The sequence below is a fragment of the Kutzneria viridogrisea DSM 43870 genome (genome assembly GCF_000525635.1).
Classification (GTDB): Bacteria; Actinomycetota; Actinomycetes; order Mycobacteriales; family Pseudonocardiaceae; genus Kutzneria; species Kutzneria viridogrisea.
In genome coordinates this window covers 7,506,346-7,563,258 of the sequence record NZ_CP007155.1, presented here as the reverse complement: position 1 = coordinate 7,563,258, position 56,913 = coordinate 7,506,346, and the positions used below count along the sequence as shown (strand labels likewise).

The window sequence follows — 56,913 nt, the reverse complement described above, 5'->3', positions numbered from 1 at the left end:
CCAGCTCGTGGCGCTGACCGGGCAGGGCCTTGGCTCGGTGGGGCGCCACCTCAAGGTGCTGCTGGACGCCCGCCTGGTGTGCCGGCAGCGCGCGGGCCGTTCGGTGCTCTACCGCCGCACGCTCGAGGGCGAGGCCTTGGTGGCGGCCCAGTTCCGCGAGTGAGTCCCTTGACAGCGGCCCTGGCCGCGTAGTTCGTGCGGGCCGAGGTGGAGTTGGCCGCGCCGCCCCTGACACTGTCCGCGGACTTCAGCGACCAGTCCTAGCGGCTCGCCTCGGAACCTTGACCGTGTCTGGCCGGCGACCACCCAGCCGCGCCCGCCGACGCGGGCCGTGTCATGAAAGTGCCGTTCAGGACGCTGGATGTCCCAAACGGCACTTTCATGACACCGCGGCCTCGGCCCGGACCGGATACCAGGTCAACGATGCGCGACGCGCCACTAGCTCAGCAGCAGGCCGACCGAGACCACGGCCATGGCGCCCGCGGTGCCGCCGTGCAGGCCGTAGGCGAACCGGCGCTTGCCGCCGTGCCACAGCACGACCAGCGCGTCGACCACGGCGATCAGCGCGGCGGCCAGCACGAACCAGCCGAGCACCTGGAGCTGGCCGGTGGCCAGGATGACCAGCAGGGCCAGGCCGCACACGATGTCGCGCACGCCCTTGAGGTTGAGCCAGGCCATCACCGGGCCGGTGGGCAGGGAGCGCAGACCGAGGCCGCGGGCGCTGCCCTCGGGCGCGAGCAGGTAGCGGGCGCCGAGCACGATGATGCCCATGCCGAGCACCACTGCCAGTGCGATGGCCACGTAGGTCACGGGTCCTCCAACTGGACGGGGGAGCGGCTAGCGTCGCAGCTGGCGCGTCAGATCCTCGTGCAGATCGCGGTGGGCGGCGGCCCGTTCCGGTCCGTTGCGGTCGGCGAGGTAGCTGGCGGCGTCGCGCACGATGGCCAGCTCGTCGGAGCTGACGGTGAGCACGCCCTCGGCGCGGGACAGCCGTTGCACCAGGTCAGCCACGTCGTCGGCGGGCCAGGAGAACAGGTTCTCGAACCACACGTCGCCCCGGTCCTCGCCCGCGGACCGCACGGTGCTGGCCCACTCGGCGAACAACTCGGCGCTGCCGCGTACCACGTAGGCGGTGGGGAACACCGACATCACGGCCGGTTCGGCGGTCTCGGTGTCGGCGGGGAACAGGGTGCGCATCCGGTACGAGGCGTGCTGGCGCAGGCTGCCCAGCGGCTCGGCCACGATCCGCCCGTCGGGCAGCGCCAGCGAGGGCTTGGCCCCGTGCGCGAGCAGCACGGCGACCACGTCGGAGGCCCCGCGCTCGGCGGCCCGCATCAGCGCGGTGCGGCCCGTCGGGTCGGTGGCCTCCGGGTCGGCCCCGTGCGCGAGCAGGGCGTCCACGGCGGCCGGGTCGTCGCGGATCGCGGCCAGGGTCAGCACCGGGACCCCGTCCGCGCGCCGGTCGTCGGGGCTGCCGCCGTGCCGCAGCAGCACCCGCAGCACGGCGGGCACCGCGCGCTGCTCCACCGCCTGCACCACGGCGGACTCCTCGCCGTCGAGCACGGGCATGCCCGCTTCGAGCAGGGTCTCCAGGTGGGCCAGGGTGCTGGTGTGCGGGTCCTCGGACGCCGCGCGCACGGCTCCCCGCAACAGGCTGTCCTTGCCGCCGCTGTCCAGCGGGGGCACGCCGCGCGCGAGTAACTCCTTGGCCACGGGCACGTGCCGCCGCTCCAGGGCCACCTTCATCGGGGTGCGCCCCGAGTCGGTCTGGATGGTGGGCGAGGCCCCGGCGTCCAGCAGCAGCCGCACGACCTCGACCTGGCCGTGCGCCGCCGCGGTCACCAGCAGCGGATCGGTGTAACCGAACGCGGTCGGAACGGTGCCGTTGGGATCGACACCCTGGTCCAGGGCGGTGCGCAGCGTGTCGAGGTCGCCGACGGTGGCAGCACGGATCAGAACTGGCCAGCGTTCCATGAGCGGATCGTAGAGACCGTGCCTGCACAGTCCAAGAGGCGACCGCGTGTCACAGTGCGGCAGGCTGTCTCGTCCACGCTGTGTGACGAAGAACCAGATGCTCGTGACCGGTGGTACCGGCACGCTCGGCCGCCAGATCGTGGACCGCCTGCTCGACCGGGGACAGCCGGTGCGGGTGCTCAGCCGCACCGCGAGGCAGGGCCGCGTGCCCTCGGTGGCGGTGGACCTGCGCACCGGGGCCGGGCTGGACGCCGCCCTGGACGGGGTGGGCACTGTCGTGCACTGCGCCAGCGGGATGGGCAAGTCCGACGTCGACGCCGCGCGCAACCTCGTGCGGGCCGCCCGCGCCGCCGGTTCCCCGCACGTGGTCTACATCTCCATCGTCGGCATCGACCGCGTGCCGCTGGGCTACTACAAGGCCAAGCTCGCCACCGAGCGTGTGCTCGCCGAGTCCGGGCTGCCGCTGACGATCCTGCGTACGACTCAGTTCCACGACCTGCTTGGCACCGTGTTCGGCGCGCTGGCCAAGTCGCCCGTGGTGCCCGCGTTCAGCGCCGTGCGCTTCCAGCCGATCGACTCCGGCGAGGTCGCCGAGCGCATGACCGAGCTCGCGCTGGGTGAGCCGAAGGGCCGGGTCGCCGACATGGGTGGCCCGCGGGTGCTGTCGCTGCGCGAGGCGCTGGACGCCTACCTGCGGGCCACCGGCCGTCGTCGGCTCGTGCTGCCCGTGCCGCTGCCCGGTGCGCTGGGCCGTGCGCTGCGCGAGGGCGGCAACCTCACCCCGGACAACGCGGTGGGGACCGGCACGTTCGAGCAGTACCTGGCGCGGGTGTGATGGCGTGAAGGATGCTCCTATAGAAGTCAAGTGGTGGTTGCGAGGTGGGTCATGTCTGTGGTCAGGGCGTGGAAGACCTCGCGGGTGACGTAGCGTTTGAGGCACCGGATGATGTGCCGTTTGGGCAGGCCCTCGGCGGTGCGTCGGGCGAGGTAGGCGCGGGTGCGGGGGCAGTGGCGCAGGCGGACGATGACCACGCGGTAGAGCGCGGCGTTGGCTTGGCGGTCACCGCCCCGGTTGAGGCGGTGACGGTCGCGGCGGCCGCTGCTGGCCGGGATGGGGGCGGTGCCGCACAGGTGGGCGAAGGCGGCGTCGGTGGTGATGCGGTGGGGGTTGTCCCCGGCGGTGATCAGCAGTTGTGCCGCGGTGTCGGGGCCGACTCCGGGCAGGGCGGTGGTGCGGGGCAGGACCCGGTCGAGCACGGCGGTGAGTTCGGCCTTGGCCTGGTCGATCTCGGTGGTCAGCCGGTGGATCCGGTGAGCCAGGCGGCGCAGCGCGGTCTTGGTGGCCGCGGTGGGGCAGGTCAGGTCGTGGGTGGGGCGGAGCCGGGCGCAGGTGGTGATCAGTGCCCGCCGGGGCAGGCCGGTCAGGTGTTCGCGCAGCGTGGTGGGGGCGGTGACGATCAGGCTGTCGAGCTGGTTGAGCGCGGCGGTGCGGGCTTTGACCGCGCTGGTGAGCACGGTGCGCAGGACGGCGGTGCTGGTGGCGGGGCCGGTGCTGGTTTTGGGGGTGGTGGTGGCCCTGCCGGACTGGACCGCGTGGGCGGCGTTGATCGCGTCCTGGGTATCGGTCTTGCCCTTGCGGCGGCGGGTGTGCCGGTCGGGCTGGTTGACCTCGATCACCTGGATGCCGTGGTCGGTGAGGTGGCTGGTGAGCCCGGTGCCGTAGGAATGGGTGCCTTCCACCCCGACCGCTTCCAGGGTGCCGAAGCCGGTCAGCCAGCGTGTCAGGGCGGTGTAGCCGGTGTGGGTGGCGGGGAAGGTCTGGGTGCCCAGGAGTTGGCCCAGGGCGTTGAGCGCGGCGGCGGTGTGGGTGTCTTTGTGGGTGTCGACTCCGCCGGTCACCAGGTCTGTGTGGCTGGTGTCGACGGGGGTGTGCTGGTCGGTCATTCTGGTCTCTGCCATCCCTGTGTGGGGTTCGGGGTGGCACGCACCGGGCCGGTGGGGTGGACGGCACAGTGATGGGTGTCCTGCTGGCACAGGCTCCTATCAGGTCACATCCCCTGGTCTGGTGACGTGCGTGGAGGGCGAGCACGGGGGTCGGCGGATCCCTCACAAGACAGCCCACCCCCGCAGGGGGCCGGCGTCAGTGGCTTTCCGGGACAGACTCCCCACGCTCGCCATCCACACACATCATCACTGTGGCTTTCACTGCACTGGACGCAGTGAAAGCCACCTTCACGGCGGTTGGGGGGCGAAATAAATCGGGTGCGCGGGCCGCGACCGCGCTGCTAGCGTCAGCGCCATGATCCTCTGATCCGCTTCGTGCGCCGCGTCCCCCGCCATCGGCCGGGCGACGCCTGTTCATCTCACCAGCGCGTCTCGAAAAACGGAGGAATTCGCATGCCCGTGACCTTTGAACCGGTAGAGCCGGACCACACCGAGTCGGTTGTGCCCAACCGGCGGGAACGACGCAACTCCGGCAAGCAGGCCAGGACGGCGACCTCGTTCGCCGCGCACGGCCGCTCCGGAGCCGTCGTCAGCCACCGCCAGTACGCCAACCGGCGCCGCGGCTGACAAGCCGCGCGGACCGAGGGGTCGAGCCGTTACTCCGACGGCTCCCCCTCGGTGCCGGTATGCTCCGAACCCATAGACACCACACGACTTGACCTGATGTACCGCTCGCTCGACGGCCTGTCCGCAGGCGATTGTCTCGGCGCCCAGTTCTTCGTACCGGGGCGCTCGGTGCCCGACCTGATCGCGGGCATCCCACCCGAGCCGGTCTGGGAGTGGACCGACGACACCGAGATGGCCTGCGGCCTGGTGGCACACCTGCGCGATCGCGGGCAGGTGGACCAGGACGCGCTGGCCGCCGAGTTCGCCGAACGCTGCGAGCCCTACCGGGGCTACGGCGCGGGCGCCGTGGTCACCCTGCGCCGCATCCGGCAGGGCGAGCCGTGGGCCACCGTGTCCGCGGAAGCCTTTGGCGGCACGGGTTCCTGTGGCAACGGCGCCGCGATGCGGGTGGCCCCGCTCGGCGCGTTCTTCGCCGGTGACCCGGTGCGGGCCGCCGAGCAGGCCGCGCTGTCGGCACAGGTGACGCACCTGCACCCCGAGGGCGTGGCCGGTGCTGTCGCCGTGGCGGTGGCTGCCGCCCTGCTCGCGGTCGAATCCCTTGCCCCGCAAGAACTCCTGGACGCCGTGGCCCGTGCCTTGGACGCGGGCCAGACGCGCCGCGGCATCGAGCGCGCCCGCGAACTCGTTGGCAGCACAGCGGAAGAGGCCGCCCACGAGTTGGGCAACGGGTCGCGGGTCATCGCGCAGGACACCGTGCCGTTCTCACTGTGGGCCGCCGCCACGCACCTGACCGACTTCCGCGCCGGGATCACCGCCTGCGTACGTGTTGGCGGGGACGTCGACACCACCGGCGCCATCGTCGGCGGGCTGCTCGGCGCGCACGGCCCGGTGCCCGCCGACTGGCTGGCCGCCCGCGAGCCGCTGCCCGCCTGGGCCGCGCGTGAGCACCACCCCGCCGACGACTAGCACCGCACCGGCCAGGGTGTTCCAGGACAGCGGTTCGCCCAGCAGCAGCCAGCCGAACGCGGTGGACCACACCGGGGTCAGGTAGGTCACGGTCGAGGCCACCGTGGACCCGGCGACGCGGATCACCCGGAAGTTCACGACGTAGGCGACACCCGTGCTGACCGCGCCCAGTACCAGCAGGCCGGTCATCGCGGGAAGGCCCGGCCAACTCGGCGCACCTGCGGTCACCGGCGCGATCAGTCCCAGTTGGACGGTCGCGCTGGTGATCTGCATCGCCGACAGCACCGAGGCCGACTCGGGACGTCCCGAGAAGAACCTCTTGGTGTAGGCGAAACCCGCGCCGTAGCAGGCGGTCGAACCCAGGCAGGCCAACGTGCCGTCGAGCACGCCCGACTCGACCCCCTGCCACACGCCGAGCACGACCAGCACGCCGACGAAGCCCAGGCCGAGACCGAGCAGCCGCCGGGGAGTCGGCCGCTCGCTGCGCACCAGCGCCAGCGCGAAGACCAGCGTGGCCAGCGGGGTGACGGCGTTCCACACCCCGGCCAGCACCGAGCTGATCCGCGTCTCCCCGTAGGCGACCAGCATGAACGGCACCGAGTTGAGCAGCAGCGCGATCACCGCGGCGTGCCCCCAGGCGCGCGGGTCGCGGGGCAGCCGCGCGCCCTGGACCGCGCAGATCAGCCAGAGCGTCAGCATGCCGAACAGGCAGCGCCACAGCGCCACCCACGGCGGCGCGACACCGGCGTCCACCGCGATCTTGATCAGCGCGAAGCTGCTGCCCCAGATCGCCGACAGCGCCACAAAACCGGGAACCCAACTCCGTCGCACCACTCCACCCTCCCCGTCACCGGCCGGGAAGTCCGGCGGGATTCGGCCACGAGGCTGCCTGATCGGGCATCATGAGTCCAACAAGTGAGTTATGACGACCCATGAGAGTTGTTCATGAGCCTGAACCCGTCCCAACTGCGCGCGTTCCTCGCGGTGCTCGACTCGGGCGGCTTCGGCGCGGGCGCGGACAGCATCGGCGTGAGCCAGTCGGCGGTCTCGCACTCCGTGGCCGCACTGGAACGCGTGCTGGGCCACCCGGTCCTGGTGCGTGGCGGCACACCGCGGCCCACGGCGTTCGGCGCCGCGCTGGTCGAGCACGCCCGCGCCGCGGTGTCCGCCATGGCCGCGATCACCGACCTGGCCGCGCAGCACAGCGGGCAGCCCACCGGCGTGGTCCGGCTCGGCGCCCCGCCCAGCGTCTGCCAGGGCCTGTTGCCGGACCTGTTGGAGCGCTGGCGGCTTGCCTTGCCCCGCGTGGAGGTGCGGGTGTTCGAGGGTGAGGACGACGAGGTCTCGGACTGGCTGGCCGGGGGCTCGCTGGAGGCCGCCGTGCTGGTGGACCCGAAGCGGACCGGCGGGGTGCTGGTGGGCGCGGACAGCTTCCAGGCGCTGCTGCGCGCCGACCACCCGCTGGCCGAGGTCGCCGAGCTGGGGCTGGCCGAACTGGCCGACGACCCGTTCCTGCTCTCGGTCGGCGGCTGCGAGCGGCACATCCGGCGCGTCCACCGCCGTGCCAAGGTCGAGTTCGCGCCCACCCACCGGGTCCGCGAGCTGGGCACGCTGCTGGCCATGGTGCGGTCCGGGGTCGGGGTGTCCGTGGTACCGGGGCTGGTGGCCGCCATGCTGGAACCGGGCCTGGTGCTGGTGCCGCTGCGCGAGGGCGTGTCGCGGCGCCTGGTGTTCACCGGCCCGGCCGACCGCGCCTGGCACCCCGCCGTGACGGCCATGGCGGCGGAAATCGGCTCGCCCGGCGAGTGAGCCGCTGCTAGCGTTGTCCCCATGTACGGCGCATTCCTGCAGTTCTACCACTGAGTCCCGCGCGGACCTCAGTTCACCGAACCCTTCTTCACGCAGGAGTTTCGCCATGCCAGAAAAAAGCTTGCACGTCGCGTTCATGGCCGTGCCCGCGCACGGCCACGTCAACCCCGGCCTCGGCCTGGTCACCGAACTGGCCGCCCGCGGCCACCGGGTGACCTACGCCATCAACGAGGAGTTCGCCCCGCAGGTCCGCGCGGCGGGCGCCGAGCCGGTGCTCTACACCTCCACCTTCCCCAGCTTCGACAAGCCCGAGGCCGACGTGCCCGAGGAACCCGCAGCGGGCATGACGATGTTCCTCGACGAGTTCGAGGCCGTGCTGCCCCAGGTCGAGGCCGCCTACGAGGCCGACCGGCCGGATGTCCTTGTCTACGACATCGGGGCGTGGCAGGCACCGGTGCTCGCCGAGCGCTGGGGTATCCCGGCGATCCAGCTCTCCGGCACCTACGTCGGCTACGAGGGCGTCGAGGAGGACCTGGGCTGGACCGAGGAGATGCGCACCGACCCGGCGATGGTCGCCTTCACCGAGCGGTTCGCCGCGTACGTGGCGAGCCTGGACGTCTCGCTGACGGTGGAGGACCTCCAGGCCAAGCCCCGTCGCTGCATCGTCACGATCCCGAAGTCGTTCCAGCTCAGGGGAGAGCGGGTCGCCGACAGCTACACCTTCGTCGGCCCGATGCTCACCGAGCGGAGCACCCAGGGCGACTGGCAGGCCCCGGACGAGCGTCCGGTGCTGCTGATCACCCTGGGGTCGGCCTACACCAACCAGCCGGAGTTCTTCCGGATGTGCCTGGAGGCGTTCGCCGACAACGGGTGGCACGTGGTGATGTCGGTTGGCCGCTTCGTCGACCCGGCCTTGCTGGGTGAGGTGCCCTCGAACTTCGATGTGCGCCAATGGGTTCCGCAGGCGCTGATCCTGCGCACGGCGCGCGCGTTCATCACGCACGCCGGCATGGGCGGCACCATGGAGGGCTTGGCCAACGGGGTGCCGCTGATCGCCGTGCCGCAGGCCACCGACCAGCTGATCAACGGTCCGCGCATCGCCGAGCTCGGGCTGGGCGCGCACATCCCGCGCGAGGAGGTCACCGTGCGAGGGCTGCGCGAGGCCCTGCACGCGGTGACCACCGACCCGGCCATCGCCGCCAACCTGGCCGCGATGCGCGCCGAGATCGCCTCCGCCGGTGGCGTGACCGCCGCGGCCGACCTCGTCGAGTCCGAAGTGGAGGAGTGGAAGGTCTGATGGCGCAACGGGTCCGGCTGGCCCAGGCATGCGAGCTCGCGGGTCTTGCCGAGGTGGAGCAGGCGGCGGACGCTCTGTTCGCCGAGTTCGGCATCGTCTTCCCGCCGGGGGCTGTGGTGGCGGAGGTGACCGATCCGAGCGAGGTGCTCGTGGTCGATGAGCCGCCGATCGGCTTCGCCTACACCGGACCCGTCGACCAGGCACTGCACCTGCACCAGCTCGCGGTGCACCCGGCCCATGGCCGACGTGGTGCTGGTTCGGCCCTGCTGTCCGCTGTCGTCCAGGCGGCGGGCGGCAGGGCCGTCACGCTGACGACCTTCCGCGACATCCCGTGGAACGGCCCGTGGTACGCCGAGCGGGGCTTCGTTGAGCTCGCGCCGGAGCAGTGGGGCCCGGAGCTGACCCGTCTCGTCGCCGGCGAAACCGCCCAGGGCATCGCCGAACTGGGCCCCCGCCTGGTCATGACCCACCCCTGACCCCCGCTCTGGTGCGCGCGAGTCCCGCCCACCGGTGCGCGAGTCCCGCCCGCCTGACCGGGACTCGCATGCAGCTGGGCGGGACTCGCATGCGGCTCAGCGGGACTCGCGGGTGGGGTGGGCGATTACCCCGTAGGTAATGGTGCGGGCGCGTAACGTCGGGGCATGGGCAAGCGGCCGGTGGGGGAATTGCTGCGGCAGTGGCGCGAGCACCGCAGACTCAGTCAGTTGGAGCTGTCGAACCAGGCCGAGGTGTCCACGCGGCACCTCAGCTTCGTGGAGACGGGCCGGTCCACGCCGAGCCGGGACATGGTGCTGCACCTGGCGGAGCGGCTGGAGGTGCCGCTGCGCGAGCGCAACACCCTGCTGGTGGCCGCGGGCTTCGCGCCGGTCTACACACGAACCCCGTTGGAGGACCCGCACATGCGCCCCGCGCGGGAGGCACTGCGCCAGCTGCTGACCGGGCACGAGCCGTACCCCGCGGTGGTGGTGGACCGGTACTGGAACCTGCTGGAGGGCAACGCCAGCGTGGGGCTGCTCACCGAGGGCTGTGCGCCGCACCTGCTCGGGCCTGCCTCGAACTCGCTTCGGGTGAGCCTGCACCCGGAGGGCATGGCCCCGCGCATCCTCAACCTGGGGGAGTGGCGCGCGCACCTGCTCGGCAGGTTGCGGCGGCAGGTGGAGCTGACCGCCGACCCGGAGCTGGCGGCACTGCTCCAGGAGCTGCGCGAGTACCCGTGCGAGCAGCCCGAGCCCGAGGTGGAACTGCCGGGGCCCGGGGACATCTTCACCACGCTGCGGCTGCGCCACGAGCAGGGCGAACTGGTCTTCTTCAGCACGGTGGCGACCTTCGGCACCCCGCTGGACCTGACCCTCGCCGAGCTGGTGATCGAGTCCTTCTACCCGGCTGACGAGTTCACCGCAGACGTACTACGTTCTACCATTCACGTGAATGGCAGAACCTGATACGGTCATCGGCGTCATGGACCGAACAGATCGACAGTTGCTGACTCTCCTGCAACAGGACGCGACCCAGTCCTACGTGGCGCTGGGGCAGGCGGTGGGCCTGTCCGGGGGCACCGTGCACGAGCGGGTGCGCAAGCTGCGCGAGCGCGGGGTCATCCGGCGCACGACCGTGGACGTGGACCCGGCCGCGGTGGGCAAGGCGGTGGCGGCCTTCGTGCTGATCGAGGCCAACGCCTGGATGGGCGACCCGCCCACCGCGCGGGCGCTGGCGGAGCTGCCGTGGGTGCAGGAGGCGCACGTGGTGGCAGGGGCCGCCTCGGTGCTGGTCAAGGTCAGGGCTGGCAGCCCGGAGGAGTTGCAGGCGGTGCTGAAGCGGTTGTACGGGATCGCCGGGGTCACCGGCACGCAGACGATCGTGGTGCTGGAGACCTTCTTCGAGCGGCCGGTGGACACCGGTGAGTGAGTCGGCGATCGCCTACACCGGACTGGGGCTGGACCGGGCCGGGGCGCGGCGGCGCGATCCCGCGTGGCTCGGGGAACAACGCGCCCGGCAGGACGTGCGGCTGCTCAGGTTCTGGCAGGACCGCTACGCGCCCGACTCACAAGTCGTTGCGGGACAAGAGGTTTTCCTCGGACTGGACGGCGAGGTCCCGGTGTTCGCGGTGGACCTGCCCGAGGCGGCCGACACGGTGGACGTGCGCTCCCTGTTCGGCACGGTGCCCGCCGACCAGGCGGCGGCCCTGGTCTGCGCCAAGGGCCTGCTGCACTGGAACCGGCACCAGCGCTTCTGCGGAACCTGTGGTGCCGCAACGGAAAGCCGTGAGGGCGGCCACCTGAGGGTGTGCCAGGGCCCGCACTGCGGGCGGCTGCTGTTCCCGCGCATCGAGCCCGCGGTGATCGCGCTGGTGGAGCACGAGGACCGCTGCCTGCTCGCCAGGCACCGCGGCGCGGGGCCGACCGCCTTCGCCACGCTGGCGGGTTTCGTGGAGATCGGTGAGGCCCTGGAGGAGGCGGTGCGCCGCGAGGTGGCCGAGGAGTCGGGGGTCACTGTGGACACCGTGACCTACCTCGGCTCGCAGCCCTGGCCGTTCCCCTCGGGGCTGATGATCGGCTTCCGCGCGCGGGCCGTGAGCGGACACATCGCCGTGGACCACGAGGAACTCGAGGAGGCGAGGTGGTTCACCCGCGAGGAGGTGCTCGCGGGCGGGCACACCGGGCGGGTGGACTCCATCGGCGCCCACTTGATCGAGCAATGGGTGAAAACCCCCGGATTGGCCCCGAGCGGAGCGTGACGCGGGCCACTACCCTGTCGGGAACCGGACAGGGAGGCGAGCCTGATGCGGATCTCGGACGTCTTGCGGGGCAAGGGCACTGAGGTGGCCACCGTCCCGCCTTGGACCACGGTGACCGAACTCGTTTCGGAACTGGCCAGGCACAACGTGGGCGCGGTGGTCGTGCTGACCCCCGACGGCGTGGCGGGCATCGTGTCCGAACGCGACGTTGTGCGCAAACTCGCGGCGCGCGGCGGAGAACTGTTGTCCCGGCCGGTCTCGGAGATCATGACCACCGCCGTGGTGACCTGCAAGCCCTCGGACACCGTGGAGGAGTTGGCCGCGCTGATGACCGAGCGGCGCATCCGGCACGTGCCGGTGGTCGTGGATGGCAAGCTCTCCGGCATCGTCAGCATCGGGGACGTGGTGAAGAACCGGATCTCCCAGTTGCAGGACGAGCAGAGCCGCCTGCAGGAGTACATCACCCAGGGCTAGTACCCAGCCCGCCCAACAGGGTGGTGACCACGAGGTCGGCCAGCGCCTCCGCGGGCTCGCCGGTCTCCTGGTGCCGCAGGATCGCCTGGTGCAGCAGTGCGTGGTAGGTGCGCACCGTCCAGTCCCGATCAGCCTGCGGCGCCAGCAACCCCGACTCGGTGAGCCGGTCGAACAGCAGCTCCGACTTGCCCTGCACGCGCTCGGCCGCGCACTGGATGTCCGGGTTGCTCACGCTGAACTGCGCGCCGGTGAACCGCCAGCTGCTCTTGACCCGGATCAGGTTGGCGGTCACCGCGTGCAGCCCCACCTGGACCGGCGCGGTCCGCGGCCGGGCCGCGTCGATCGCCTCCTCGATCTGCTCCAGCATCGCCGCGTTCATCGCCTCGATCAGCGCCTCACGGGTGGCGAACCGGCGGTGCACCGTGGTGCGTGCGACCCCGGCCACCTCGGCGATCTGCTGGAGGGTGGCGCCGGGGTTCTCGCTGAGCACCTTGTCGGCGGCCCTGAGGATCGCTCGCACCGTGCGCTCGGCGTCCGACCGCAGTGGCCTGCTCACCGCTGACTCCTCCTTGTTCGCCCTGGACAGACTAGCAGTTGCAACATCTGTGTTGCGATTATCGATTGAACTGCTACGTTGGTGTTGCAACTACGAGTGAGGGAGCGCACCGAGATGCAGCAGCGAGTACTGGGCGGCACCGGGATCAAGGTCAGCCCGTATTGCCTGGGGGCGATGATGTTCGGCTCCTGGGCCAACAACGACGCCGAGGAGTCGGCGCGCATCATCCACACCGCGCTGGACGCGGGCATCAACTTCGTGGACACCGCGGACGTCTACTCGGCAGGGGAGTCCGAGGAGATCGTCGGCAAGGCGCTCAAGGGCCGCCGGGACGACGTCGTGCTGGCCACCAAGTTCCACAACCAGATGGGCGAGGACGTCAACCGGCGCGGCAACTCCCGGCGCTGGATCGTGCGCGCCGTGGAGGACAGCCTGCGCAGGCTGGGCACCGACCACATCGACCTGTACCAGATCCACCGCCCGGACCCGGACACCGACATCGAGGAGACCCTCTCCGCGCTGACCGACCTGGTCCGTTCGGGCAAGGTCCGGGCGATCGGCAGCTCCACCTTCCCCGCCGAGCAGATCGTGGAGGCGCACTGGGCCTCGGAGCGCCGCGGCTACGAGCGGCTGCGCACCGAGCAGCCGCCGTACTCCATCCTGAACCGGGCCATCGAGACCTCGGTGCTGCCGACCACCCAGCGTTACGGCATGGGCGTGCTGGTGTGGAGCCCGCTGTCCATGGGCTGGCTGACCGGCAAGTACCGCAAGGGCGTCGACACCGCGCAGGGCCGCGCCGCCGTCCAGAAGCCGCTGTTCGACACCACGATCCCGGCCAACGCGCGCAAGGCCGAGGCCGTGGAGCAGTTGGCCAAGATCGCGGCTGACGCGGGCTGCTCGCTGACCCACCTGGCGATCGCCTTCGCGGTGTCCCACCCTGGCGTCACCTCGGCGATCATCGGCCCGCGCACCCTGGAGCAGCTCAACGACCTGCTCGCGGGCACCGAGGTGGTGCTGGACGATGAGATCCTCGACCGCATCGACGAGGTCGTGCCGCCCGGCACCGTGCTCAACCCGGAGGACTCCTACTTCCGCCCGCGCGCGCTGACCGAGCCCGCGCTGCGCCGCAGGCCGCTGGCGTCCCGGTCGGCCTGAACGCGCCTGCTCGGGAAGCTGCACGTGCACGCAGGATCAGTCACATCTGCACCACCGGGCTGAACTCGCAGTCGGCACACGGGTGATTACGATCGCCCCATGCACCTGAGCGGGGGACGGCTTCGCGAGTTCGCCCAAGGCTGCGACGTGCTCGGTGGTGGCGGGGGCGGACCGGCGGGCGATTCGCTCCCGCTCGCCCTGCACGCGGTGGACCTCAACGGTCCCGTCGAGGTGGTCGACCTGGCCGAACTGCCCGAGGACGGGCTGGTCATGCCCTGCGCCTTCCTGGGCGCACCGGCCATCGGCGCCGAGCGCATCGGCACCTGCCGGGAGTCGGTGGCCATCCGGCGGCATGTGGAGCATCACTTCGGCAAGCCCGTGGTGGCCATGCTGTGCACCGAGATCGGCGGCTACAACGGGCCCGCCGCCGCCGCGCTGGCCTCGCACGCCGGGCTGCCGCTGCTGGACGGGGACGGCATGGGGCGGGCGTTTCCCGGCGTGGACCAGGTCGCCATGCAGTTGGCGGGCGTCACGCCGGGGCCCTCGGTGCTGGCCGACGAGCACGACCGGGTGGTCACGGTGCACGCCGAGGACGGGGCGTGGCTGGAGCGGCTGGCGCGCACGGTGGTCACCGGGTTCGGCGACCGGGGCGTCAGCAGCGAGTACGTGATGACGGCTCAGCAGGCGCGTGCGGACGGGGCCGTGGTGCTGGGCTCGGTGCGCAAGGCCCTGCGCATCGGTGAGCTGCTCGCCCAGCCCGGCAGCGTGGTGCGGCGGGTGCGCGCGCTGGCCGGGGAGTTCGACGGGCGGGTGGTTGCCGAGGGCAGGATCAGCGCGGTGCTGCCCGCCACCGGCCCGGACGCCGAGGTGCTGGCCACCAACCGGCGTACCCCCGCGATGCTGGAGGGCATCGGTCCCGACCGCGGGCGCACGCTGCGGCTGGAGGTCGGCCACGAGTACCTGGCGGTCATCGAGGACGGCGAGCCGCTGGCCACGATGCCCGACATCATCACCCTGTTCGACACCTACACCGGGCAGCCCGTCAGCGCCGAGCGGTTGCGCTACGGGCTGCGCGTCGTGGTGCTCGCGCTGCCGTGCCCGCCGCTGTGGCGCACGGAGGACGGGCTCGCGCTGGTCGGCCCCGGCGCCTTCGGGCTGGACCTGCCCTACCGGCCGCTTGAGGTGTCATGATCACCGAAGACCCCTACCCCACCAGGGCGCTGCCCGAGGACACCCCGGTACTGCGGCGGTGCCGCCTGGGCATCGCGCTGGACAGCGAGCGGTTCTCGGCCGCGCTGGTGGACGGCGAGGGCACGGTCCTGGCCTCCACCGAGCAGGCCTCGCCGGTCGCCGCGGCCACCGAGGTGCTGCCGGTCGCGCTGCGCCACATCATGGCGCAGGCGGGACCACGCGGGATCACCCTGGACCACATCGACCGGGTGCTGCTCGCGGTCAGCGAGGTGGACGGCCTGGCCGGGCTGCCCGGCTCGAACCCGAACTGGCGGCGTTGGCCGGGGCAGCTGGGGCCGGTGGCGGTGATCCGGCTCGGCCGGGCGACCACGGCGCTGCCCCCGCTGGCGGGCTGGCCGCCGGACCTGCACGCGGCGCTGTCGGTGGCCGAGACCTGCGTGGGCGGCGGGGCGAGGATGGACGGCTCGGACTTCGAGCCGCTGGACGCCGCCGGGCTGGTGGCCTTCGCGCGGGAGATCGCGGGCAAGGTCAGCGCGGTGGCGGTCAGCAGCGTGTTCGCCCCGGTGATGCCCAGCCACGAGCTGGCGGCCGCCGGGCTGCTGCGGGCCGAACTGGGCGACTCGGTGCCGATCGTGCTGTCCCACGAGGTCGGCGGAATGGGCCTGCTGGAGCGGGAGAACGCCACCGTGTTGCAGGCGGCGCTGCTGCGGCGGGCCTGGGGTGCCGCGCACCGGCTGCGCCGCTCGCTCGTGGACGCCGGGCTGCCCGAGGCCGAGCCGTTCCTGGCCCGCAACGACGGCTCGGTGATGACCGTGGACTACGCGCTGACCCGCTCGCTGCTGATGCACGGCGCCACCTGGGCCGCCGGGGCGCGGGGCGCCGCCCTGCTGGCGGGCGAGTCCGAGGCGCTGGTCGCCTTCACCACCGCGGACGGCACGCCCACCGCGGTGTGCGCCGTGACCTGCGGAACGGCCACCCCTTCGGAGGGGCCGACGACCATCGCGGGCGTGCCGACCGGGCTGCGCACGGTGGCGATGGTGCCGACCGACCCGCCCGTGGGCGGCGCGCCCGGCCCCGACGTGGAGCGGCTGGCGGAGGCCGTGGACCGGGCCAAGAGCGGCCCGAAGGACCTGCCGCTGCTGGTGATCGGGCCCGGGGCGGAGAAGCTGGTGGACGCCCTGCCCGGCACCCTGCCCGGCACCACCCTGGTGTGCTGCCCGCCGCGCGCCGACTCCGCTGCCGCCGTGGGGGTGGCGGTGGCCCCGGTCAGCGGTGAGGCCACGCGCATCTTCACCCTGAGCTCCCCGCACGGGGACGAGATCCGGGTCAAGGTCCGCGAGCAGGCCAGGGCCGCCGCCGTGCACGCCGGGGCCGACCCGCACCTGGCTGAGGTCACCTCGGTCGACGAGTCGATGGTGGCCTACGTGGGCACGCCCACAGTGCGGGTCCGGGTGCGCGCGGAGGGACCACCGCGCAGCGCTTGGCGCCCGAGCTACCAGCGGACGTGAGTGGTGCCATGAAAGTGCCGTTGCTGGCGTCCAGTGCCAGCAACGGCACTTTCATGACACCCCGATGCCGACTTGATCAGGGCAAGGGTTTTCTGAGCTAATCACCCAATCGTGTGTGGAGAGGGTGGTTGTGCATGGTCGGCGGCGAGGACTACGCGCTGCAACGCGTGCCCCGGCAGGCCCGTTACCGCTGGTGGCTGGTCGCGGTGCAGTGGGTTGGTCAGCTCTCCGACCTGACCCAGTTCCTCACCGGCGCCGCGTTGGGAGCGGGGCTCGCGTTCCCCGACGCGATCCTCGCCTTCGCGCTGGGCTCGGCGGTACTGGAGATCGTGGCGATCCTGGTCGGCATCGCGGGCTGCCGCGAGGGCCTGTCCACCTCGGTGCTGGCCCGCTGGACCGGCTTCGGCCGCTACGGCTCGGCGTTGATCGCCGTGGTCATCGCGATCAGCTCGATCGGCTGGTTCGGCGTGCAGAACCAGATCTTCGCCGAGGGCCTGGAGCGGCTGCTGGGCACGATGCCGGTCTGGGGCTGGTCGCTGGTCACCGGCATCGGGATCACCGTGCTGGTGATGTACGGCTTCCGCTGGATGGGCTGGGTCGCCTACCTGACCGTGCCCGCCTTCCTGCTGCTCGCGGGCTACTCGGTGGTCAGCGTGCTGTCCGGCCACGACCTCGGCGCGCTCGCGGCCAGCCAGCCCTTCGGCGAGCCGCTGACCGTGGCCAGCGGCGCCACGATCGTGGCCGGGTCCTACATCGTCGGCGCCGTGGTCGCCCCGGACATGACCCGGTTCAACCGCAAGCCCGCCGACGTGGTCAAGCAGTCGGTGCTGTCCATCACCGTGGGCGAGTTCCTGATGGGGCTGATCGGCGTGCTGCTCGCCTACGCGATCAAGCAGACCAGCGTGGTGGACATCTTCGCCGCCACCACGGGGGTGCTGGGCGTGCTGATCGTGGTCTCGGCCACCGTGAAGATCAACGACTGGAACCTCTACAGCGCCTCGCTGGGCTTCGTCAACGCGCTGTCCACCCTGTTCGGGCTGAAGGTGGGCCGGGTGCCCACCACCATCGTGATCGGCGCGCTGGGCACCGTGCTGTCCGCGCTGGGCATCCTCAGCCACTTCGTGGACTTCCTCACCCTGCTGGGGGTTTGCCTGCCGCCGATCGCGGGAATCACCGTCGCCGAGTACTACCTGGTGCGCCGCTGGCGGCCGCACCTGGACGCGGGCAGGGAGGCGGGGCGCATGCCCGAGACCGAGCCGGGCTGGGTGCCCGCGGCCGTGCTGGTGTGGGCGGTGGCCGCCGCTGTCGGCTGGTGGAGCTCGCAGGCGGAGTTCGGCATACCCTCGCTGAACTCGCTGCTGGTGGGGCTGCTCGGCTACTGGCTGGCCGGTGCGCTCAAGCTGGCCGGCGGCACAGGTGAGCGGACAGCGGTGACCCGATGAGGATCGGCATCGACGTCGGCGGCACCAACACCGACGCGGTGCTGGTGTCCGATGTGGACACCGTGCTCGCCTCGGTGAAGACCCCGACCACCGCCGACGTCACCACCGGGGTGGCCGCCGCCATCGCCGCGGTCGCCGGGCAGGCGCGGGGCGGGATCAGCGCGGTGATGATCGGCACCACGCACTTCACCAACGCCGTGGTGGAGGCGCGCAGGCTCACGCCCACCGCCGCGGTCCGGCTCGGGCTGCCCGCCACGGCGGCACTGCCGCCCTTCACCGACTGGCCGGACCGGCTGCGCGAGGCGGTCGGCGGCCGGTGGTACCTGGCGCACGGCGGCAACGAGTACGACGGCACGGAGTTGTCCGCGCTGCGCCCCGAGGAGCTCAAGCGCATCGCCGCGGAGATCGCCGCCGCCGGCATCACCTCGGTGGCCCTGTCCTCGGTGTTCTCCCCGGTGACCGCCGAGCAGGAACTCCAGGCCGCGCGCATCCTCACCGAGGAGGTGCCGGGGCTGCGCGTGAGCTGTTCGCACTCGATCGGCCGGATCGGCCTGCTGGAGCGGGAGAACGCCACGATCCTCAACGCGGCGCTGGTGGACCTGGCCGAGCACATCGTGACCGCGTTCGGCGCGGCGATCGCCGGGTGCGGCATCCAGGCCCCACTGCTGCTCAGCCAGAACGACGGCACGCTGATGGACGTGAGCCATGCTCGGGCCTTTCCGGTGCTGACCTTCGCCTCCGGCCCGACCAACTCCATGCGCGGCGCGGCCTACCTGTCCGGGCTGGCCGACTGCGCGGTGATCGACGTGGGCGGCACCACGGCCGACATCGGTGTGCTGGCGGCCGGTTTCCCGCGAGAGGCCGCCACCGCGGCCGACATTGGCGGGGTGCGCACCAACTTCCGGATGCCCGACGTGCTGCCGATCGGCATCGGCGGCGGCAGCCTGGTGCGCGGCACGGAGGTCGGCCCGGACAGCGTGGGCTACCAGTTGACCGAGCGCGCGCTGGTGTTCGGCGGGGACACGCTCACCGCCACCGACCTCGCCGTGGCCGCGGGCCGCGCGGACATCGGTGACCGCTCACTGGTCGCCCACCTCGAACAGTCCTTTGTGGACGCTGCGCTGGAGCGGATCTCCTTACGGCTGGCCGAGTCCGTTGACCGCATGCGCATCTCCGCGGACCCGCTGCCGGTGGTTGTCGTCGGCGGCGGCAGCGTGCTGGTGCCCGACGCACTGCCCGGGCTGCCCGACCTGCGCCGGCCCGCCCACCACGCGGTGGCCAACGCCCTGGGCGCGGCGATCGCCGAGGTGGGCGGGGAGGTGGACCGGGTCTTCCAGGTGCCGGACGGGCGCCGCACGGCCGTGCTGGACGAGGCCAGGTCCGAGGCCGTGGCCCGCGCCGAGGCGGCGGGCGCCAAACCGGGCACGGTGCGGGTGGTCGAGGTGGAGGAGGTCCCGCTGGCCTACCTGCCCGGCGGGGCGACCCGGATCAAGGTCAAGGCCGTGGGGGAGTTGCGCCGTGCGTGAACTGGACCTGCCCGACCTGGACGACCTGGCCCGCGGCGCCGCCCTGCTGGGCTCGGGCGGCGGCGGGGACCCGTACATCGGCACGCTGTTGGCCAGGGCCGCCATCACCCGGCACGGGCCGGTGCGCGTGGTGACCGTGGAGGAACTGCCGCCCGACGCGCTCGTCGTGCCGGTGTCCATGCTCGGCGCGCCGACCGTCGGCGTGGAGAAACTGCCCAGCGGCAAGGAGGTGCACGCCGCGCTGCGGGCACTGGAGCGGGTGCTCGGCCGGGCGGCCACCCACCTGGTCGCGATCGAGATCGGCGGCGGCAACTCCATGGTGCCGGTGGCCGCCGCGGCCGAGACCGGGCTGCCGCTGCTGGACGCCGACGCCATGGGCCGCGCCTTCCCCGAGGCCCAGATGGTGCTGCCCACGCTGTCCGGGATCAGCACCACGCCGATGACCGTGGCCGACGACAAGGGCAACACCGCGGTCATCGACGCGGTGTCCAACCACTGGGCGGAGCGCATCGCGCGGGCCATCTGCGGTGAGGCGGGCTGCTCGGTCTACACCGCCGACACCGTGCTGACCGCCGCCCAGGCGCGCGACACCCTGGTGCTCGGCACGCTGACCCTGGCCCAGCGGGCCGGTGCGACGATCCGGCTGGCCCGCGCCGGGCACGCCGACCCGGTGCGCGCGGTCACCGACCTGCTCGGCGGCGCGGTGCTGGCCGCGGGCAAGGTGGTCGACGTGTCCCGGGCGACCACCGGCGGGTTCGCGCGCGGCGAGGCGGTGGTGCACGGGCCGGACGGCACGCTGGTGCTGTCCTTCCAGAACGAGCACCTGGTGGCGCGGCTGGCGGACCGGGTCGTGGCCACCACCCCCGACCTGATCTGCGTGGTCGACACCGAAACCGGCGAACCGGTCACCACCGAGGCCCTGCGGTACGGCTTCCGGGTGACCGTGCTGGGCCTGCCCTGCGACCCGCGCTGGACCTCCCCGGAGGGGTTGGCGCTGGTGGGGCCGCCCGCCTTCGGCTACGACTGCGGCTACCGACCTCTGCCGAGTTGACATCGCGGCCACCTCGCTGCCGCTACCCTGCCGGACGTGCCCCGACTTCTCGTCGCCCTGCTCTGTGCCCTGTCGCTGGCCATCCCCGCGGTGGCCGCCGCCGCGCCGACCGCCACGCAGACGCAGGCCCCGGCACAGGCGTGCCAGAACCGGACCGCGCCGCCCGCCGCCGTGGACGCCTCCGAGAAACCGGCCCCCGGCCAGCAGCCGCCCGCGCCGCTGCCGGTGCCCGCCGACCCGGTGGGCGGCCCGCGCCTGGGTGAGTGCGGCCTGGTGCTGCCCGTCGGCGCCCCGCAGCCCCCGGCGAACCAGTTCGAGTCCTGGGTCCTGGCCGACCTGGACTCCGGCCGGGTGCTCGCCGCCCGCGACCCGCATGCCAGGCAGCGGCCCGCCTCGCTGATCAAGATCCTGCTGGCCACCGTGGTCCTGCGCGAGCTGAAGATGGACACACAGGTCACCGGCACCTGGGACGACGCCAACCAGGACGGCACCAGGGTCGGCATCGGCCCGGACGGCAAGTACACCAACGACCAGGTCCTGCACGCCCTGCTGATGCACTCCGGCAACGACGCCGCGCACAGCTTCGCCGTGCAGTTGGGCGGCATGGACCAGGCCGTGGCCAAGATGAACGCGCTGGCCCACAGTTCCGGCGCGCTGGACACGCGCACCGCGAGCCCGTCCGGGCTGGACGGCCCCGGCATGAGCTCCTCGGCCTACGACCTGGCCCTGCTGTACCGGATCGCCATGCAGGACAAGCGATTCGCCGACGCGGTGCGCACCGAGCAGATCCAGTTTCCCGGCTGGGGCGACAAGCCCGCGTTCGTGGTCGCCAACGACAACCCGCTGCTCTACAACTACGAGGGCGACCTCGGCGGCAAGACCGGCTACACCGACGACGCGCTGCACACCTACATCAACGCGGCCCAGCGCGGGAGCAGCCGGATCGTGCTGGTCGGCATGCGCGGCACGATGAGCCCGGTCACCGCCATGTACACCCAGTCCAAGTCGCTGATGGACTACGGCCTCGCGCTGGCCCAGTCCGCGGCGCAGCCGGTGGGCCAGCTCGTGGACCAGGACCCGGACTCGCGGGTCAGCGCCACCCCGACGACCGCGGCCGCACCGCTGGTGGCCAAGCAGGTCACCGCCGCGTCCCCGGTGGACCCGGGGCCGGACAACCCGCTGCTGGTGGTGCTGCTCCTGGTGGGCGTACTGGTGCTGGGCTACGTGGTGTTCGCGGTCCTGCGCAACCGCTCCAGGCCGGACAAAACAAGCCAGAATCCTTGACCCGGTGTGCGGCGCATTCCTACGCTCCGGCAATGAGGCGAATCGCGGTGGTGCTCGCTTTGTTGTTGCCGGTGGCTTTCGCGGTACCCGCGCAGGCCGCGAGTTCGTCACGCGTTGTCGTCTACTACCAGACGCAGTACAACGGTGGTCATTACGTTTCCCCCAAGGCGTTGACCGATAACAAAACCGGGGTCACCGACATCGAGGTGGCCGCTGTCCACCTGAACGCCAACAGCGTCGTGCACCTCAACGACGACCCGCCGGAATCGGCCAAGTTCACGCAGATGTGGAAAGACCTGGCCGCCATGCAGGCCAGGGGTGTGCACGTGCTTGCCATGGTCGGCGGGGCCGCGCAGGGCAGCTTCCAGCGCCTGGACAAGGACTTCGGCACCTACTACCCGCTGCTGAAGAACCTGATCAACAGGTACCACCTCAACGGTGTCGACCTGGACGTCGAGGAGAACATGTCACTCGCGGGCATGGAACGCCTGGTCGACCAGTTGCGCACCGACTTCGGTTCCGGATTCCTCATCGCGTTGTCGCCGGTGGCCTCCGCGTTGTCCGGCGGCGGCAACCTCTCCGGTTTCAGCTACGACAGGCTCTACCAGGACAGGGGCTCGAAGATTTCCTGGTTCAACGCGCAGTTCTACTGCGGCTGGGGATCGTTGAGCAGCACTTCTGGATATGACGCCGTGGTGAAGCGCGGTGTGGTGCCCGCGAGCAAGGTCGTCGGCGGCACGGTGACCGACCCGGGCAGTTGTTCCGGGTACGTGGACATGACCACGCTGAAGAAGACCATCGGCAGCCTGAAGGCGAAGTACCCGGGCTTTGGCGGCATCGCGGGCTGGGAGTACTTCAATTCACGGCCCGGCGGCACCGCCGCGCCCTGGCAGTGGGCCGCGAACATCTCCAGCGCCCTGCGCTGACCGGGACTCGGCTACCCCAGACCGGGACTCGGTTACCCCAGACCGGGACTCGGTTACCCCAGACCGGGACTCGGTTACCCCAGAGCGGGACTCGCCGACAAACCCGCGAGTCCCGCTCTGGGGCGCGCGAGTCCCGCTCTCCGGAGCGTGAGTCCCGCGCGCACCTACCCCCGTGTGGGTGATTGTGCGGGGGTGGGGCGTGCCGGTGCCGGTGGGTTCGGCACCCTGAACGGGTGTTCCGGCTCAAGGCGCTGACGGCCGCCGCGGTGGTGCTCGCCGTCGCGCTGGCCCAGACGTCCTCCTCCTCGGCCGCCTCACCGCTGGTGAGCGACCGCTCCGGTGCCCCGTGCGCTCGCACGAACCTGCACCCGGGCCTGTCCGAGCAGCAGATCGCCTCGGGCGGGCTGCTGCGCAACTCCCTGCTCTACCTGCCCCGCAACTTCAAGCCCGCCACCCGCATCCCGCTGGTGCTGGACCTGCACGGCAGCGGCAGCACCCCGCAACAGCAGTTGGACCGCACGGGCATCATGCAGACCGCCGACCGCAACGGGTTCGCGGTGCTCGCCCCGCAGGGTGGGCTGCTCGCCAACCGGGGCAAGTACCGGGGCGGCTACGTGTGGAACATCCCCGGGGTGTCCCTGCTGGACGGGCGGCCGGTCCCCGAGGACGCGCCGGACGACGTGGCCTTCCTCGAGGACGCGATCACCGCGATGAACCACGTGCTGTGCCTGGACCGCCGCCGGGTGTACGTCACCGGCTTCTCCGGCGGCGGGCGGATGACCTCCCAGCTGGGCTGCGTGCTCTCCGACCGGATCGCGGCGATCGCCCCGGTGGCCGGTCTGCGCTTCCCGGACGGCTGCCAGCCGCTGCGGGCCGAGCCGGTGATCTCCTTCCACGGCACGGCCGACGAGGTCAACCCGTACAACGGGGGACGCGGCGCCCGCTGGAAGCTGTCGGTGCCCGAGGTGATCGGGCAGTGGGCCAGGGTCGACCGCTGCGGGCAGTTGCCCAGGGTGGACCAGGTCGTGCCCCTGGTGACCCGGACCACCTTCGGGGACTGCTCTAATGGCGGCGACGTGGAGCTCTACACGATCGCGGGCGGCAGGCACGCCTGGCCGGGCACCCCGGGCTGGACCGGGCCGCGCGGCCCGCAGCCCGCGTTCGAGGCCAACGAGCTGATGTGGGCGTTCTTCCGGCAGCACCCGCTGCAGGGCTGAGGAGGTACGGGTGGGTTTGCCGGTGGGGCGCGACCCGGCGGGGCGGGCGAGGGCCGAGCTGTTCCTGATCTCCGCGGTGGTCACCGTGCTGGTCACCAGGGGCTACCTGGCCGCGACCGGGTACCCCAAGATCGGTGGGGACAGCGGGCTGCACGTGGCGCACGTGCTGTTCGGCGGCATCCTCATGCTGGTGGCCATGCTGCTGGTGCTGCTGACCTTCGGCAGCGCCGCGGAACGGCTGGCCAGCCTGCTGGGCGGCATCGGCTTCGGGCTGTTCATCGACGAGCTGGGCAAGTTCCTGACCAGCGACAACAACTACTTCTTCCAGCCGGCCATCGCGCTCATGTACGTGATCTTCGTGATCGCGTTCCTGGCCGTGCGGCTGGCCCCGCCACCGCGCCAGCCCCAGCCCGAGGTCTGCCTTGGCTACGCCTACACCGCGCTGGCCGACGCCTCGCTGGGCAGGCTGGACACCGTGCACCGCAGGCACGCGCTGGAGCTGCTGGCCGGGTGTGAGCAGGACTCCGAGGTCACGGCCGTGGTGGAACTGCTGTCCCGCGAGCGGGCCGTGCCGGAGGGCCGGGTCACCCGTGCCGGGCGCTGGCTGCTGCGCACCACCCAACGCCTGCTGCTGACCAGGGTCGCGCAGTGGCTGGTGATCGCCGTGTTCGTGTTGCAGGCCATCGCGCTGATCGCCGACGTGGTGGTGTCGGTGGTCGAGCAGGACCCCGGCGTGAGCACGAGCAGCAACTTCGTCGACTGGGCCACCGCGCTGACCGGGCTGGCGGTGGGCGCGCTGAGCGTCGCGGGCGTGGTGCAGCTGATCGGCCGCAAGCGCTTGGCCGCCCTGCGCACCTTCCACCTCGCCATGCTGGTGTCCCTGCTGATCGGTCAGGTCTTCCTGTTCGCCGAGTCGCAGTTCAACGCCCTGCCCGACCTGGTGTTCAACCTGCTCGTGCTGGCCGCGCTGCGGCTGACCCTGAGCGCGTACGAGGCCAGGGCCGCCGCCGGCTCATGACAGCAGGGCCTGCACGGCCAGCAGCGCCACGTCGTCGTGGTCCCGACCGCCCAGCCAGCGGTCCAGCTCCTGCTCCACCTGCCAGGTCAGCTCGGCGGCGTTCAGCCCCGCCCCACCGGACAGGGCCTCGCACAGCCGGGACAGCCCGAACTGCTCCACCCCGTCCGAGCCGCCGCGCGCCTCGGTGACCCCGTCGCTGTAGAGCAGGCACACCTCGCCCGGCGCGAGCACCACCTCGGTCTCGCCGAAGTGCGGGTCCGGCAGCACGCCCACCAGCGTGCCGGGCACCGCCACCTCCTCGACCTGGCCGTCCGCGCGGACCAGCACCGGGCACGGGTGCCCGCCGGAGGCCAGGGTGAGCCGCAGGCCACCGTCGGGACCCCGGCGCAGCGCACCCAGCACCAGGGTGGCGAACCGGTTGTCCCCGGTGCTCAGGATCGCCCGGTTCAGCAGGTGCAGCAGCCGCGCGGGCTGGGCCTCCACCAGCCGCAGCGCCTGTAGGCTCTGTCGGATCCGGCCGGCCAGCGCCGCCGCCTCCACGCCGTTGCCGCACACGTCGCCGAGCAGGAACAGCGCGCCGCCATCCTCGTCCGGGTACACGTCGTAGAAGTCCCCGCCCACCCGCAGCCCGCGCTGGGCGGGCCGGTAGGCCGCCGACCACGCCGTGCCGGGCACCTCGGGCAGTTCGGCGGGCAGCAGGCTGGCCTCCAGCACCGCGGTGGCCTCGGCCTGCGCGCTGTAGGCGTCCGCGGAGTGCAGTGCCACGGCCGAGCGGGCCCCGTAGTCGCGCACCATCTCCGCCGTGGCGTTGTCGATCTCGCCCCGTTCGCCGGAGTTGACCAGGACCAGCGCCCCGTCGGTGAGGTCCTCGTGCCGCAGCGGCAGCGCGAAGATCCCGCCCGGCGCGCCGAACCCCTGGGGTAGCAGCCAGTCCGCCCTCGCCTCGGGCACCAGCTCGGCCCGCCGCCCCCGGTCGGACTCACCGGAGAAGACCTCGGCCAGGCCGGTGACCGCCCGCAGCGCGTGCAGGCCGACCCGGCCGTGCTCGGCGTCCCCGCTGCGGGTGAACCGGGTCCACTCCACCCGCCCGCGCCGCGCGGGCAGCACCACCACGCAGCAGTCCGCCAGCGTGGGTACCGCCAGTTGCACGATGGAGCGCAGGGTGTGGCCGCGGTGCAGGGAACTGGCCAGCAGGCGGCTGGTGTTGGCCAGGAACCGGGACCGCCCGCAGTTGTCGCACCACGGCTCCGCCTCGTCGATCTCGGCCCCGTGCCAGGCGGTGTGCCCCGGCCCCGCGGCACAGGGGGTCCACCGCCAGCCCACCCCGGCGTAGGTCAGTTCGACCGGATCGTCCTGCTCCGCCGCGAAGCCCTCGACCTCGCGCAGGTGCACGCCGGGCACCAGCGCGGGGCACACGTCGGCCGCGGCGCTGCTGACGACTCGCACCACACCGTCCGAGTCCTGCACGAAGATCGCTCGATCGGATGAGTCCAGCAGCGACTGCCAGACCTCGTCGCCGACGGCCCGGTGCACCAGTTGCCTTGCCCAGGGCACGTCGCCGTGCACCGGCCCGGAGTGCACCGTCCTTGCCGGAGCTGGGATCCTGGGCGTGGCTTGCCGGTCGACCACCGTGCCACCTCCAGGCTTCCTACTGGCTTGGTCGTCGCTGGTCCCGTTCAAGACTAGCGCTGGTTGCGTGGCAGGCTATCGGTCACCGAGTGGCGATCCAAGGGAGGTCCGCGTGGACACCACCTCGTTGTCAGCGCAGATCAGGCAATCGGCGGCGTCCTCGTCTGACGACGCGTTCCTGGAACGGCTGTTGTCAGTTCTGCGTGAGGTCCGGGACGGCAACTTCCGGCGCAGGCTGACCCCGGTCGGTGACGGCACCGCGGCGCAGATCGCGTCCGTGGTGAACGAGATCGTGCAGCGCAACCAGGACCTGGTCGGCGACCTGGCCGAGCTGGGCGCCGGCCGCGGGCAGCGGCTGGAGACCGGCTCGCTGACCGGTGGCTGGGCGATGGCCCGCGAGTCGGTGAACGCCCTGGCCGAGAACCTGCTGTTCCCGACCTCGGAGCTCAGCCGCGTGCTGGCGGCCGTCGCCGAGGGCGACCTGTCCCAGCGCATGGCGCCCGAGCGCGCGGGCCAGCCGCTGCCGGGGGAGTTCACGCAGCTGCGCTCCACGGTCAACGGCCTGCTCGAGCAACTCTCGGTCTTCGCCGAGCAGGTGACCCGGGTGGCCCGCGAGGTGGGCACCGAGGGCAAGCTGGGCGGCCAGGCGGTGGTTCCCGGGGTGGCGGGCATCTGGCGGGACCTGACCGACAACGTGAACCTGATGGCGGGCAACCTGACCGCGCAGGTGCGCGACATCGCCACGGTGACCCGTGCGGTGGCCGACGGGGACCTCAGCCGCAAGATCACCGTCGAGGTGTCCGGCGAGATGCTGGAGCTGAAGAACACCATCAACACCATGGTGGACCAGCTCTCCGCGTTCGCCGACGAGGTGACGCGGGTGGCGCGCGAGGTGGGCACCGAGGGCAAACTCGGCGGCCAGGCAACGGTTCGCGGTGTGGCGGGCACCTGGAAGGACCTGACGGACAACGTCAACGTCATGGCGCACAACCTGACCGGACAGGTGCGCAGCATCGCCAAGGTGGCCTCGGCGGTGGCCGACGGGGACCTGTCGAAGAAGATCGTGGTCGAGGCGGCGGGCGAGGTGGCCGCGCTGGCCGCCACGATCAACGGCATGGTGGACACCCTGCGCGCCTTCGGTGACGAGGTGACGCGGGTGGCCCGCGAGGTGGGCACCGAGGGCATGTTGGGCGGCCAGGCAAGGGTTCCCGGTGTGGCGGGCACCTGGAAGGACCTGACCGAGAACGTCAACTTCATGGCGGACAACCTGACCAGCCAGGTCCGCAACATCGCGCAGGTGACCACGGCGGTGGCCCGGGGCGACCTGTCCAAGAAGATCGACGTGGACGCGCGCGGGGAGATCCTGGAGCTGAAGAACACCGTGAACACCATGGTGGACCAGCTCTCCGGCTTCGCCGACGAGGTGACCCGGGTGGCCCGCGAGGTGGGTACCGAGGGACAGCTGGGCGGTCAGGCCGAGGTCGTCGGCGTGTCGGGCACCTGGAAGCGGTTGACGGAGAGCGTCAACGAGCTGGCGGGCAATCTCACCACCCAGGTGCGGGCGATCGCGGCGGTGGCCACGGCGGTGACCGCGGGCGACCTGACCCGGCAGATCACCGTGCAGGCCAAGGGGGAGATGGCCGATCTGAAGGACAACATCAACCGGATGATCGGCAACCTGAAGGAGACCACCAGGGCCAACCGGGACCAGGACTGGCTCAAGACCAACCTGGCCCGGCTGTCCGGGCTGATGCAGGGCCAGCGCGACCTTGGCGAGCTGGCCGCACTGATCATGAGCGAGCTGGCCCCGCAGGTGTCCGCCCAGCAGGGTCTGTTCTTCCTCGCCGACGGCACCTGGCTGGACCTGGCCGCCAGCTACGGGGTGCACCGCGCGGACGGCCCGCTGCTGCGCTTCGCCTTCGGGGACTCGCTGGTGGGCCAGGCGGCGGTGGAGAAGAAGACGATCCGCATGGCCGCCGCCCCGCCGGACTACATCCGGATCTCCTCCGGGCTGGGCTCCTCCCCGCCCGCCGACGTGATCGTGCTGCCGGTGCTGTTCGAGGGCAGGGTGCTCGGCGTGATCGAGCTGGCCTCGGTCACCGCCTTCACCGAGGTGCACCGGGACCTGTTGGAGCAGTTGAAGGAGACCATCGGGGTCACCGTCAACACCATCCTGGCCAACTCGCGCACCGACGCGCTGCTGGCCGAGTCCCAGCGCCTGGCACAGGAACTGCGGGCCCGCTCCGAGCAGTTGCAGGCACAGCAACAGGAACTCCAGCGGTCCAACACCGAGCTGGCGGAGAAGGCCGCGCTGCTGGCGAGCCAGAACAGCGACATCGAGCAGAAGAACTCCGAGATCGAGAAGGGCCGCCAGGAGCTGGAGGACCGCGCGCAGCAGCTCTCGCTGGCCTCGCGGTACAAGTCGGAGTTCATGGCGAACATGTCGCACGAGCTGCGCACCCCGCTCAACAGCCTGCTGATCCTGGCCAAGCTGCTGGCGGACAACCTGGAACGCAACCTCACCGAGCGCCAGGTGGAGTTCGCCACCACCATCCACGCCGCGGGCAGCGACCTGCTCCAGCTGATCAACGACATCCTGGACCTGGCCAAGGTGGAGGCCGGCCACCTGCAACTGGAGCAGACCACCATGCCGGTGGCCGACCTGGTCGGCTACGTGGAGGCCCTGTGCAGCCCGCTGACGGCGGAGAAGGGCCTGGAGTTCGCCGTCGAGGTGGCGCCCGAGGTGCCGGAGACCCTGCACACCGATGTGCAGCGGTTGCAGCAGATCCTGCGCAACCTGTTGTCCAACGCGGTGAAGTTCACCCAGGAGGGCAGCATCCGGCTGACGATCCGGCTGGCGGCCGAGTCCGAGGTGCGCCGCGCCACCCTGCGCACCGCCCCGACCCGGATCGCCTTCTGCGTGGAGGACACCGGGATCGGCATTCCCGCCGACAAGCTGGGCGTGATCTTCGAGGCGTTCCAGCAGGCCGACGGCACCACCAGCCGCAAGTACGGCGGCACCGGGCTGGGCCTGTCGATCAGCCGCGAGCTGACCCACCTGCTCGGCGGGGAGCTCCAGGTGCGCAGCACACCCGGCCAGGGCAGCGCGTTCGTGCTGTGCCTGCCGATGTCCCCGGAGGCCGACCTGCTGGCCGCGGCCCCGGACCTGCCCGAGGTGGTGGAGCTGGAGCTGGCCGCCGAGCGGGTGCTGGCGGCGCCGATCGCCCGCGAGGAGCTGACGGCCCCGCGCTTCCACGGCGAGAAGGTGCTCATCGTGGACGACGACCTGCGCAACGTGTTCGCCCTGAGCACCGTGCTGGAGCTGCACGGGCTGCACGTGGTCTTCGCCGACAACGGGGTGTCCGGCATCCGCGCGCTGGAGCAGTACGAGGACATCGCCCTGGTACTGATGGACATCATGATGCCCGAACTGGACGGCAACGCCACGGTCGCCGCGATCCGCGACATGTCGGCGCACGCCGACCTGCCGGTGATCGCGGTGACCGCCAAGGCCATGAAGGGCGACCGCGAGAAGAGCCTCGCCTCCGGCGCGAACGACTACGTCACCAAGCCGGTGGACACCGACCACCTGCTCAACCTGATCGGCACCTACCTGGAGTACGACCTGGACCACGAGTCCGCCGACAACTGAGGATCACTCGCAGGTTCGCGCCACCTCGAGCAGCGCGGGCGCGCCGATGCCGGGCCCGCTGATCCGTAGAGTTGGGGCGTGACCGTCGACGCGCTGTGGGTGGCATTGGCCCTGGTGCTGGCCGTCGGCCTCTGGGCGGTGCGCACCGCGAACCGGCTGGACCGCCTGCACATCCGCACCGACGCAGCCTGGGCGGCGCTGGACTCGGCGCTGGCCAGGCGGGCGGTGGTGGCCCGGCTGGCCGACCCCCGGCTGCGGGCCGCCGCGGACGCCGCGGAGTCGGCTCCACGGGGTGAGCGGGAGGCCGCCGAGAACGAGCTCGGTGGGCTGCTCGCCGGGCTGGACCGCACCGCGCTGCCGCCCGAGGTCGCCGCCGAGCTGGAGGACGCCGAGCACCGCGTGGTGCTGGCCAGGCGGGTGCACAACGACGCGGTGCGGGACACGCTGGCCCTGCGCGTGCGCCCGATGGTGCGCTGGCTGCGGCTGGCGGGCACGGCGCCGCGCCCGAGCTACTTCGAGATCGTGGAGCCGGACCACCTCGGCTACTAGGGTCACGCCGTGTTCCACCTCCGTGTACTCGTGCCCGCCGAACAGTCCGCCGCCGCACTGAGCTTGTTGCGCGACCAGGTCGGCGTGACCCACGTGGTGCTGCTGGCCGGGGCCGCGCTGGAACCGGCCGGGGACGTGGTCGAGGCGCTGGTGACCCGCGAGGCCGCCGACGAGGTGCTGGCCGCGCTGTGCGAGCTGGACCTGGACCACCTGGGCGGCATCACCCTGGAGGCCGTGGACACGGTGCTCTCCGATGCCGCCGACCGCGCCGAGGAGGCGGCACCGGGCGATCCCGCCGACGCCGTGGTGTGGGAGGAACTGCTCGCCAAGACCGGTGAGGAGGCCAAGCCCAGCCTCACCTTCCAGTCCTTCCTCACCCTGGCCTGCCTGCTGGCCGCGGTCGGCGTGGTCACCAACTCGCCGGTCACCATCGTCGGCGCCATGATCGTCGGTCCGGAGTTCGGCCCGCTGGCCGCGCTCGCGGTCGGCCTGGTGCGCCGCCGCGGCGACCTGCTGCGCAGGGCGGGCCTGGCGCTCGCGATCGGCTTCCCGCTGGCCATGCTGGTCACCGCGGGCGCCACCGTGCTGGAGGGCGCCGCGGGCCTGTTCGACCGAGGCACCGTGCTCTCCGCCCACCAGGTGGACTTCGTGTACCAGGTCGGGCCGTACTCGCTGATCGTGGCGCTGCTGGCCGGTGCGGCGGGCATGCTCGCGATGACCTCGGCCAAGTCCGCGGCGCTGGTGGGCGTGTTCGTGTCGGTGACCACGGTGCCCGCCGCGGGCTACGCCGTGGTCGCGGCCGTGGTGGGGGAGTGGGACCGCTGTCTGGGGTCACTGGCCCAGCTGGTGGTCAACATGATCGGCATCGTGCTGGCCGCGGCGGGCGTGCTCCTGCTCAGCAGGCGGCGCATCGGCCACGACCGCCCGCTGAGCCGGAACTGACCCTCAGACCTTGGCCGCCAGCGAGTCCGGCAACGGGTCGTAGCGCACGAAGTGGCGGGTGAACGTGGCGGTGCCCGAGGTCAGCGAGCGCAGCTCGATCGCGTAGCGCAGCAGCTCGGTCGCGGGCACCTCGGCCCGCACCAGGGTCCGCCCCGGCACCACGTCCACCTCGGTGCCCAGCACCCTCGCCCGCTTGCTGGACAGGTCGCCGAGCACCGAGCCCAGGTGCTCGTCGGGCAGCCGGATCGCCACCTCGTCCATCGGCTCCAGCAGGGAGATCCGGCCGGTCGCCGCGGCCTCCTTCAGCGCCAGGGCGCCCGCGGTCTGGAACGCCGCGTCCGAGGAGTCCACGCTGTGCGCCTTGCCGTCCACGAGGGTCACCCGCACGTCGACCACCGGGTGATCACCGTGCAGGCCCTTGGCCAGCTGCGCCCGCACGCCCTTCTCCACGCTGGGGATGAACTGGTGCGGCACGGCCCCGCCGACCACGCGGTCCACGAACTCGAAGCCCGATCCGCGCGGCAGCGGCTCCACCTCGAGGTCGCACACCGCGTACTGCCCGTGCCCGCCGGACTGCTTGACGTGCCGCCCGTGTCCCCTGGCGGGCTTGCTGAACGTCTCCCGCAGCGCCACCCGCACGTCCTCGGTGTCCACATCGGCCCCGCCCGCCCGCAGGCGGGCCAGCACCACGTCGGCGTGCGCCTCGCCCATGCACCACAGGACCAGCTGGTGGGTCTCGGCGTTGCGGTCCATGCGCAGGGTCGGGTCCCCGGCCACCAGCCGGGACAGGTTGCGCGCCAAGGTGTCCTCGTCGCTGCGGGTGCGCGCCACCACGGCCACCGGCAGCAACGGCTCTGGCATCACCCACGGCGCCATCAGCAGCGGCTGCTCCGGCGCGGACACCGTGTCCCCGGTCTCCGCGGTGTTCAGCTTGGTCAGCGCGCACAGGTCGCCCGCGACGCAGTGCGTCACCTCGCGCAGGGTCGAGCCCAGCGGGGAGTAGACGTGCGCCACGCGCTCGTCCTCGTCGTGGTCGGCGTGCCCCCGGTCGGACATGCCGTGCCCGGAGACGTGCACGGACCGCTCGGGGCGCAGCGTCCCGGAGAACACGCGCACCAGCGAGACCCGGCCCACGTAGGGGTCGATCGCGGTGCGTACCACCTCGGCGGCCAGCGGACCGTCCGGGTCGGTGCTGATCTGCAGGGTGCGCCCGCCCACCGGGTCGGTCACGGTGGGCAGCGGGTGCTCCAGCGGGGAGGGGAAGGCCCGCACGATCCCGTCCAGCACCTCGGCCAGCCCGAGCCCGGTCGCCGAGCACACGGGGATCACCGGGTGGAACGAGCCGCGGGCCACCGCCGTCTCCAGGTCGGCGATCAGCACCTCCTGGTCGATCTGCTCGCCGCCGAGGTAGCGCTCCATCAGCGTCTCGTCCTCGCTCTCCGCGATGACGCCCTCGATCAGCGCGTCGCGGTGGCCGGAGAGCAGCTCGGTCAGCTGCCCGTCCGGCTCCAGCACCGCGGGCGGGTAGCCGCCCGCGTAGTCGAAGACCCGCTGGGTGATCAGGCCGACCAGCCGGGTGCCCTCGGCGCCGGGCACGGGCAGGTACAGCGGCAGCACCCCGCCGCCGAACGCCTGCTGGCAGGCCGCCAGCTCCGCGTCGAAGTCGGCGCGGTGGTGGTCCAGCCGCGCGATCACCACGGCCCTGGGCATGCCGACCGCGGCGCACTCCTCCCACACCGCGGTGGTCATCGCATCCACGCCCTCCGCGGCGCTGACCACGAACAGCGCCGCGTCCGCCGCGCGCAGACCGGCGCGCAGCTCACCGACGAAGTCGGCGTACCCAGGCGTGTCAATGAAGTTGATCTTCACCTCCTGGTGCAGCACGGGGGCCACGGCCAGGCCCACCGAGCGCTGCTGGCGGACCGCGGCCGGGTCGTGGTCGCACACGGTGGTGCCCTCGGTGACCGTGCCCGCCCTCGGTACCGCCCCGCAGGCGGCCAGCAGGGCCTCGGTCAGCGTGGTCTTGCCCGATCCGGACGGTCCGACCAGCACGACGTTGCGCACCTTGGCCGGGTCGCCCACAGCGACCGCGCCGCCGGGATGTGTGTTGTCGGTGTGCTTGGACCCCATCGGGTCACCTCCTGCTAGGACGGTGTTGTCCTGCGATACACCTCGATGTGTTCGATCTCACACCCGATGCGGTACCTGGACAACCCCGCGGGCCGGGTCGGCACCGATGGGCGTACCCGCGGCGGAAGTGGCCTTCTGAAATCGGGGCAGATTGGCCGCGTCTGAGGTGCCACGTCGGACGTACAGTCGGCGGCGAACCCCTGTAGACCTGTGGAAAGGCGCGACCGTGACCTCCGAGAACACCCCCGCCACCGGAACCGCACGCGTCAAGCGCGGCATGGCCGAGATGCTCAAGGGCGGCGTGATCATGGACGTGGTCACCCCGGAGCAGGCCAAGATCGCCGAGGACGCCGGTGCGGTCGCCGTGATGGCCCTGGAGCGGGTGCCCGCCGACATCCGCGCCCAGGGCGGCGTCGCCAGGATGAGCGACCCCGACATGATCGACGGCATCGTCTCCGCGGTGTCCATCCCGGTGATGGCCAAGGCCCGCATCGGCCACTTCGTCGAGGCGCAGGTGTTGCAGTCCCTCGGCGTGGACTACATCGACGAGTCCGAGGTGCTCACCCCCGCCGACGAGGCCAACCACATCGACAAGTGGGCCTTCACCGCGCCGTTCGTCTGCGGTGCCACCAACCTGGGTGAGGCGCTGCGCCGCATCGCCGAGGGTGCCGCGATGATCCGCTCCAAGGGTGAGGCGGGCACCGGCAACGTGGTCGAGGCCACCCGGCACATGCGGCAGATCCTCAGCGACATCCGCAGGCTCACCGTGCTGGACGAGGCCGAGCTCTACGCCGCCGCCAAGGAGCTGCGCGCCCCGTACGAGCTGGTCAAGGAGATCGCCGCCACCGGCAAGCTGCCCGTCGTGCTGTTCACCGCGGGCGGCATCGCCACCCCCGCCGACGCCGCGATGATGATGCAGCTGGGCGCCGAGGGCGTGTTCGTCGGCTCGGGCATCTTCAAGTCCGGCGACCCGGCCAAGCGCGCCGAGGCCATCGTCAAGGCCACCACCTTCCACGACGACCCCGACGTGATCGCCAAGGTCTCGCGCGGTCTGGGCGAGGCCATGGTGGGCATCAACATCGGCGACCTGTCCGAGGGGCAGAAGCTGGCCACCCGAGGCTGGTGACCCGCCCTCCCCGTGTCATGAAGGTGCCTTTCGAGACGTCAGGTGTCTCAAGGGGCACCTTCATGACCTGCGGCCCCGCGTCCAGCATGTCCTGAAGGTGCCCTTCACGGCGTCCACCGTCTCGAAGGGCACCTTCAGGAAGCCGAGTACAGCTCGACCTTCGCCTGGTGCCCGTTGGACCCGGCCAGCTTCGCGTCGCAGGTGATGAGCGGGACGTCCAGGAGTTCGGCCAGTGCCACGTACAGCGCGTCGTAGGCAGTGATCGAGTCCTGGAGCTGCCACGCCCGGTCCACGAGGTTGGCGTGCGGAATCCGGGTTATCGGGCTGGCCTGGATCGTGGTCAGTGTGACGCGGGCCTGGCCCCGGGTCAGGTCCCCGTGCCGCACCATGCGGCGCAGCACGCTCAGCACCTCGGCGTCGAGCAGTTCGGGAGCCGCCGCCGTGGCGGCGAGCATGCGGTTGACCAGCGCCCTGTCCTGCTCGTTCCCCGTGAACAGCGCGATGAGCGCCGAGGTGTCCACGACCGCGTCGAGCATCACTCGGTTTCGTCCCTGGCCGCACGCACCCCGCGGACGATCGTCTCACGGTCGACACCCCAGTCGCGGTCCTGCGACCGGGCGAAGAGCTGAGCCATCGTCGGCTTGCTGACCATCGCCACCAAGTGGTTGCGCAGGTAGGAGGTCAGCGACAGGCCCGCCGCCGCCGCACGGGCCTGGAGCTCGTCGACCACCTCGGCGGGAACGTCCCTGATCTGGACGTTCCGGGTCACGGTGGGCGAGGTGAGGGGCAGTGAGGTCTCGGAGGCACTTGTGCGCAGCGGCTCGGCCATGTCTGGACGCTACCTCAACCGCATGCGATCTGCATGCGAAGTCACCTAGACGTGTTCCATCACGAGCACGGCGATGGTGTCGGCGGCCAGGGCCTGGTAGCTGTGCGGCACGTCGCCGGGGAACCGGATGTAGTCGCCGGGACCGAGGTCCACCTGCTCGCCGACGGGGCCGGTGCGGACCCGGCCGGTGGACACGACCAGGTGCTCCACGGTGCCGGGGATGTGCGCCTCGGCCTTGCGCGGGGACCCGGGTTCGAGCGTGATGACGTAGATGTCCCGCCGGGCTCCGGGCGGGCAGGAGGCGAGCAGGGCGCCGGTGAAGTGGGCCTGCTCGGAGCGCACGGCGGGCCACTCGCCCGAGCGCACCACCCGCACGGCGGGCCGGGGCGGGTCGACCAGCCTGCTGAACGGCACGCCGAGCGCGACCCCGAGCGCCCACAGCGTCTCCACGCTGGGATTGCCGGTGCCGGACTCCAGCTGGGACAGCGTGGACTTGGCGATCCCGGCCTGCCGGGCCAGTTCGGTCAGGGACAGTCCCACCCGGTCCCGCTCGCGTCGGATCGAGGCGGCGATCACGTCCAGTGGCGCGGTGGCGCGCTCTGACTCCATCGTTCGTTCCATCAGTCGGGACGTTCGCCTTGACGAACATCGGGCGGCCTGTTCAGTATGAGCTGTGTTCCGTTCGATCTGGCGAACAGTAGACCGTAGCGTCCTGCGCGATGTCTCGCCCATCGCCCTCACGGCCGTGGTCACCGGCGCCTCCTTCGGCGCCATCGCGGTCTCCTCGGGGACCCCGGTCTGGCTGGTCTGCGCCATGTCCGTACTGGTCTTCGCGGGCGGCTCGCAGTTCATGGTGGTCGGCATCGTGGCCGGTGGCGGCAGCCCGCTCGCCGCGGTACTGGCCGGACTCGTGCTCAACGCCCGCCACCTGCCCTTCGGCCTGGCCATCGGCGACCTGCTCGGCACCCGGCTGGCCACCCGCGTGCTCGGCAGCCACCTGATGGTCGACGAGTCGGTGGCCTTCGCGCTGGCCCAGCGCGAACCCGCCAGGGCCCGCGCCGCCTTCTGGACCTGCGGCGCCGCCCTGTTCCTGACCTGGAACGCCGGCTGCCTTGCCGGGGCGCTGGTCGGCCAGGCCATCGGCGACCCCGGCCGGTTCGGCATCGACGCCGCGTTCCCCGCCGCCATGCTCGCGCTGGTGCTGCCCGCGCTGCGCGAGCCGACCACCCTGCGCGTGGCCATGGCTGGTGCGGCCATCGCCGTGGCCACCAGCCCGTTCCTGCCGCCGGGCGTGCCGATCCTGCTGGCGCTGGGTGGGCTGGTGCTGGCCGGGCGCGTCCCCGCGGCGGTGGCCCGATGACCGTCGAGGTGGTGCTGGCCCTGGCCCTGGGGACGTTCGGCATCCGGTTCGCCGGGCCGCTGCTGCGCGAGCGGCTGCACCTGTCCGAGCGGGTGCGCACGCTGATGGGCATGGCGGCCACCGCCCTGCTGCTCGCGCTGGTCGCGGTGAACGCGCTCGTGCCGCACGGGGGCTTCGGTGGCTGGGCTCTCGCGGCAGGCGTCACGGTGGGTGGCGTCGCGGCCTGGCGCAAGCTGCCATTCGTGGTAACTGTGCTGCTCGCGGCGGGTGTGACTGCCGGTTTTCGGTTGCTGGGAGTGGCATGACGTGTGTCGCGAGTCACATCAAGCCTTGCCTAAGTATGGGAGCTCTCCCATCGTCCAGTGACTAACGTCCCGCAACCATCGGGTGGGCCAGGTCTCACTCGGGTTCGGGATCGGCGCCGGGGACCACGAGGGCGGTTCGCGGTGTCACACACAGGACGGAAGGGAACCGCTCGTGGGTTCTTCCACCGGTACCCCGCGGAACGACCAGGTCGAGGTCGACTCCGAGGGCTACTCCAAGGCACTGGGCAACCGCCAGGTGCAGATGATCGCGATCGGCGGCGCCATCGGCGTCGGCCTGTTCCTCGGAGCCGGCGGCAGACTGCACGACACAGGCCCCGCGCTGGTGCTGTCCTACGCGCTGTGCGGCGCGGCGGCCTTCTTCGTGATGCGCGCGCTGGGTGAACTGGTGCTCTACCGGCCCACCTCGGGCAGCTTCGTCACCTACGCCCGTGAGTTCATCGGGCCGTGGGCGGGCTTCACCTCGGGCTGGATGTACTGGCTGAACTGGGCGATGACCGGCATCGCCGAGATCACGGCGGTGGGCATCTACGTGCACCGCTGGCTGCCGGACGTGCCGCAGTGGGTCACCGCGCTGATCGCGCTGGTCGCGCTGCTGACGATCAACCTGGTCTCGGTGAAGCTGTTCGGCGAACTGGAGTTCTGGTTCTCCGTCATCAAGGTCACCGCGATCATCGTGTTCCTGTTCGTCGGTGTCGGCCTGGTGCTGACCTCGGCGAACATCGGCGGGCACACCGCGGGCGTGGCCAACCTGACCGCCGACGGCGGCTTCTTCCCGCACGGGGTCGGCGTCACCCTGATCGCGTTGCAGGCGGTCATCTTCGCCTACTCGGCCATCGAGCTGGTCGGCATCGCCGCAGGTGAGACCAAGAGCCCGGAGAAGGTGCTGCCCAAGGCCATCAACGGGGTCATCTACCGGATCGGCATCTTCTACGTCGGCTCCGTGCTGCTGCTGGCCATGCTGCTGCCCTCACTGCTCTACAGCAGTGACGCCAGCCCGTTCGTGACCGTGTTCAGCGCGCTGGGCATCCCGTGGGTCGCCGACGTCATGAACGCCATCGTGCTGACCGCCGCGCTGTCCTCCTGCAACTCCGGCCTGTACTCCACCGGCCGCGTGCTGCGTTCGCTGGCGGACAAGCGCGAGGCCCCGAAGTTCGCGGGCAAGATGAGCAAGCAGCACGTGCCCTACGGCGGCATCCTGTTCACCTCGGTGATCTACCTGGCCGGGGTCGGCCTGAACTACTTCGTGCCCAAGGAGGCCTTCGACATCGTCACCGCCATCGCCTCGCTGGGCGTGGTGGCGACCTGGGCGACTCTGGTGTTCTGCCAGATGCGGCTGCGCAAGGCCGCGCTGCGCGGTGAGCTGGAACGGCCCAGCTACCGCATGCCGGGCGCCCCGTACACGGGCTGGCTCACCCTGGGCTTCCTCGCGCTGGTGGTGGTCATGATGGGCTTCGCGGGCGGTGCCGAGCGGATCGCGTTCTACTCGATCCCCGGCATCGCCGTGGTGATCTTCATCGGCTGGAAGCTGGTGAAGTCCCGCCGCCCGGAGGCACCGGAGATCACCCTGCGCCAGCCGGCCCCGGTGAGTGGCGACTAGAAGTTCACCCTGTCTGGGACCTCGGGCGGGCATTCCACTAGGTTGGTGGGGTGCCCGCCCAGCCCGTCGTCGGAGTGCTCGCCCTGCAGGGTGACGTCCGTGAACATCTCGTCTCCCTCGCCGCGTGCGACGTGCTGGCCCGCCCGGTGCGCCGCCCCGAGGAGTTGGCCGAGTGCGACGGCCTGGTGCTGCCCGGTGGCGAGTCCACCACGATGAGCCGCCTGCTGGAGACCTTCGAGCTGCTCGAACCGCTGCGCAAGCGGCTGGCCGACGGCATGCCCGCCTACGGGTCCTGCGCGGGCATGATCCTGCTGGCCGGACAGGTCCTGGACGGGCGCGCCGACCAGCAGCAGCTCGGCGCGATCGACATGGTCGTCCGGCGCAACGCCTTCGGCCGCCAGGTGGACTCCTTCGAGTCCGAGCTGGACGTCACCGGTATCCCCGGCGGCCCGGTGCACGCGGTGTTCATCAGGGCGCCCTGGGTGGAATCGGTCGCCGATGGGGTGGAGGTCCTGGCCCGAGTGCCGGACATACCCGCCTCCGGGGACGCCGCCGGTAGGATTGTCGCAGTTCGGCAGGGGTCCGTGCTGGCCACCTCGTTCCACCCGGAACTGACCGGGGACGAGCGCGTGCACCGCCTGTTCGTGGAAACCGTTCGCGCGGCCTGACCTGCCCGACGGCAGTGTTGTCCGGCCCCAGCGGTCAGTGTTGTGAGTGACGGAGGACTGATGAGCGGCCACTCCAAGTGGGCGACTACCAAGCACAAGAAGGCCGCGATCGACGCCAAGCGCGGCAAGCTGTTCGCCCGGCTGATCAAGAACATCGAGGTCGCGGCCCGCACCGGTGGCGGCGACCCCGACGGCAACCCGACGCTGTGGGACGCCATCCAGAAGGCCAAGAAGAACTCCGTGCCCGCGGACAACATCGAGCGCGCACGCAAGCGCGGGGCCGGTGAGGAAGCCGGTGGCGCCGACTGGCAGACCATCATGTACGAGGGCTACGGCCCCAACGGGGTCGCGGTGCTCATCGAGTGCCTGACCGACAACCGCAACCGCGCGGCCTCCGAGGTGCGCACCGCGATGACCCGCAACGGCGGCAACATGGCCGACCCTGGCTCGGTGGCGTACCTGTTCAACCGCAAGGGCGTGGTGATCCTGCCCAAGAACGAGCTGTCCGAGGACGACGTCCTGATGGCCGTGCTGGACGCGGGCGCCGAGGAGGTCAACGACCTCGGCGAGAACTACGAGGTGGTCTCCGAGCCCACCGACCTGATCGCCGTGCGCACCGCGCTCAAGGACGCCGGTTACGACTACGAGTCCGCCGAGGCCAACTTCGTGCCCTCGATGACCGTGGAGGCCGATGTCGAGGTGGCCCGCAAGGTGTTCCGCCTGATCGACGCGCTCGAGGACTGTGACGACGTGCAGAACGTCTTCGCCAACGTCGACGTGTCCGACGCGGTGCTCGAGGAACTGGACGCCTGATCGGTGATGGGCCCCGCGTGGGGCCCATCCTGTACTTTCCGTTAACAGCCTCACCCGGCAGAATGACACCCGTGCCGCCGAATTCCGCGCTCAACAAGCTGACTGACCAAGATCGCGCGTTGCGGCAGTGGCTGCTCAAGCAGGCCGAGGACCACGGCAACGCGGTGGTCCAGGTGGCCGGGGACGAGCAGGGCGCACCGTACTGCTTCACCGTCGGCGCCTGGCGGCGTTTCGGCGTGGCCGAGGCCGTGGTGATCGGCCTGCCGCTGGAGATGGGCAGCCTGCTGGTCACCGCGTACGTGGACGCCTGCAAGCAGGGCGCGCGCTTCCGGCCCGGCGAGATGTACGACGGCTTCTTCAAGGGCGTGCCGATCACGCTGGAGAAGGTCGCCAAGGGCTTCTACCCCGAGTACTTCGGCAGCGCGTTCCTGTTGCACCCGACCGGGGACTTCCCGGCCGTGCAGCTGATCGTGCCCGCCGACGGTGGCCACTGGCCCTGGCAGGACACCGCCCCGCCCGGGTTCGCCCAGTGGCAGCCCGTGCTCACCGCGAGCGGCCGCCCGGAGAGTTGGCTACCAGGCGTTGACGGTCCCTGACCCGCCCGCCGCGAGTCCCGCTCTGGTGCTGGCGAGTCCCGCTCTGGGGCGCGCGAGTCCCGTTCTGGGGTTGGCGAGTCCCGCTCTGCGGGCGCCACACTCCGCTGCCCGCGCGTGTCGGACGTTCCGGTACGGCGTGTCGGCGCTAGCCGTACGGCGTGTCGGCGGTTCCCGTACCGTGTGTCGCGCGTTCCGGTGAGCCGCTGCCGAGAAGCGCGACACGCTAAGCCGCCGCCTTGGTCGGCGCAGCGGCGCGGAGGGGGAGTTCCTGCTGGCTGCTAGGCGCGCCGGCTTCGAGTCGGACCAGACCCGGCGGCACGCGGCGGCCCGGTCAACGGGCGGACCTGGGCCGTGACGGGCATGCCGAGGTTCGACGCCTGTGAAACCCAAGCGCGGCAACGGTTCGCCAACCTGGTTGACGTCTTGTTCGACGTGGATCGAGTGCCGCTCGACGTGGCACAGACCGCGAGTCGGCTCACCCTGCTTCGCGAGTGGCGTGTACCGGAAGCGCCGACACGCCGTACCGGAAGCGCCGACACGCGGTACCGGAACGTCCGACACGCGACGGAGCCGGAGCGGGCCGCCCGCCGACCGGGACTCGCCGGCCCCAGAGCGGGACTCGCCAACGTGGGGGCGGCGAGTCGGTGGGTGGAGTGATCGCGCCGACGGGTAACCTCGCTGCTCGAACGGGTGTTCGGCGGCGCGAAGGGCGGATCAGGTGCGGGTGCTGGGCGTCGACCCTGGGTTGACCCGCTGCGGGCTGGGCGTGGTGGACGGCGGCACTGGGCGGACCGTGCGCTGCGTCGCGGTCGGCGTGGCGCGCACCCCGGTGGACGCCGACCTGGCGAACCGGCTGCTGGCGCTGGCCGACGAGGTGGAGTCCTGGCTGGACCTGCACCAGCCCGAGGTGGTGGCGATCGAGCGGGTGTTCAGCCAGCACAACGTGCGCACCGCCATGGGCACCGCGCAGGCCGGCGGGGTGGTCGCCCTGCTGGCGGCACGGCGCGGGCTGCCGGTGGCCTTCCACACGCCCAGCGAGGTCAAGGCCGCCGTCACCGGCTCGGGCAAGGCGGACAAGGCGCAGGTCACCACGATGGTGACCAAGCTGCTCGGGCTGCGCGAGGCGCCCAGGCCCGCCGACGCCGCGGACGCGCTCGCGCTGGGCATCTGCCACCTGTGGCGGGCCCCGTTGATCTCCCGGCTGGCGCAGGCCGAGGCGCGTGCCGCCGAACTCGCGCGCAACCACAGGGCACGACTGGCCCAGGCGGCCAACAACAAGGGAGTGGCGCGGTGATCTCGTCGGTACGCGGGCAGGTCCTGTCGATCGGTCTGGACCACGCGGTGGTCGAGGTCGGCGGGGTCGGCTTCGCCGTGCAGGCCACGCCGACCACCCTGGCCGGGCTGCGCCGCGGTGAGGAGGCGAGCCTGGCCACCGCCCTGGTGGTGCGCGAGGACTCGCTCACCCTGTTCGGCTTCACCGACGCCGACGCCAGGCAGTTGTTCGGCCTGCTGCTGTCGGTCTCCGGCATCGGCCCCAAGCTGGCGTTGGCCACGCTGGCGGTGCTGGAACCGGACAAGTTGCGCGCGGCGCTGGCCGAGGGCAACACCGCGATGCTGACCCAGGTGCCGGGCATCGGCCGCAAGGGTGCCGAGCGGCTGATCATCGAACTGCGCGACAAGGTCGGCGCGCTGGTCACGCCCGGGGCCGTGCCCGCCAGCGCCGGTCCGGACGCCGAACTGGTGCGCACGCAGGTCACCGAGGCCCTGCTCGGGCTGGGCTTCCCGGCCAAGCAGGCCGAACAGGCGGTGGACGCCGTGCTGGCCGACACCGCGGGCGCCGAGACCTCGGTGGTGCTGCGCCGTGCGCTGACCTCGCTGGGGCGCAAGCGGTGAGCGCGGGTCGGCGAGCGTCAGCGAGGAGTGTCCCGTGAACGAGGAGGACTACTCGCCGGTCTCGGCCTTCGCCGAGCCGACCGAGCGCGATGTCGAGACCACGCTGCGCCCGCGCAGGCTGGACGAGTTCGTCGGCCAGCCCCGGGTTCGCGAGCAGCTGGACCTGGTGCTGCGCGGCGCCCAGCAACGCGGTCAGCCGCCGGACCACGTGCTGCTGTCCGGGCCGCCCGGCCTGGGCAAGACCAGCCTGTCGATGATCATCGCGGCGGAGCTGGGCAGTGCCATCCGGATCACCTCGGGACCGGCCCTGGAGCGCGCGGGCGACCTCGCCGCGATGCTGTCCAACCTGGTCGAGGGCGATGTGCTGTTCATCGACGAGATCCACCGGATGGCCCGTCCCGCCGAGGAGATGCTCTACCTGGCGATGGAGGACTTCCGGGTGGACGTGGTGGTCGGCAAGGGGCCGGGGGCCACCAGCATCCCGCTGGACATCGCCCCGTTCACCCTGGTCGGCGCCACCACCCGGTCCGGCTCGCTGACCGGCCCGCTGCGCGACCGGTTCGGCTTCACCGGGCACATGGAGTTCTACAGCGCCGAGGAGCTGGAGCAGGTCGTGCACCGCTCGGCCACCATCCTGGGCATCGACCTGGACGTGGCGGGCGGCGCCGAGATCGCGCGCCGCTCGCGGGGCACCCCGCGCATCGCCAACCGGCTGCTGCGCCGGGTCCGCGACTACGCCGAGGTCCGCGCGGACGGGGCGGTGACCAGGCAGGTCGCCAGGGCCGCGCTGGAGGTCTACGACGTGGACGAGCTGGGCCTGGACCGGCTGGACCGCGCGGTGCTCGGCGCGCTGGTGCGCTCCTTCGGCGGCGGCCCGGTGGGGGTGTCCACCCTGGCCGTGGCGGTGGGGGAGGAGCCGACCACGGTGGAGGAGGTCTGCGAGCCGTTCCTGGTGCGTGCGGGCATGCTGGCGCGCACGCCCCGCGGCCGGGTCGCCACCGCCGCGGCTTGGTTGCAGTTGGGTCTCACCCCGCCCCCGCAGGCCCCCGGCGAGACGGCTGCCAGCGGATCCACCCGCTGAGGTGTGGCAGACTCGACAGGCATACCCCAGCATTCGGTCACCCGTGTCAGGTTCGGGTGATCTGTGAATGGAGAATGATGGACCCGCAGTCCTTGATGCTCCCGCTGCTGATCGTTGCCGTCGGCGCCATGCTCTTCTTCGGCACCCGCAAGCAGCGCAAGCAGATGCAGGAGCAGCAGCAGTTGCAGAACTCGCTGCAGCCCGGCGACCAGGTGATGACCACCTCCGGTCTGTTCGGCACGATCGCCGAGACCCACGAGGACCGGATCGACATCGAGATCGCCCCGGGCGTGGTGACCAGCTGGCTGCGTGCGGCGGTCCGCGAGAAGGTCAACCCGGTGGTCGAGGACGACACCGATGCCGATGACGAGCCCACCGCGGCCGTCGCGGGCGAGCCCGCCAGCACCGCCGAGGTGGCCCCGCCGCTGGAGCAGCAGGACAAGGCCACCCGCTAGGGGGCCACACGTCCACCCCGGCCGGATCACTGTGAACAACGGTGAATCGGCCGGGATCGGCGTGCCTACGCTGTCGGCCCGGTGTTGCCGTAGGGTGACGCAAGCCTCACACAGCGGGCGGTACGCTGCGCCGCACCCGCGCCATTGGCCTGGTGGGGGGCGATTCCGCTGTGCCCGGCTTGGGCGCGGCGGCCACCGAAACGATGATCAGCGCGAGGAGATGTACCGACCGTGGCACCTCCGGCCGGGCAGATCCGCCCAGTGCGTTACCTGGGTGTCTTTGCCTTTATCTTGGTCGTGCTCTACGCCTTGGTGTTCTTCACCGGGTCTGGATCGCCGACTCCCAAGCTCGGTATCGACCTGCAGGGCGGAACCAGGGTCACGCTGACCGCGGTCTCGCCCGACGGCAAGCCGCCGTCGAAGGACTCACTGGCACTCGCCCAGAAGATCATCACTGATCGGGTCAACGGCAGCGGCGTCACCGGACCCGAGGTCATCCAGGACGGCAACAACCTGGTCATCACCGCCCCCGGCAACGACAGCGACCAGCTCAAGAGCCTGGGACAGGCCGCCGTGCTGCGCTTCCGGCCGGTGCTCAACGATCCGCAGTCCGGCTCGCCGCTGCAGATCCCGGTGAACCCGCCCGCGCCGACCTCCACCACGCCCAAGCCCTCGGACAGCGCCAAGCCCTCCGGCTCCAACGCGCCGACCTCGGGCAGCACCCCGCCACCGAGCAGCAGCTCGCCCAAGCCGCAGGGCGCCCCGGTGCCCGCCGCGCAGACGAGCACCACCGCGCCCAGCAGCACGGCCGCCAGCACCACCGCGGCGCCGAGCGGCAACGAGGGCGAGGACGCGGCGCAGCAGGCGAAGAAGATCGCCGACGCCAAGGCGCTGCGGCAGAACCCGAACGCGGGCACCGACCCGAACGCGCTGAAGGCCGCGCTGGACTCGCTGAACTGCGGCAAGCCGGACCCGCTCAAGGGCTACGACGACCCGGCCAAGCCGCTGGTCACCTGCGACCAGTCGGGCCAGTACAAGTACGTGCTCGGGCCGAAGTTCCTGGACGGCGCCCAGATCCAGAACGCGCAGTCCGGCTTCGACCAGCAGCAGGCCCAGTGGGTCGTGTCGCTGAACTTCAAGCCGGACGGCGCCGCGACCTGGGGCGACTACACCGGCAAGCACGTCGGTGAGCAGGCCGCGTTCGTGCTGGACAGCCAGGTGGTCTCCGCGCCCAAGATCAACCAGAAGATCCTCGGCGCCACCCAGATCAGCGGGCAGTTCACCCAGCAGACCGCCAAGGACCTGGCCAACGTGCTGAGCTTCGGCTCGCTGCCGCTGTCGTTCAACAACTCCGAGAGCCAGACCGTCTCGGCCACGCTGGGCCTGTCCTCGCTGGAGGCCGGTCTGCTCGCCGGTGGTATCGGCCTGCTGCTGGTGATCATCTACTGCCTGTTCTACTACCGGGCGCTCGGCGTGCTGACCCTGCTGTCCCTGGTGTGCTCGGGCGCGATGGTCTACGCGGTGCTGGTGCTGCTGGGCCGCTGGATGGGCTACAGCCTGGACCTGGCCGGTGTCGCCGGTTTCATCATCGCCATCGGCATCACCGCGGACTCCTTCGTGGTGTTCTTCGAACGCATGAAGGACGAGGTACGCGAGGGCAGGACGTTCCGCTCCGCGGTGCCTCGCGCCTGGGTCCGTGCCCGTCGCACGATCCTGTCCGCCGACGCGGTCAGCTTCCTGGCCGCCGCCGTGCTCTACGCGCTGGCCGTCGGCGGGGTGAAGGGTTTCGCGTTCACCACCGGCATGTCGACCCTGCTGGACCTGGTCGTGGTCTTCCTGGTCACCCACCCGCTGGTGGTGCTGGCCTCCCGGTCCAAGACGCTGTCCAAGCCGGCCTTCTCCGGCCTGGGCGCGGTGCAGAAGGCGGGCGTGGAGATGCGCTCGGCCGCTGCCGCCACCGCCGCGAAGGAGGCGTGAGATGTCTGCTCCCGCAGGCGAGAAGCGGCACGGGGTGTTCCACAACCTCTACGTGGGCACCGGTGCGTTCGACATCATCGGCAAGCGCAAGCGCTGGTACGTCACCTTCGCGATCATCGCCCTGATCTGTATCGGCTCGATGGGCATCAAGGGCTTCGAGTTGGGCATCGACTTCACCGGCGGCACCCAGATCCAGCTGCCGGTGTCCGGCCAGGCCGGTGCGATCAGCACCGACCAGGTCGGCGAGGTCTACAAGCAGGTCATGGGCCACGAGCCCGCCCAGGTGCAGACGGTGGGCTCGGCCAACTCGGCCACCATCCAGCTGCGTTCGGTGCCGCTGAACACCCCTGACCTGCTCAAGCTGAAGGCAGCGCTGTTCGACAAGCTCAAGCCGATCCCGCAGGGCGGCAACGGGCAGCCCAGTGAGAAGGCCATCAGCGACAGCGCCGTCAGCGCGTCCTGGGGCGGGGAGATCTCGCAGCAGGCGCTGATCGCCCTGCTGGTGTTCCTGGTGCTGGTGACGATCTTCCTGACGTTCTACTTCGAGCGGTCCATGGCCATCGCCGCGGTCGTCTCGCTGTTCAACGACCTGATCATCACCGCCGGTGTGTACTCGCTGATCGGCTTCGAGGTCACCCCGGCCACCGTGATCGGCTTCCTGACCATCCTCGGCTTCTCCCTGTACGACACCGTCGTGGTGTTCGACAAGGTCCGGGAGAACACGCGCGGTCTGCTGGGGCTGACCCGGCGCACCTACGCCGAGGCGGCCAACCTGGCGGTCAACCAGACCCTGATGCGCTCGATCAACACCTCGCTGATCGCGTTGCTGCCGGTGCTGGGCCTGCTGGTGGTCGGCGTGGTGCTGCTGGGTGTTGGCACCCTGCAGGACCTGGCGCTGATCCAGCTGACCGGCATGCTCGTCGGTGCGGTGTCCTCGATCTGCCTGGCCACCCCGCTGGTGGTGGACCTGAAGATGCGGGACCCCAAGTACCGGCAGCAGGCCGAGCGGGTCGCCCAGCGCAGGGCCAACCTGGCGCGCAAGGCCGAGCTGGCCGAGGCGGGCGAGGACGTCGACCTCAGCGATGACGACGCCCTGGCCGCCGAGTTGCGCAGGGAGAAGGCCATGGCCGCGGCGGCGAGCACGCCCTCGCGCACGCCCAAGGCGCGCTCCGGCCGCCCGACCGGCAAGAAGCGGCGCTGAACGCGCTGTCCGGCGCGCTCGGGCTCATCCGGGAGGTCCCCGACTTCCCCGAGCCCGGCGTGCTGTTCCGGGACATCAACCCGGTGCTGGCCGACCCCGCCGCCTTCCGCGTCCTCACCGACGCGCTGGCGAGCGGGGTCGCCCCCGGCACCGAGGTGCTGGTCGCCGTGGAGGCCCGCGGGTTCCTGCTCGGGGCCGCCATGGCCTACGCGATGGGCCTCGGCCTGGTCTGCGTGCGCAAGCCCGGCAAGCTGCCCGCCGTGGAACACCGGGTGGACTACGCGCTGGAGTACGGCACCGCCACGCTCGAGCTGCCCGCCACTGTCGTGCGCGCGGGCCAGCGGGTCGCCATCGTGGACGACGTGCTCGCCACCGGCGGCACCGTGACCGCCACCAAGCAGCTCGTGGAGCACTGCGGGGCGCGGGTCACCGGCGTGCACGTGGTGTTCGAGATCGCCGCGCTCGCCGCCCGTGACCGGCTCGGCGTCCCCGTGCACGCGCTGCTGACAGACTGACGTGTCATGAAAGTGCCGTATGAGACATCAGATGTCTCATACGGCACTTTCATGACATGAGGGTGACTAGTCCGACCGAACTCGAACGTCGGTTCGGCGTGTCCTGGCGCACGTTCGGCGCCCTGTGCACGGCCGCGGGGGAACCGAGAGGTCCGTTGAGAGCTATTCTCGTTACTCGGTGACCCTCCGAAGTGCCCGGGAGCGTGGTTGAGCCAGGACGTCGAACCCGCAGCCACGCCGCAGGCAGCGGCCCAACGGTCCGCCTCTGCGACGCGGCGGGTGCGCGCGCGCCTGGCCCGCAGGATCACCGCACAGCGCGCGGCCCCGGTCAAGCAGGTGCTGGAGCCCCTGGCCGCGGTGCACCGCGAGCTGCACCCGAAGGCCGACCTGGCCCTGTTGCAGACCGCCTACGACGTGGCCGAGGAGAAGCACCGCGAGCAGCGGCGCAAGTCCGGGGACCCGTACATCACCCACCCGCTGGCCGTGGCGACGATCCTGGCCGAGCTGGGCATGGACACGACCACCCTGGTCGCGGCCCTGCTGCACGACACGGTGGAGGACACCGACTACTCGCTGGAGCTGCTCAGCGCGGACTTCGGCGAGGAGGTGGCGCACCTGGTCGACGGGGTCACCAAGCTGGACAAGGTCAAGCTGGGCGCCGCCGCCGAGGCCGAGACGATCCGCAAGATGGTCATCGCGATGGCCCGCGACCCCCGGGTCCTGGTCATCAAGCTGGCCGACCGGCTGCACAACATGCGCACGATGCGCTTCCTGCCGCCGGAGAAGCAGGCCCGCAAGGCGCGCGAGACCCTGGAGGTGCTGGCCCCGCTGGCACACCGGCTGGGCATGGCCACGGTCAAGTGGGAGCTGGAGGACCTGGCTTTCGCCATCCTCCAGCCCAAGCGGTACGACGAGATCGTGCGCCTGGTGGCCAACCGGGCCCCGTCCCGCGACACCTACCTGCGCAAGGTCGTGGACGAGCTGTCCAGCCACCTGGAGTCCTCGCGCATCCCCGCCAGGGTCGAGGGCAGGCCCAAGCACTACTACTCGATCAACCAGAAGATGATCGTGCGGGGCCGCGACTTCGACGACATCCACGACCTGGTCGGCGTGCGCATCATGGTCGACGACGTGCGCGAGTGCTACGCGGCGATGGGCGTGGTGCACTCCCTGTGGCAGCCGATGCCCGGCCGGTTCAAGGACTACATCGCCCAGCCCCGGTTCGGCGTCTACCAGTCGCTGCACACCACGGTGATCGGCCCGGACGGCAAGCCGTTGGAAGTGCAGATCCGCACGCACGAGATGCACCGCACCGCCGAGTACGGCATCGCGGCGCACTGGCGGTACAAGGAGACCAAGGGCACGCACAGCGGGCGCGGGGTCGAGGTCGACGAGATGGCCTGGATGCGCCAGTTGCTGGACTGGCAGCGGGAGGCCGCCGACCCCAGCGACTTCCTCGAGGCGCTGCGTTACGACCTGGCCGTGCGCGAGATCTTCGTGTTCACACCCAAGGGCGACGTGTTCACCCTGCCCACCGGCTCCACCCCGGTGGACTTCGCCTACGCGGTGCACACCGAGGTCGGCAACAGGTGCATCGGCGCTCGCGTGAACGGGCGGCTCGTCGCCCTGGAGCGCAAGCTGGAGAACGGCGATGTCGTCGAGATCTTCACCTCGAAGGCAGAGGGTGCGGGCCCCAGCAGGGACTGGCTGGCCTTCGCCGCCTCACCCCGCGCCCGGGCCAAGATCAAGCAGTGGTTCGCCAAGGAACGGCGCGAGGAGGCCATCGAGAGCGGCAAGGAGACCATCGCCAAGGAGGTGCGCAGGGTCGGCCTGCCCATCCAGCGACTGGTCACCGCCGATTCCATGGCGGCGCTGTCTCGGGAGCTGCGGCTGCCCGACGTCAGCTCGCTGTACCGGGCCGTCGGCGAGGGGCAGGTCTCCGGACGGCACCTCGTGCAGCGACTGGTCGCGCTGCTCGGCGGCGTGGAGCACGCCGAGGACGAGCTGGCGGAGCGGTCCACCCCGTCCACTGTGGTGCGCAGACGCGCGCCCGGCGACCCCGGCGTGATCGTCAAGGACACCACCGACGTCTGGGTGAAGCTGGCGCGCTGCTGCACCCCGGTGCCCGGGGACGACATCCTGGGTTTCGTCACCCGGGGCGGCGGGGTCAGCGTGCACCGCACCGACTGCACCAATGCCGACGAGCTGACCGCCACCCCGGAACGACTGGTGGACGTGGAGTGGGCGCCGAACTCCTCCTCGGTGTTCCTGGTGGCCATCCAGGTCGAGGCCCTGGACCGGCACCGGCTGCTCTCCGACGTGACCAAGGTGCTCGCCGACGAGAAGGTCAACATCCTGTCGGCCTCGGTCACCACCTCGCGGGACCGGGTGGCGGTGAGCCGGTTCTCCTTCGAGATGGGCGACCCGAAGCACCTGGGGCACGTGCTCAAGGCGGTGCGCAGCGTCGAGGGGGTCTACGACGTGTACCGGGTGACCTCGGCGTCCTGACCCCATCGGGCAGCCGTAGGGGCTGACCTGCTCCGAGTTGAGAGCACTGCTCTCGCTGCGGTCCTACCGTGGCCGCATGAGTGTTCCGGAGTGGGTGCAGGACCTGGTGTCCTGGGCTTGGGCCCGGCACCACAACGTGCTGAGCTGGTACATCCGACCGCTGTTCCTGCTGCCCTATTGCTACTTCGCCTACCGGCGCAGTGCGTGGGGCATCCTGCTGACCCTGCTCGCGCTGGTCACCAGCATGGCCTGGTTCCCGGCTCCTGAGCAGTCCTCGCCGGGGGTGCAGGAGATGCTCGACGCCGAGCGGGACTACCTGCTCAGCGACTGGACCCCGGTGAAGGTACTGATCGGGTTGCTGGTGCCGCTGACCTTCCTGGGAGTGGCCGTCGCGTTGTGGCGGCGTTCGGTGGCCTGGGCGCTGGTGGTGATCAACGGTGCGGTGCTGTTCAAGGCGGTCTGGACGTTCTGGTTCAGCGGCACCGAGGGCGCGCTCACCCACCTGCCCGCCGCGTTGATCGGCCTGGCACTGGTGGACGCCGTGGTGCTGCTGGTCGCGCGCTGGCTGCGCAGGCGCTCGCCCGCCGTGCCGCCCGCACTGACCTGAGCCGCTCGCGAGCGCGGCTGGCGGGTGGTAGGCGGTGCGTTGCGGCCGCGGCTCGGGTCGCGTCCGCGGGATTTGGCGACGCGGTGAGCGGGACTCGCGCCTCGCGGGCGGGGCTCGCGCCCCGGTGCGCGGGATTCGGCGACGCCTGGGCGGGATTCGCGCCCCTGTGACCGGGATTCGCGCTCCGGGGGCCGGGATTCGCGCCCCTGTGGGCGGGACTCGGCGACGCATGTCCGGGACCCATGACCCGGAAGCCGGGACTCGCCCACACGTCGGCGGGACTCGCGCCCTGGCGAGCGGGACTCGCGCCCCTGTAGCCGGGAGTCGTCGACCGCTGCGCCGGATTCGCGCTCCGGGGCAGGGCTCATGACCCGGGGACCGGGACTCGCGCTCCGGTGCGCGGGATTCGCGCCCGTGTGAGCGGGACTGGCACACACGTCGGCGGGACTCATGACCTGGTGGGCGGGATTCGCCGACCGGTGGCCGGGACTCGGTGACGCCTGGGTGGGACTCATGACCCGGTGGGCGGGACTCGGCGACGTGCGGGCGGGACTCGCGCCCCTGTGACCGGGACTCGCGCTCCGGTGAGCGGGACTCGCGGGGTGTTGGGGTGCTAGTGGGTGACCAGGCCGGCCTCGTAGGCCAGGATCGCGGCCTGCACGCGGTTGCGCACGTCCAGCCGGTCCAGCACGGCGCTGACGTAGCCCTTCACGGTGCCCTCGACCAGGTGCAGTTCGCGGGCGATCTCGGCGTTGGACAGGCCCGCGCCGACCAGCGCCAGCACGTCCCGCTCGCGCTCGGTGAGCACCTTGATCCGCTCGCGGGCGGTCACCCCGCGGTTCATCCGCTCCCCGCCCAGCTCGGTGATCACCCGGTGGGCGACCTTCGGTGACAGGAAGGCCGCGCCGCCAGCCACCGCCCGCACCCCGGCGATCAGCTCCCTGGGGTCGCCCGACTTGAGCAGGAAGCCCGCCGCGCCCTCGGCCAGTGCGCGGCCGATGTACTCGTCCTCGCCGAAGGTGGTCAGCAGCACCACCGCCGTGTCGGGGGAGGCCGCGCGCAGTTCGGGGATCGCGGCCAGGCCGTCCAGCACGGGCATGCGGATGTCCAGCAGGGCCACGTCGGGGCGGTGCTCGGCGGCCAGCCGCACGGCCTGCCTGCCGTCGGCGGCCTCGGCCACCACCTCGATCCCCGGGTCCGTGCCCAGGATGGCCAGCACCCCGGCACGGATCATGGCCTCGTCGTCGGCCACCAGCAGCCGGATCACCGGCCACCCACAAACGCCACGATCAGTCCTCCGATCACCAGCAGCAACACGAGCAGGGTGGGGGTGACCACCGCCGCGAGCAGGCCCTGCCTGACCCTGCGCCGGGCCATCCGCAGGTGCTGCGCCGAGGAGGTCGGTTCCACCGGGACAGCGTCCGACACCTGCCTGGGCACCCGCGCGACGAGCCGGAACCCGCTTCCCTCGGGACCGGCCCGCAGCGAGCCGCCGATCAGGCGCACCCGCTCCTGCAAGCCGACCACACCGTAGCGCCCGGCCGGTCCCTGCTCCGGGGGACGGGCCGGGGCGCCGTTGAGCACCGTCACCACGACCTCCTCCGGCAGGTGCTGCACCACCACCTCCACCTCGGCTCCCGGCGCGTGCTTGGCGGCGTTGGTCAGCGCCTCCTGGACCACGCGGTGCACCGCCAGGTCCGGCATGGGCTCCAGCTCGGTGACCTTGCCCTCCACCCGCAGCCGCACGCTCATGCCCGAGCCGCGTGCCCGCTCCACCAGGGAAGCCAGCGACTCGTGCACCGGTACGACGGGTGCGGGGGTGTCCTGGCGCAGCACGCCGATCACCTCGCGCAGCCGGTCGGTGGCCGCCGCGGCGCTGGCCCGCAGCTCGGCCGCGGCCTTGCGGTGCCGCTCGTCCAGGTCGGCGGCCAGCTCCAGGGCGCCCGCCCGCAGCGCGATCAGGCTCAGTTCGTGGCCCAGCGAGTCGTGCATGTCCTCGGCGATGCGTGAGCGCTCACGCAGCCTGGCCTGGTCGGTGCGCAGTTGCTGCTCCTGCTCCAACTGCTCCGCGCGCTGCCAGCCGCCCATCGTGAGTTCGTCCTGCATCCACCGGTACCGGCCGATCAGCCAGGGGGCGAGCAGGGACAGCGGCACGGTGACCAGCGTCGTGACCACGAACCTCTGCTCGTGCAGGGCCGAACTGATGATCATGATCACACCCGCGCAGACCAGCGCGGGCCAGTCGCGGGGAGCGCGGCGCCCGGCCAGGTAGGCCAGCACGATGATCGCCGGCGTGACCGGGCCCGACGCCAGCGCGGCGCAGGCGCTCGCCGTGACGACGGCCAGCGCGATGCCGGGCACCGACCTGCTCAGCCCCACCGCGATCCCCGTGCCGAGGATCGCCATCGCGGGCCACCAGCCGTTCTGGCCCATCACCAGGAGCAGTAGCTCGGGCAGGGACAGCACCAGCCACAGACCCACGTCCCTGGCCGTCATCCACCCGCCGCGCACCTGTCCATCGTGGACCACCGACCCGTCATCGGCACACCTGACGAAGGTCAGGAACCGGGGCGTGTCATGAAAGTGCGGTGGGTTCATGTGGTGGTTGCAATGGGGGGTTTGCCGGACAGTACCCGCTGGAGTGCTTCGGCGGGGGTGATCCAGCCCAGGGTCTTGCGGGGCCTGCCGTTGAGCAGGACCGCGACGCGTGCGAGGTCCTCCGCGGAGTGCGCGGACAGGTCGGTGCCCTTGGGGAAGTACTGGCGCAGCAGCCCGTTGGTGTTCTCATTCGAGCCACGTTGCCAGGGTGAGTGCGGGTCACAGAAGTAGATCGCCAGGTCGGTGGCCAGACTGATCTCGGCATGCCGGGCCATCTCCTTGCCCTGGTCCCAGGTCAACGACCGCCACAGGTGCGTGGGCAGGGACCGGATGGTCTCGATCATCCGGTCCCGCACCCGCGCCGCGTCATGCCCGTCGGGCAGGTGCAGCAGCAGGCAGTACCGGGTGGAACGCTCGACCAGGGTCCCGATCGCGGACCTGTTACCCCGCCCCAGGATCAGGTCACCCTCCCAATGCCCGGGCACCGCCCGGTCGGCGGCCTCGGCGGGACGTTCGGAGATACTGACCATGCCCGGGATCCGGCCCGCCCCCGAGACGGGCGCACCGCTGGCCCGGCGGGGGCGGCGTAGCGCCCGCCCGGTCCGCAGACACGCCGCCAGCTCACGGCGCAACGCGCCCCGGCCCTGGACGTAGATCGACTGGTAGATCGTCTCGTGCGACACCCGCATCTCCGGCCGGTCGGGAAAGGTCGTCTCCAGCGTGGCAGCGACCTGCTCCGGTGACCAACCCCGCTCCAGCCCGGCCTGGACCCAGCCCCGCAGGACCGGGTCGGAGGCCAGCCGCGCGACCTTGGGCCGCCGGGCCCGCGCCCTCGCGGCCCGCTCCGCGGCCACCGCCCGATACCCCCGCCGCCCACCGTTACGACCGACCTCACGACTGACCGTGCAGGCCGGACGCCCCAGACCCGCCGCGATCCGGGCGAACGAGTCACCCGCGGCGATCCCGCGGGAGATCGCCTCCCGCTCGACCAACGACAGGAACCGGTTCGACAGTGGGCGGGGCGCGTTACCGATCACCCCGCCAGCCTGCCGGAACCACCGCCGCCCGGTCTCATGACTGACCCCGACCATCCCCGACGCGGGCCGGACCGCATGACCAGCCCGGACCACCTCCCAAAACCTCACCCGCACAGCGCGGGGTAGCTGGGCCCGTCCAGTCATCACAACTCCACTCGATCACAAGCGGTGTTGCAACCACCCCCTGAACCCAAGTGCCGTATGAGACACCCGGTGTCTCATACGGCACTTTCATGACATGGGGAGAGTTAGGCGATGGTGGCCTGGGTGATGGTGACGGGGGTCTTGGGGGCGCCGTCGCCCTGGCCGTTCTGCGGGGCGGGGTTGATGCCCTCCCCGGCGATCTTGTCCAGGGTGGCCAGCCCGGCCTCGGACACGGTGCCGAACACGGTGTAGTCCGGGGTCAGCGTGGAGTCCTTGTACACCAGGAAGAACTGGCTGCCACCACTGTTGGGGGCCTGGGTCTTGGCCATGGCGATGGTGCCGCGCGGGTAGGTCACCAGCTTGGTGCCCGCGGGCGCGCCCTCGGCGGTGGTGGGCTTGAGGTCGGTCGGCTTCTCGTCCGGGATGGTGTAGCCGGGACCGCCGGAGCCGGTGCCCTTGGGGTCACCGCACTGCAACACGTTGAGCTGGCCCGAGGTCTCGCGGTGGCACGGCGAGTTGTCGTAGTACTTGGCCTTGACCAGGTGCTCGATGCTCTGCACGGTGCACCCGGCCTTCGCGCGGTCCAGCGTGACCGGGATGTCGCCGGCAGAGGTCTTCAGGTCCAGCGCGACGGTGCCGGTCTTCGGCGTCGGGTTGGGGTCCTGCGGCAGGCCACCGGCCTCCTTGACCGCCGGTGCGTCCGGGGTCTCGGTGTACTTGCACGGGCCACCGGAGGTCTTCGCGGGCGGCGCGGAGGTGGTGCTGGGCGAGTTCTCCGCGTTGGCCGAGCTGGGCGGAAGGGTCGCCAACCACCAGATGCCGCCGCCCAGGGCGAGCACGACCACCAGGGTGACCGAGATGCCGATCACCCTCCGGCGCCTCGCGCGTTGGGCCCGGCGGACCAGCTGCCGCTCCAGCTTCCGCTTCGCGGCCTCGCGGCGCTGCTCGTTGCTCGGCACCTGCGCTCTCCCCGGGTTCGTGCTGACAGAATCTCCGCGAGTGTAGGACTAGGGGGTGTGACCACTGTGTGGTGGTCCCGGACGGCTAGGCTGGGGTGCCCCCGCATCCGGCCAGATGGAGGAACCGCCCGTGCTCGTCGTCGGGTTCCCGACCGGTGCCCTCCAGGCCAACTGCTACCTGCTGGCCGCGGGTGAGGGCGAGCCCTGCGTGATCGTCGACCCCGGCCAGGACGCGGCCGAGGCGGTCGGCGAGGCGCTGCGCAAACACCGGCTGTCCCCGGTGGCCGTGCTGCTCACCCACGGCCACTTCGACCACGCCTTCGCGGTGGCCCCGGTCTGCGACGGCAACGACATCCCCGCCTGGATCCACCCGGCCGACCGGCACCTGCTGTCCGACCCGCTGGCGGGCATCAGCACCGAGTCGGCGGCCTTCTTCGGCGGCCAGCTGGAGATGCGCGAGCCGGGGGAGGTCCGCGAGCTGTCCGACGGCACCGAGCTGGACCTGGCCGGTCTGCGGCTCACCGTGGACCACACCCCGGGGCACACCGGCGGCTCGGTGATGTTCCGCTCCGGCACGGAGCAGGGCGGGCGGCTGGTGTTCTCCGGGGACACCCTGTTCGCGGGCTCCATCGGCCGCACGGACCTGCCCGGCGGCGACCACGGCGCGATGCTGGACTCGCTGCGGGACAAGGTGCTGACCCTGCCCGACGACACGGTGGTGCTGCCCGGCCACGGGCCGACCAGCACGATCGGGCGTGAGCGCGCGGGCAACCCGTTCCTGCTCGGCCTGGACGAGCCCGCGCCGCGCCGGGGCATGTGAGCCATGACCGCACAGCCCCTGCCGCTGGACCTGCACGACCCCGTCTCGGTGCGCCGCCGCTCCCGGCTGGTGACGGTGACCGCGCTGGTGGTCGGCGCCGCGTTCGGCGGGCTGGTCGGCCTCATCGGCGGGCGGCTGCCCGGTGTGGTCGCCGCCGTGGTGGTCGCCCTGCCGCTGGTGCTGCTGGCCTGGGCTGAGTCGC

Annotated in this window: 55 protein-coding genes and 1 pseudogene (2 of these 56 cut by a window edge); 42 read left to right on the top strand and 14 right to left on the bottom strand. The window is 71.5% G+C overall.

What is annotated here, in order from left to right; translation table 11 throughout:
* Positions 1-163, top strand: partial view of an ArsR/SmtB family transcription factor gene (locus KALB_RS32680; RefSeq protein ID WP_025359884.1) — the final stretch only. The gene continues 791 nt to the left of window position 1, outside the view; 163 of the gene's 954 nt are visible here — the last part of the coding sequence; its start codon lies off the left edge, out of view; the stop codon is at positions 161-163.
* 275 nt (positions 164-438) lie between these two features.
* Here KALB_RS32680 and KALB_RS32675 read toward each other — a convergent pair whose 3' ends face one another.
* Together KALB_RS32675 and KALB_RS44485 are read right to left on the bottom strand one after the other, a co-directional pair.
* Positions 439-810: a DUF4267 domain-containing protein gene (locus KALB_RS32675; RefSeq protein WP_025359883.1), complete on the bottom strand. Its 372-nt coding sequence runs from the start codon at positions 808-810 to the stop codon at positions 439-441.
* A gap of 27 nt (positions 811-837) precedes the next feature.
* Complete coding sequence (locus KALB_RS44485; RefSeq protein WP_025359882.1) at positions 838-1,974, bottom strand: ankyrin repeat domain-containing protein; 1,137 nt, start codon at positions 1,972-1,974, stop codon at positions 838-840.
* 97 nt (positions 1,975-2,071) lie between these two features.
* Here KALB_RS44485 and KALB_RS32665 point away from each other — a divergent pair, with 97 nt between their 5' ends.
* On the top strand, positions 2,072-2,809 hold the full coding sequence (locus tag KALB_RS32665; protein ID WP_025359881.1) for an SDR family oxidoreductase: 738 nt from the start codon (positions 2,072-2,074) through the stop codon (positions 2,807-2,809).
* A gap of 26 nt (positions 2,810-2,835) precedes the next feature.
* Here KALB_RS32665 and KALB_RS32660 read toward each other — a convergent pair whose 3' ends face one another.
* On the bottom strand, positions 2,836-3,918 hold the full coding sequence (locus tag KALB_RS32660) for an IS110 family RNA-guided transposase (RefSeq protein ID WP_025354812.1): 1,083 nt from the start codon (positions 3,916-3,918) through the stop codon (positions 2,836-2,838).
* A gap of 453 nt (positions 3,919-4,371) precedes the next feature.
* On the opposite strand from KALB_RS32660, the gene KALB_RS47885 reads away from it, so the two are divergent.
* Positions 4,372-4,545: a hypothetical protein gene (locus KALB_RS47885; protein WP_158510860.1), complete on the top strand. Its 174-nt coding sequence runs from the start codon at positions 4,372-4,374 to the stop codon at positions 4,543-4,545.
* 96 nt (positions 4,546-4,641) lie between these two features.
* Positions 4,642-5,367: pseudogene (locus KALB_RS49590) on the top strand (ADP-ribosylglycohydrolase family protein); the annotation flags it as partial.
* Here the strand turns inward: KALB_RS49590 and KALB_RS45955 are convergent.
* Positions 5,308-6,342 (bottom strand): DMT family transporter, encoded by a 1,035-nt coding sequence (locus tag KALB_RS45955; RefSeq protein ID WP_236650072.1) that lies wholly within the window; start codon positions 6,340-6,342, stop codon positions 5,308-5,310. The pseudogene KALB_RS49590 and the gene KALB_RS45955 sit on opposite strands and share 60 nt — an antisense overlap.
* Positions 6,343-6,456: 114 nt before the next feature.
* Between KALB_RS45955 and KALB_RS32645 the strand changes: the two genes are divergently transcribed.
* The 7 genes from KALB_RS32645 (at position 6,457) to KALB_RS32615 (ending at position 11,825) form a co-directional block, all read left to right on the top strand.
* On the top strand, positions 6,457-7,320 hold the full coding sequence (locus tag KALB_RS32645; protein ID WP_025359878.1) for a LysR family transcriptional regulator: 864 nt from the start codon (positions 6,457-6,459) through the stop codon (positions 7,318-7,320).
* Between the two features lie 106 nt (positions 7,321-7,426).
* The gene (locus KALB_RS32640) at positions 7,427-8,617 is read left to right on the top strand and encodes a macrolide family glycosyltransferase (protein WP_025359877.1); all 1,191 of its coding nucleotides are present in this window, start codon (positions 7,427-7,429) and stop codon (positions 8,615-8,617) included.
* The gene (locus KALB_RS32635; protein ID WP_025359876.1) at positions 8,617-9,093 is read left to right on the top strand and encodes a GNAT family N-acetyltransferase; all 477 of its coding nucleotides are present in this window, start codon (positions 8,617-8,619) and stop codon (positions 9,091-9,093) included. The genes KALB_RS32640 and KALB_RS32635 overlap by 1 nt, the downstream gene beginning before the upstream one ends.
* 165 nt (positions 9,094-9,258) lie before the next feature.
* Positions 9,259-10,059, top strand: coding sequence for a helix-turn-helix domain-containing protein (locus tag KALB_RS32630; RefSeq protein ID WP_025359875.1), 801 nt, complete (start codon positions 9,259-9,261; stop codon positions 10,057-10,059).
* On the top strand, positions 10,046-10,522 hold the full coding sequence (locus tag KALB_RS32625) for an Lrp/AsnC family transcriptional regulator (protein ID WP_035968209.1): 477 nt from the start codon (positions 10,046-10,048) through the stop codon (positions 10,520-10,522). Before KALB_RS32630 ends, KALB_RS32625 begins: the two co-directional genes overlap by 14 nt.
* A complete protein-coding gene (nudC, locus tag KALB_RS32620; protein WP_025359873.1) occupies positions 10,515-11,351 on the top strand; it encodes an NAD(+) diphosphatase in 837 nt (278 codons plus the stop codon). Before KALB_RS32625 ends, nudC begins: the two co-directional genes overlap by 8 nt.
* Positions 11,352-11,396: 45 nt before the next feature.
* Positions 11,397-11,825 carry a CBS domain-containing protein gene (locus KALB_RS32615; RefSeq protein ID WP_025359872.1) on the top strand — a complete coding sequence of 143 codons (429 nt, stop codon included), beginning with the start codon at positions 11,397-11,399 and terminating at the stop codon, positions 11,823-11,825.
* On the opposite strand, the gene KALB_RS32610 is transcribed toward KALB_RS32615, so the two are convergent.
* A complete protein-coding gene (locus tag KALB_RS32610) occupies positions 11,812-12,381 on the bottom strand; it encodes a TetR/AcrR family transcriptional regulator (protein ID WP_025359871.1) in 570 nt (189 codons plus the stop codon). The genes KALB_RS32615 and KALB_RS32610 overlap by 14 nt on opposite strands.
* Before the next feature lie 114 nt (positions 12,382-12,495).
* Here KALB_RS32610 and KALB_RS32605 point away from each other — a divergent pair, with 114 nt between their 5' ends.
* From KALB_RS32605 to KALB_RS32560, 10 genes are all read left to right on the top strand, one after another.
* Positions 12,496-13,536, top strand: a complete 1,041-nt coding sequence (locus KALB_RS32605) for an aldo/keto reductase (RefSeq protein WP_025359870.1) — start codon at positions 12,496-12,498, stop codon at positions 13,534-13,536.
* A 99-nt stretch (positions 13,537-13,635) separates the two neighbouring features.
* Entirely contained in the window at positions 13,636-14,727 is a 1,092-nt protein-coding gene (locus KALB_RS32600; RefSeq protein WP_025359869.1) for an S-methyl thiohydantoin desulfurase family protein, read from the top strand.
* Positions 14,724-16,235, top strand: a complete 1,512-nt coding sequence (locus tag KALB_RS32595; RefSeq protein WP_025359868.1) for a hydantoinase/oxoprolinase N-terminal domain-containing protein — start codon at positions 14,724-14,726, stop codon at positions 16,233-16,235. The genes KALB_RS32600 and KALB_RS32595 overlap by 4 nt, the downstream gene beginning before the upstream one ends.
* A 134-nt stretch (positions 16,236-16,369) precedes the next feature.
* Positions 16,370-17,677 (top strand): purine-cytosine permease family protein, encoded by a 1,308-nt coding sequence (locus tag KALB_RS32590; RefSeq protein WP_025359867.1) that lies wholly within the window; start codon positions 16,370-16,372, stop codon positions 17,675-17,677.
* On the top strand, positions 17,674-19,203 hold the full coding sequence (locus tag KALB_RS32585; RefSeq protein ID WP_025359866.1) for a hydantoinase/oxoprolinase N-terminal domain-containing protein: 1,530 nt from the start codon (positions 17,674-17,676) through the stop codon (positions 19,201-19,203). Before KALB_RS32590 ends, KALB_RS32585 begins: the two co-directional genes overlap by 4 nt.
* On the top strand, positions 19,196-20,254 hold the full coding sequence (locus KALB_RS32580) for an S-methyl thiohydantoin desulfurase family protein (protein WP_025359865.1): 1,059 nt from the start codon (positions 19,196-19,198) through the stop codon (positions 20,252-20,254). The genes KALB_RS32585 and KALB_RS32580 overlap by 8 nt, the downstream gene beginning before the upstream one ends.
* 36 nt (positions 20,255-20,290) lie before the next feature.
* Positions 20,291-21,538, top strand: coding sequence for a D-alanyl-D-alanine carboxypeptidase family protein (locus tag KALB_RS32575; protein WP_025359864.1), 1,248 nt, complete (start codon positions 20,291-20,293; stop codon positions 21,536-21,538).
* Between the two features lie 32 nt (positions 21,539-21,570).
* Positions 21,571-22,464 carry a glycoside hydrolase family 18 protein gene (locus KALB_RS32570; protein WP_025359863.1) on the top strand — a complete coding sequence of 298 codons (894 nt, stop codon included), beginning with the start codon at positions 21,571-21,573 and terminating at the stop codon, positions 22,462-22,464.
* A gap of 233 nt (positions 22,465-22,697) precedes the next feature.
* Positions 22,698-23,681 (top strand): CE1 family esterase, encoded by a 984-nt coding sequence (locus KALB_RS44480; RefSeq protein WP_025359862.1) that lies wholly within the window; start codon positions 22,698-22,700, stop codon positions 23,679-23,681.
* Positions 23,682-23,691: 10 nt separating this feature from the next.
* Complete coding sequence (locus tag KALB_RS32560; protein ID WP_025359861.1) at positions 23,692-24,699, top strand: hypothetical protein; 1,008 nt, start codon at positions 23,692-23,694, stop codon at positions 24,697-24,699.
* Here the strand turns inward: KALB_RS32560 and KALB_RS32555 are convergent.
* The gene (locus KALB_RS32555; RefSeq protein WP_148309746.1) at positions 24,694-26,328 is read right to left on the bottom strand and encodes a PP2C family protein-serine/threonine phosphatase; all 1,635 of its coding nucleotides are present in this window, start codon (positions 26,326-26,328) and stop codon (positions 24,694-24,696) included. The two genes, KALB_RS32560 and KALB_RS32555, sit on opposite strands and share 6 nt — an antisense overlap.
* A 112-nt stretch (positions 26,329-26,440) precedes the next feature.
* Here KALB_RS32555 and KALB_RS32550 point away from each other — a divergent pair, with 112 nt between their 5' ends.
* The 3 genes from KALB_RS32550 (at position 26,441) to KALB_RS32540 (ending at position 31,471) form a co-directional block, all read left to right on the top strand.
* Positions 26,441-29,980, top strand: a complete 3,540-nt coding sequence (locus KALB_RS32550) for a HAMP domain-containing protein (RefSeq protein WP_025359859.1) — start codon at positions 26,441-26,443, stop codon at positions 29,978-29,980.
* Positions 29,981-30,058: 78 nt separating this feature from the next.
* Positions 30,059-30,529 (top strand): LemA family protein, encoded by a 471-nt coding sequence (locus tag KALB_RS32545; protein WP_025359858.1) that lies wholly within the window; start codon positions 30,059-30,061, stop codon positions 30,527-30,529.
* A gap of 9 nt (positions 30,530-30,538) precedes the next feature.
* Entirely contained in the window at positions 30,539-31,471 is a 933-nt protein-coding gene (locus KALB_RS32540) for a DUF389 domain-containing protein (RefSeq protein ID WP_025359857.1), read from the top strand.
* A gap of 3 nt (positions 31,472-31,474) precedes the next feature.
* On the opposite strand, the gene KALB_RS32535 is transcribed toward KALB_RS32540, so the two are convergent.
* Positions 31,475-33,601, bottom strand: a complete 2,127-nt coding sequence (locus KALB_RS32535; RefSeq protein WP_025359856.1) for an elongation factor G-like protein EF-G2 — start codon at positions 33,599-33,601, stop codon at positions 31,475-31,477.
* Between the two features lie 226 nt (positions 33,602-33,827).
* Between KALB_RS32535 and pdxS the strand changes: the two genes are divergently transcribed.
* Complete coding sequence (gene pdxS, locus KALB_RS32530) at positions 33,828-34,727, top strand: pyridoxal 5'-phosphate synthase lyase subunit PdxS (RefSeq protein WP_025359855.1); 900 nt, start codon at positions 33,828-33,830, stop codon at positions 34,725-34,727.
* A gap of 134 nt (positions 34,728-34,861) precedes the next feature.
* Here pdxS and KALB_RS32525 read toward each other — a convergent pair whose 3' ends face one another.
* From KALB_RS32525 to KALB_RS32515, 3 genes are read right to left on the bottom strand one after another with little or no spacing between them, the layout of a single operon-like run.
* Positions 34,862-35,263, bottom strand: coding sequence for a type II toxin-antitoxin system VapC family toxin (locus KALB_RS32525; protein WP_030109449.1), 402 nt, complete (start codon positions 35,261-35,263; stop codon positions 34,862-34,864).
* Positions 35,263-35,556 (bottom strand): hypothetical protein, encoded by a 294-nt coding sequence (locus tag KALB_RS32520; RefSeq protein WP_051913124.1) that lies wholly within the window; start codon positions 35,554-35,556, stop codon positions 35,263-35,265. The genes KALB_RS32525 and KALB_RS32520 overlap by 1 nt, the downstream gene beginning before the upstream one ends.
* A gap of 45 nt (positions 35,557-35,601) precedes the next feature.
* On the bottom strand, positions 35,602-36,165 hold the full coding sequence (locus KALB_RS32515) for a helix-turn-helix domain-containing protein (protein ID WP_025359852.1): 564 nt from the start codon (positions 36,163-36,165) through the stop codon (positions 35,602-35,604).
* 64 nt (positions 36,166-36,229) lie between these two features.
* Here KALB_RS32515 and KALB_RS32510 point away from each other — a divergent pair, with 64 nt between their 5' ends.
* The 15 genes from KALB_RS32510 (at position 36,230) to KALB_RS32440 (ending at position 51,153) form a co-directional block, all read left to right on the top strand.
* The gene (locus tag KALB_RS32510) at positions 36,230-36,916 is read left to right on the top strand and encodes an AzlC family ABC transporter permease (RefSeq protein ID WP_042221031.1); all 687 of its coding nucleotides are present in this window, start codon (positions 36,230-36,232) and stop codon (positions 36,914-36,916) included.
* A complete protein-coding gene (locus KALB_RS32505) occupies positions 36,913-37,221 on the top strand; it encodes an AzlD domain-containing protein (protein ID WP_025359850.1) in 309 nt (102 codons plus the stop codon). Before KALB_RS32510 ends, KALB_RS32505 begins: the two co-directional genes overlap by 4 nt.
* 262 nt (positions 37,222-37,483) lie before the next feature.
* Positions 37,484-38,839, top strand: coding sequence for an amino acid permease (locus tag KALB_RS32500; RefSeq protein WP_081790004.1), 1,356 nt, complete (start codon positions 37,484-37,486; stop codon positions 38,837-38,839).
* Between the two features lie 50 nt (positions 38,840-38,889).
* A complete protein-coding gene (gene pdxT / locus KALB_RS32495; protein WP_025359848.1) occupies positions 38,890-39,507 on the top strand; it encodes a pyridoxal 5'-phosphate synthase glutaminase subunit PdxT in 618 nt (205 codons plus the stop codon).
* A gap of 60 nt (positions 39,508-39,567) precedes the next feature.
* Positions 39,568-40,320 (top strand): YebC/PmpR family DNA-binding transcriptional regulator, encoded by a 753-nt coding sequence (locus KALB_RS32490; protein ID WP_025359847.1) that lies wholly within the window; start codon positions 39,568-39,570, stop codon positions 40,318-40,320.
* Between the two features lie 62 nt (positions 40,321-40,382).
* Positions 40,383-40,916, top strand: coding sequence for a DUF4262 domain-containing protein (locus KALB_RS32485; RefSeq protein ID WP_025359846.1), 534 nt, complete (start codon positions 40,383-40,385; stop codon positions 40,914-40,916).
* A 718-nt stretch (positions 40,917-41,634) separates the two neighbouring features.
* Positions 41,635-42,210, top strand: coding sequence for a crossover junction endodeoxyribonuclease RuvC (ruvC, locus tag KALB_RS32480; RefSeq protein WP_025359845.1), 576 nt, complete (start codon positions 41,635-41,637; stop codon positions 42,208-42,210).
* Positions 42,207-42,809 carry a Holliday junction branch migration protein RuvA gene (ruvA, locus tag KALB_RS32475; protein WP_025359844.1) on the top strand — a complete coding sequence of 201 codons (603 nt, stop codon included), beginning with the start codon at positions 42,207-42,209 and terminating at the stop codon, positions 42,807-42,809. Before ruvC ends, ruvA begins: the two co-directional genes overlap by 4 nt.
* A gap of 34 nt (positions 42,810-42,843) precedes the next feature.
* On the top strand, positions 42,844-43,890 hold the full coding sequence (gene ruvB, locus KALB_RS32470; RefSeq protein ID WP_025359843.1) for a Holliday junction branch migration DNA helicase RuvB: 1,047 nt from the start codon (positions 42,844-42,846) through the stop codon (positions 43,888-43,890).
* Positions 43,891-43,967: 77 nt separating this feature from the next.
* A complete protein-coding gene (yajC, locus tag KALB_RS32465; protein WP_411931059.1) occupies positions 43,968-44,345 on the top strand; it encodes a preprotein translocase subunit YajC in 378 nt (125 codons plus the stop codon).
* 231 nt (positions 44,346-44,576) lie between these two features.
* Positions 44,577-46,322: a protein translocase subunit SecD gene (gene secD, locus KALB_RS32460; RefSeq protein WP_025359841.1), complete on the top strand. Its 1,746-nt coding sequence runs from the start codon at positions 44,577-44,579 to the stop codon at positions 46,320-46,322.
* A gap of 1 nt (position 46,323) precedes the next feature.
* The gene (gene secF / locus KALB_RS32455) at positions 46,324-47,523 is read left to right on the top strand and encodes a protein translocase subunit SecF (RefSeq protein WP_025359840.1); all 1,200 of its coding nucleotides are present in this window, start codon (positions 46,324-46,326) and stop codon (positions 47,521-47,523) included.
* Entirely contained in the window at positions 47,520-48,038 is a 519-nt protein-coding gene (locus KALB_RS32450) for an adenine phosphoribosyltransferase (RefSeq protein WP_411931149.1), read from the top strand. The genes secF and KALB_RS32450 overlap by 4 nt, the downstream gene beginning before the upstream one ends.
* A gap of 207 nt (positions 48,039-48,245) precedes the next feature.
* Positions 48,246-50,546: a RelA/SpoT family protein gene (locus tag KALB_RS32445; RefSeq protein WP_025359838.1), complete on the top strand. Its 2,301-nt coding sequence runs from the start codon at positions 48,246-48,248 to the stop codon at positions 50,544-50,546.
* A gap of 76 nt (positions 50,547-50,622) precedes the next feature.
* Positions 50,623-51,153, top strand: coding sequence for a hypothetical protein (locus KALB_RS32440; RefSeq protein ID WP_025359837.1), 531 nt, complete (start codon positions 50,623-50,625; stop codon positions 51,151-51,153).
* 613 nt (positions 51,154-51,766) lie between these two features.
* On the opposite strand, the gene KALB_RS32435 is transcribed toward KALB_RS32440, so the two are convergent.
* From KALB_RS32435 to KALB_RS32420, 4 genes are all read right to left on the bottom strand, one after another.
* Positions 51,767-52,420: a response regulator gene (locus tag KALB_RS32435; RefSeq protein WP_025359836.1), complete on the bottom strand. Its 654-nt coding sequence runs from the start codon at positions 52,418-52,420 to the stop codon at positions 51,767-51,769.
* Positions 52,417-53,649 (bottom strand): sensor histidine kinase, encoded by a 1,233-nt coding sequence (locus KALB_RS32430; protein WP_025359835.1) that lies wholly within the window; start codon positions 53,647-53,649, stop codon positions 52,417-52,419. The genes KALB_RS32435 and KALB_RS32430 overlap by 4 nt, the downstream gene beginning before the upstream one ends.
* A gap of 98 nt (positions 53,650-53,747) precedes the next feature.
* Positions 53,748-54,932 (bottom strand): IS30 family transposase, encoded by a 1,185-nt coding sequence (locus tag KALB_RS32425; protein ID WP_030111998.1) that lies wholly within the window; start codon positions 54,930-54,932, stop codon positions 53,748-53,750.
* 104 nt (positions 54,933-55,036) lie between these two features.
* Positions 55,037-55,891 (bottom strand): peptidylprolyl isomerase, encoded by an 855-nt coding sequence (locus KALB_RS32420; protein WP_025359834.1) that lies wholly within the window; start codon positions 55,889-55,891, stop codon positions 55,037-55,039.
* A gap of 130 nt (positions 55,892-56,021) precedes the next feature.
* On the opposite strand from KALB_RS32420, the gene KALB_RS32415 reads away from it, so the two are divergent.
* Together KALB_RS32415 and KALB_RS32410 are read left to right on the top strand one after the other, a co-directional pair.
* Positions 56,022-56,711: an MBL fold metallo-hydrolase gene (locus KALB_RS32415; protein WP_025359833.1), complete on the top strand. Its 690-nt coding sequence runs from the start codon at positions 56,022-56,024 to the stop codon at positions 56,709-56,711.
* Positions 56,712-56,714: 3 nt separating this feature from the next.
* Positions 56,715-56,913, top strand: partial view of a hypothetical protein gene (locus KALB_RS32410; protein ID WP_025359832.1) — the 5' end (the start) only. It continues 434 nt past the right edge of the window; the window shows 199 of its 633 coding nt (coding positions 1-199); it begins with the start codon at positions 56,715-56,717; the stop codon falls past the right edge of the window.

Bases quoted from the DNA above. Each gene is read 5' to 3' on its own strand.
- KALB_RS44485 (WP_025359882.1), bottom strand. From the start codon at position 1,974: ATGGAACGCTGGCCAGTTCTGATCCGTGCTGCCACCGTCGGCGACCTC.
- KALB_RS32665 (WP_025359881.1), top strand. From the start codon at position 2,072: ATGCTCGTGACCGGTGGTACCGGCACGCTCGGCCGCCAGATCGTGGAC.
- KALB_RS32660 (WP_025354812.1), bottom strand. From the start codon at position 3,918: ATGACCGACCAGCACACCCCCGTCGACACCAGCCACACAGACCTGGTG.
- KALB_RS47885 (WP_158510860.1), top strand. From the start codon at position 4,372: ATGCCCGTGACCTTTGAACCGGTAGAGCCGGACCACACCGAGTCGGTT.
- KALB_RS32645 (WP_025359878.1), top strand. From the start codon at position 6,457: ATGAGCCTGAACCCGTCCCAACTGCGCGCGTTCCTCGCGGTGCTCGAC.
- KALB_RS32640 (WP_025359877.1), top strand. From the start codon at position 7,427: ATGCCAGAAAAAAGCTTGCACGTCGCGTTCATGGCCGTGCCCGCGCAC.
- KALB_RS32635 (WP_025359876.1), top strand. From the start codon at position 8,617: ATGGCGCAACGGGTCCGGCTGGCCCAGGCATGCGAGCTCGCGGGTCTT.
- KALB_RS32630 (WP_025359875.1), top strand. From the start codon at position 9,259: ATGGGCAAGCGGCCGGTGGGGGAATTGCTGCGGCAGTGGCGCGAGCAC.
- KALB_RS32625 (WP_035968209.1), top strand. From the start codon at position 10,046: ATGGCAGAACCTGATACGGTCATCGGCGTCATGGACCGAACAGATCGA.
- KALB_RS32615 (WP_025359872.1), top strand. From the start codon at position 11,397: ATGCGGATCTCGGACGTCTTGCGGGGCAAGGGCACTGAGGTGGCCACC.
- KALB_RS32605 (WP_025359870.1), top strand. From the start codon at position 12,496: ATGCAGCAGCGAGTACTGGGCGGCACCGGGATCAAGGTCAGCCCGTAT.
- KALB_RS32600 (WP_025359869.1), top strand. From the start codon at position 13,636: ATGCACCTGAGCGGGGGACGGCTTCGCGAGTTCGCCCAAGGCTGCGAC.
- KALB_RS32595 (WP_025359868.1), top strand. From the start codon at position 14,724: ATGATCACCGAAGACCCCTACCCCACCAGGGCGCTGCCCGAGGACACC.
- KALB_RS32590 (WP_025359867.1), top strand. From the start codon at position 16,370: ATGGTCGGCGGCGAGGACTACGCGCTGCAACGCGTGCCCCGGCAGGCC.
- KALB_RS32585 (WP_025359866.1), top strand. From the start codon at position 17,674: ATGAGGATCGGCATCGACGTCGGCGGCACCAACACCGACGCGGTGCTG.
- KALB_RS32570 (WP_025359863.1), top strand. From the start codon at position 21,571: ATGAGGCGAATCGCGGTGGTGCTCGCTTTGTTGTTGCCGGTGGCTTTC.
- KALB_RS32535 (WP_025359856.1), bottom strand. From the start codon at position 33,601: ATGGGGTCCAAGCACACCGACAACACACATCCCGGCGGCGCGGTCGCT.
- KALB_RS32525 (WP_030109449.1), bottom strand. From the start codon at position 35,263: ATGCTCGACGCGGTCGTGGACACCTCGGCGCTCATCGCGCTGTTCACG.
- KALB_RS32520 (WP_051913124.1), bottom strand. From the start codon at position 35,556: ATGGCCGAGCCGCTGCGCACAAGTGCCTCCGAGACCTCACTGCCCCTC.
- KALB_RS32515 (WP_025359852.1), bottom strand. From the start codon at position 36,165: ATGGAGTCAGAGCGCGCCACCGCGCCACTGGACGTGATCGCCGCCTCG.
- KALB_RS32505 (WP_025359850.1), top strand. From the start codon at position 36,913: ATGACCGTCGAGGTGGTGCTGGCCCTGGCCCTGGGGACGTTCGGCATC.
- KALB_RS32500 (WP_081790004.1), top strand. From the start codon at position 37,484: ATGATCGCGATCGGCGGCGCCATCGGCGTCGGCCTGTTCCTCGGAGCC.
- KALB_RS32490 (WP_025359847.1), top strand. From the start codon at position 39,568: ATGAGCGGCCACTCCAAGTGGGCGACTACCAAGCACAAGAAGGCCGCG.
- KALB_RS32485 (WP_025359846.1), top strand. From the start codon at position 40,383: ATGACACCCGTGCCGCCGAATTCCGCGCTCAACAAGCTGACTGACCAA.
- yajC (WP_411931059.1), top strand. From the start codon at position 43,968: ATGGACCCGCAGTCCTTGATGCTCCCGCTGCTGATCGTTGCCGTCGGC.
- secF (WP_025359840.1), top strand. From the start codon at position 46,324: ATGTCTGCTCCCGCAGGCGAGAAGCGGCACGGGGTGTTCCACAACCTC.
- KALB_RS32440 (WP_025359837.1), top strand. From the start codon at position 50,623: ATGAGTGTTCCGGAGTGGGTGCAGGACCTGGTGTCCTGGGCTTGGGCC.
- KALB_RS32430 (WP_025359835.1), bottom strand. From the start codon at position 53,649: ATGACGGCCAGGGACGTGGGTCTGTGGCTGGTGCTGTCCCTGCCCGAG.
- KALB_RS32425 (WP_030111998.1), bottom strand. From the start codon at position 54,932: ATGACTGGACGGGCCCAGCTACCCCGCGCTGTGCGGGTGAGGTTTTGG.